At 45.4% G+C, this 57,203-nt stretch carries 32 protein-coding genes and 2 pseudogenes; 12 read left to right on the plus strand and 22 right to left on the minus strand.

Features of this window, described 5'->3' with window-relative positions; translation table 11 throughout:
- Positions 1–56 precede the first annotated feature (56 nt).
- Positions 57–326 carry a GlsB/YeaQ/YmgE family stress response membrane protein gene (locus NDI34_RS07490; protein ID WP_190410490.1) on the minus strand — a complete coding sequence of 90 codons (270 nt, stop codon included), beginning with the start codon at positions 324–326 and terminating at the stop codon, positions 57–59.
- Between the two features lie 383 nt (positions 327–709).
- Here NDI34_RS07490 and NDI34_RS07495 point away from each other — a divergent pair, with 383 nt between their 5' ends.
- Complete coding sequence (locus tag NDI34_RS07495) at positions 710–1,531, plus strand: M48 family metallopeptidase (protein ID WP_190410896.1); 822 nt, start codon at positions 710–712, stop codon at positions 1,529–1,531.
- Positions 1,532–1,566: 35 nt separating this feature from the next.
- Here the strand turns inward: NDI34_RS07495 and NDI34_RS07500 are convergent, their stop codons facing one another.
- The 6 genes and pseudogenes from NDI34_RS07500 to NDI34_RS07525 all read right to left on the minus strand — a co-directional run bounded on the left by NDI34_RS07500 (position 1,567) and on the right by NDI34_RS07525 (position 10,260).
- Positions 1,567–3,534 (minus strand): WG repeat-containing protein, encoded by a 1,968-nt coding sequence (locus tag NDI34_RS07500; RefSeq protein WP_348232306.1) that lies wholly within the window; start codon positions 3,532–3,534, stop codon positions 1,567–1,569.
- Positions 3,534–4,313 carry an S-layer homology domain-containing protein gene (locus NDI34_RS07505; RefSeq protein WP_190431606.1) on the minus strand — a complete coding sequence of 260 codons (780 nt, stop codon included), beginning with the start codon at positions 4,311–4,313 and terminating at the stop codon, positions 3,534–3,536. Before NDI34_RS07505 ends, NDI34_RS07500 begins: the two co-directional genes overlap by 1 nt.
- A gap of 154 nt (positions 4,314–4,467) precedes the next feature.
- Positions 4,468–5,655, minus strand: coding sequence for a formate-dependent phosphoribosylglycinamide formyltransferase (gene purT, locus NDI34_RS07510; RefSeq protein ID WP_348232307.1), 1,188 nt, complete (start codon positions 5,653–5,655; stop codon positions 4,468–4,470).
- A 151-nt stretch (positions 5,656–5,806) separates the two neighbouring features.
- Positions 5,807–7,135 (minus strand): annotated as a pseudogene (locus tag NDI34_RS07515) (IS701 family transposase).
- 323 nt (positions 7,136–7,458) lie between these two features.
- On the minus strand, positions 7,459–8,742 hold the full coding sequence (locus tag NDI34_RS07520; protein WP_190535164.1) for a glycosyltransferase: 1,284 nt from the start codon (positions 8,740–8,742) through the stop codon (positions 7,459–7,461).
- Positions 8,743–9,390: 648 nt separating this feature from the next.
- Positions 9,391–10,260, minus strand: coding sequence for a shikimate dehydrogenase (locus NDI34_RS07525; RefSeq protein WP_348232326.1), 870 nt, complete (start codon positions 10,258–10,260; stop codon positions 9,391–9,393).
- A 201-nt stretch (positions 10,261–10,461) separates the two neighbouring features.
- Between NDI34_RS07525 and NDI34_RS07530 the strand changes: the two genes are divergently transcribed.
- Positions 10,462–13,068 (plus strand): CHASE2 domain-containing protein, encoded by a 2,607-nt coding sequence (locus NDI34_RS07530; RefSeq protein ID WP_348232308.1) that lies wholly within the window; start codon positions 10,462–10,464, stop codon positions 13,066–13,068.
- A gap of 621 nt (positions 13,069–13,689) precedes the next feature.
- Here NDI34_RS07530 and NDI34_RS07535 read toward each other — a convergent pair.
- Positions 13,690–13,962 (minus strand): hypothetical protein, encoded by a 273-nt coding sequence (locus NDI34_RS07535; RefSeq protein WP_190428830.1) that lies wholly within the window; start codon positions 13,960–13,962, stop codon positions 13,690–13,692.
- A gap of 393 nt (positions 13,963–14,355) precedes the next feature.
- On the opposite strand from NDI34_RS07535, the gene NDI34_RS07540 reads away from it, so the two are divergent.
- The 3 genes from NDI34_RS07540 to NDI34_RS07550 all read left to right on the plus strand — a co-directional run bounded on the left by NDI34_RS07540 (position 14,356) and on the right by NDI34_RS07550 (position 25,191).
- Positions 14,356–20,817 (plus strand): PAS domain-containing protein, encoded by a 6,462-nt coding sequence (locus tag NDI34_RS07540; protein WP_348232309.1) that lies wholly within the window; start codon positions 14,356–14,358, stop codon positions 20,815–20,817.
- A complete protein-coding gene (locus tag NDI34_RS07545) occupies positions 20,817–22,676 on the plus strand; it encodes an EAL domain-containing protein (protein WP_348232310.1) in 1,860 nt (619 codons plus the stop codon). The genes NDI34_RS07540 and NDI34_RS07545 overlap by 1 nt, the downstream gene beginning before the upstream one ends.
- 586 nt (positions 22,677–23,262) lie before the next feature.
- Entirely contained in the window at positions 23,263–25,191 is a 1,929-nt protein-coding gene (locus NDI34_RS07550; RefSeq protein WP_190438964.1) for an alpha-amylase family glycosyl hydrolase, read from the plus strand.
- A 111-nt stretch (positions 25,192–25,302) separates the two neighbouring features.
- On the opposite strand, the gene NDI34_RS07555 is transcribed toward NDI34_RS07550, so the two are convergent.
- From NDI34_RS07555 to treZ, 3 genes are all read right to left on the minus strand, one after another.
- Positions 25,303–26,826, minus strand: coding sequence for a trehalase family glycosidase (locus NDI34_RS07555; RefSeq protein ID WP_348232327.1), 1,524 nt, complete (start codon positions 26,824–26,826; stop codon positions 25,303–25,305).
- Between the two features lie 100 nt (positions 26,827–26,926).
- Complete coding sequence (treY, locus tag NDI34_RS07560) at positions 26,927–29,725, minus strand: malto-oligosyltrehalose synthase (protein WP_348232311.1); 2,799 nt, start codon at positions 29,723–29,725, stop codon at positions 26,927–26,929.
- A 144-nt stretch (positions 29,726–29,869) separates the two neighbouring features.
- On the minus strand, positions 29,870–31,696 hold the full coding sequence (gene treZ, locus NDI34_RS07565) for a malto-oligosyltrehalose trehalohydrolase (protein ID WP_348232312.1): 1,827 nt from the start codon (positions 31,694–31,696) through the stop codon (positions 29,870–29,872).
- Between the two features lie 266 nt (positions 31,697–31,962).
- Between treZ and NDI34_RS07570 the strand changes: the two genes are divergently transcribed.
- A complete protein-coding gene (locus NDI34_RS07570) occupies positions 31,963–33,966 on the plus strand; it encodes an ATP-binding protein (protein ID WP_348232313.1) in 2,004 nt (667 codons plus the stop codon).
- Positions 33,967–34,045: 79 nt separating this feature from the next.
- Positions 34,046–35,119, plus strand: coding sequence for a low specificity L-threonine aldolase (locus NDI34_RS07575; RefSeq protein ID WP_348232314.1), 1,074 nt, complete (start codon positions 34,046–34,048; stop codon positions 35,117–35,119).
- 25 nt (positions 35,120–35,144) lie between these two features.
- Here NDI34_RS07575 and NDI34_RS07580 read toward each other — a convergent pair whose 3' ends face one another.
- Together NDI34_RS07580 and NDI34_RS07585 are read right to left on the minus strand one after the other, a co-directional pair.
- A complete protein-coding gene (locus NDI34_RS07580) occupies positions 35,145–35,909 on the minus strand; it encodes a class I SAM-dependent methyltransferase (protein ID WP_348232315.1) in 765 nt (254 codons plus the stop codon).
- Positions 35,910–36,086: 177 nt separating this feature from the next.
- Complete coding sequence (locus NDI34_RS07585; protein ID WP_348232316.1) at positions 36,087–37,409, minus strand: hemolysin family protein; 1,323 nt, start codon at positions 37,407–37,409, stop codon at positions 36,087–36,089.
- Between the two features lie 281 nt (positions 37,410–37,690).
- Between NDI34_RS07585 and mfd the strand changes: the two genes are divergently transcribed.
- Positions 37,691–41,188: a transcription-repair coupling factor gene (gene mfd / locus NDI34_RS07590; RefSeq protein WP_348232328.1), complete on the plus strand. Its 3,498-nt coding sequence runs from the start codon at positions 37,691–37,693 to the stop codon at positions 41,186–41,188.
- A gap of 589 nt (positions 41,189–41,777) precedes the next feature.
- On the plus strand, positions 41,778–42,140 hold the full coding sequence (locus tag NDI34_RS07595) for a Mo-dependent nitrogenase C-terminal domain-containing protein (RefSeq protein ID WP_190410141.1): 363 nt from the start codon (positions 41,778–41,780) through the stop codon (positions 42,138–42,140).
- A 303-nt stretch (positions 42,141–42,443) separates the two neighbouring features.
- Here the strand turns inward: NDI34_RS07595 and cobW are convergent, their stop codons facing one another.
- The gene (cobW, locus tag NDI34_RS07600; protein ID WP_348232317.1) at positions 42,444–43,493 is read right to left on the minus strand and encodes a cobalamin biosynthesis protein CobW; all 1,050 of its coding nucleotides are present in this window, start codon (positions 43,491–43,493) and stop codon (positions 42,444–42,446) included.
- A 763-nt stretch (positions 43,494–44,256) separates the two neighbouring features.
- Here cobW and NDI34_RS07605 point away from each other — a divergent pair.
- Positions 44,257–47,460, plus strand: a complete 3,204-nt coding sequence (locus tag NDI34_RS07605; RefSeq protein WP_348232318.1) for a DUF4157 domain-containing protein — start codon at positions 44,257–44,259, stop codon at positions 47,458–47,460.
- A gap of 881 nt (positions 47,461–48,341) precedes the next feature.
- Here the strand turns inward: NDI34_RS07605 and NDI34_RS07610 are convergent.
- Complete coding sequence (locus NDI34_RS07610) at positions 48,342–48,761, minus strand: DUF2267 domain-containing protein (protein ID WP_190429698.1); 420 nt, start codon at positions 48,759–48,761, stop codon at positions 48,342–48,344.
- Between the two features lie 312 nt (positions 48,762–49,073).
- Here NDI34_RS07610 and NDI34_RS07615 point away from each other — a divergent pair, with 312 nt between their 5' ends.
- Positions 49,074–49,535, plus strand: a complete 462-nt coding sequence (locus NDI34_RS07615; protein WP_190687861.1) for a DUF4332 domain-containing protein — start codon at positions 49,074–49,076, stop codon at positions 49,533–49,535.
- A gap of 142 nt (positions 49,536–49,677) precedes the next feature.
- On the opposite strand, the gene NDI34_RS07620 is transcribed toward NDI34_RS07615, so the two are convergent.
- From NDI34_RS07620 to NDI34_RS07635, 4 genes are all read right to left on the minus strand, one after another.
- A complete protein-coding gene (locus NDI34_RS07620) occupies positions 49,678–50,394 on the minus strand; it encodes a heme oxygenase (biliverdin-producing) (protein WP_190429697.1) in 717 nt (238 codons plus the stop codon).
- A 448-nt stretch (positions 50,395–50,842) separates the two neighbouring features.
- Positions 50,843–51,538, minus strand: a complete 696-nt coding sequence (locus NDI34_RS07625; RefSeq protein WP_190527026.1) for a fasciclin domain-containing protein — start codon at positions 51,536–51,538, stop codon at positions 50,843–50,845.
- A gap of 123 nt (positions 51,539–51,661) precedes the next feature.
- Positions 51,662–53,257, minus strand: coding sequence for a gamma-glutamyltransferase family protein (locus NDI34_RS07630; protein ID WP_348232319.1), 1,596 nt, complete (start codon positions 53,255–53,257; stop codon positions 51,662–51,664).
- A gap of 32 nt (positions 53,258–53,289) precedes the next feature.
- Entirely contained in the window at positions 53,290–54,000 is a 711-nt protein-coding gene (locus tag NDI34_RS07635; protein ID WP_348232320.1) for a DUF2259 domain-containing protein, read from the minus strand.
- 337 nt (positions 54,001–54,337) lie between these two features.
- Between NDI34_RS07635 and NDI34_RS07640 the strand changes: the two genes are divergently transcribed.
- Positions 54,338–55,093, plus strand: a complete 756-nt coding sequence (locus NDI34_RS07640; protein ID WP_348232321.1) for a ferritin-like domain-containing protein — start codon at positions 54,338–54,340, stop codon at positions 55,091–55,093.
- A gap of 184 nt (positions 55,094–55,277) precedes the next feature.
- Here the strand turns inward: NDI34_RS07640 and NDI34_RS07645 are convergent, their stop codons facing one another.
- The 3 genes and pseudogenes from NDI34_RS07645 to NDI34_RS07655 all read right to left on the minus strand — a co-directional run.
- Positions 55,278–56,147, minus strand: a complete 870-nt coding sequence (locus tag NDI34_RS07645; protein WP_190535214.1) for an aldo/keto reductase — start codon at positions 56,145–56,147, stop codon at positions 55,278–55,280.
- A 110-nt stretch (positions 56,148–56,257) separates the two neighbouring features.
- Positions 56,258–57,040 (minus strand): ABC transporter permease, encoded by a 783-nt coding sequence (locus NDI34_RS07650; RefSeq protein WP_190410112.1) that lies wholly within the window; start codon positions 57,038–57,040, stop codon positions 56,258–56,260.
- A 62-nt stretch (positions 57,041–57,102) separates the two neighbouring features.
- A pseudogene (locus NDI34_RS07655) lies at positions 57,103–57,203 on the minus strand (IS5/IS1182 family transposase); the annotation flags it as partial.

A 57,203-nucleotide genomic window follows, 5' to 3' on the forward strand; every position in this document is an offset into this window, starting at 1 on the left:
CGATCGCAGATTGAGCATTGTGAATCTGCCGAACGAAGTGGCAGATGTAGCGCTACTTAAGCGGCGCGGCGAGTGAGTAAGTTCCACAGGAAGACTGCAACAATTGCGCCTAAAACAGCGACAATGATTCCAGGAATGCTCAAGCTAGAAGCTGCTAATTGTAGAGTCCCCGTTTGCAGGAAAGTACCGATACTACCGCCTACGAAAGCTCCAATGATTCCTAGTACGATGGTTCCTAGAATACCACCGCCTTGATGACCCGGATAAATAGCTTTAGCAATTGCACCAGCAATCAGACCTAAAACGATCCAAGCAATAATGTTCATGGTTCTGATTCCTTAATAGTCTCTTCTTTACATTTACAGATTAACAGTTCAAATAGAGCAATCCTATCTGCCACACGATATAAGTGTCTTTACCCCAAAAGATAGGCAAACGGTATTCTTTTCACGTTCAGGTTCCTACAGCGCTAATTCCTCTATATGATTGCACCGAACTTTCCAGTCAATTAATAATATTTAACATTGGGGTAAAAGAAGATAAACGCTTAGGTTCAAGCTCTAGAATTGCCTTTATCCTACAAAAAAATTAAATAAAGCATCCTTCGGACTGATGTTAGATTGCCGAGCAGTATGATAATCTCCGGACGAATAAATCGGGGGAATAAGCAGTGAGAGCGCTGATCCGGCTGGGAATTGCACTGTTACTTATGCTATTTGGGTTAGTTAGTTACTGCACTACGACAGTCGAGAACCCGGTAACTGGGGAAAAGCAGCGGGTGCAACTTTCGCCAAAGGAGGAAGTCGTCCTAGGACTGCAAGCGCGATCGCAAATGGCGGCGAAATTTGGCGGTCTGTACCCAGATCCGGCGCTACAAAACTATATTGACAAAGTAGGAAATGAGGTAGTGCAGGAGTCAAAGGCGAAGACTTCCGGCTATCCCTTTGAATTTCATCTGCTGCGCGACCCTCAAACGATTAATGCCTTCGCGTTGCCGGGAGGACAAATTTTTATTACTGCGGGTTTGCTGCGTCGTCTTTCTTCTGAAGCACAACTGGCGTCTGTGTTGGGGCACGAGGTCGGGCACGTTGTGGGACGACACGGGGCGGAACGCTTGGCAAAGCAGCAACTTGGTACAGCACTGGTAACAGCGGTTGGAGTTGCGGCGAGTGACGACCAAGGTGGCGGTCGGCAGGCACAAGTGATTGCCCAAGCAGTGAACCAGATTGTCAATCTGCGCTACGGACGGGAGGACGAACTAGAAAGCGATCGCCTTGGCGTTCAGTTTATGGCGCAAGCTGGATACAACCCTAAAGCTAGTGTTGAAGTGATGCAGATTCTGGCGAGTGCCAGGAGTGGCGGTCAATCTCCGGAGTTTTTCAGCACCCACCCCAACCCTGAGAACCGAATTCAAAAACTACAAGCTTTGATCTCTCAAACCTATCCCAACGGCGTTCCACCACAATTGGAGATTGGACGCGAGGAATTTGCTCAGTCTGTGCGATCGCGTTTGCCACCCGCAACTCAGTAGCGACCGGGAAACTCACCCTTACAGCCCTCAGCCCTTCAAGACAGCACATTCCGAGTGTAGCCCCACTTCCCGCCGCTGAAAGACAATTCCCCATTCTCACCGGAACGCCACGATCCACCAATATTAACCAGCGCCAATCCTTGGGAAAAGGATTGCGCGTTGTCAAATTCTGTAGGAATGACCAGCTTTCCTATCTTGTTAATATAGCCCCACTTGCCAGCAATTTTGACTGCTGCTAGCCCTTCTACAAAAGACTCAGCATCCTCAAATTGCGGCAAAATTACCACCTTCCCAGTTTTATCGATATACTGCCATTTCCCAGCAAGTTTTACCGCTGCTAATTTTTCTGAAAAAGATTTAGCGTCCTCAAATTGTGGCAATATTACCAGCTTTCCCGTCGTGTCAATATAACCATATTTTCCACCAACACCAATGCGTGCCATTCCTTCCGAAAAGGCATAAGCGCTATCAAATTGCGGAGGAATTGTGAGGGTGTTTGGATTAAAAATAGTTTGGAAGCGAAGCAGAAAGTTGTTGATCCAACCCTGAGGAGCATCTAGCGCCTTAGTGTTCCTCCGATCGATGTAGCCCCACTTGTTCTCTATCTTGACTGCTGCCAACCCTTCTGAAAAAGACTTAGCTTCATCAAATTGCAGCGGAATGACGAGTTTCCCCGTATTATCGAGATAACCATATTTGCTACCAATTTTTATCGCTGCCATCCCTTCTCTAAAATACTCAGCGCTATCAAATTGGAATCGGCTAATCAATTTTCCAGTAGTATCAATAAAGCTCCACTTGTAGCCCATTTTGACCCGCGCCAGCCCGCTATGAAAAGAATCCACCCAGTCAAATTGGGGCTGGCTGACACTTTTCCCGGTCGTGTCGATATAGCTATATTTGCCACCAATTCTGCGATTGGTAAAGCCAAGCTGTTTTAATTGTGAGGGATTAAAGGGTGCAGGCTGGGAGTAGGGGCCAGAACGCAAGGCTTTCGCTAAGGCATCGTTGTCTTCTCGCAGACCTTCGTAGAAGAAGAAAACTTCGCCTTGGATGCCACGAAAGCGATTGTAAGCGATCGCTTGCAACAAGTATTCGGCGCTGATGCGATATCCCCCGACTTTGAGTAAAATACCGGGTATCAGGGTTGGTAGTTGTGCGGCGGTAAATTGCTGGGCGACAAGACTATCAACCAGTTGTTTGTAACTAGAGAAATCCCGGCGATACAACTGTGGATGCATCATATCAACCAACCCGCGATCGCTCCAAGCTTTGGGATCTTGCAGATATTCTTGAAGTGCCCAACCGTGGGGACTCGGTGCCAGTGAAATCAGCAAGTCTGGCTTAATATTAATGACTTCTTGGTAGAGACGAGTTAAAAAATCGGTGAGAATATCCGCACGCCACTGAAGCCATTGCGGATCTTTTGGGTTTTGCGGAGGATTTTGGAGGAACTGCTGAAAGTAGCGATCGCTTGTTCGTCGATCGTAGCCCCCTTCGCTTGGAAGTGCAGGCAGGCGATCGTCCCCTTGAATGCCGCTAATATCGTAATTTTTGACAACTTCTAGCACTAAATTGAGTAGGAATTCCTGCACTTCAGAATCAAGGGCATTCATCCACTCGAAACTGTTCTTTTTAACTAAATTCCCGCTGTTATCGCGGGCACCCCAATCAGGTTTTTTCGCTAAAATATGCCCGCCATTTTGATTGTAAGAAGCGGCGAATCCGTATTCAAACCAGGGAATCACCGTAAGTCCAACTCGACGCGCCTCAGTTACCATTTCAGCTAAGGGATCGCGATCGCGATATCGCGGATCAATTTCGACCCCAAAATTGTCTCGCATCACTTTACTGGGATATAGCGTAAAGGCACTATTCCAAATAACAGGAAAAACCACATTGAACCCAGTTTGAGCGAGGAAATCCATCGCCGCAGCAATGTTTTGCCGAGAATTCAGGACTTTGCTATCTGTCGTGGTAATCCAGACACCGCGAGTTTCCATTACTGCCTCTTTGGCGCGTATTGTCTAACCAGTGCCACTCCTTCAGAAAAAGCATCCGCTTCATCAAATTGTGGCGAGATTACGAGTTTACCTGTTTTATCGATATAACCCCACTTGTCAGCAATTTTGACTCGTGCCAATCCTTCCGAAAAAGCTTCAGCTTCATCAAATTGCGGTTGAATCACCACAAATTCCATCCCTGGAATATACTGCAAGGGCACGCCAGGAATACTCAAAGCGCGACAAATCAAAGCCGCAATCTCGCCTCTCGTGGCATTCTGATTGGGGTTAAAGCGTCGGACATTCGGATAATTGACGACGAGATATTTTTCGGTTGCAGATGCGATCGCGCCAATTGCATAATTGGGAATCTGCGCCGCATCCTCAAAATACTTTTTTAATATTTCGCTAGGATTTGTGGGAGCGCCATACTTCAACCCCGACACCAAAGCCACTAAAGCTTGCACTCGCGGAATCGGCTGGCTGGGCTTAAATGTGCGATCTGGATAGCCAGACAAAAAACCAGCCCGATAAACAATTTGAATCGCCTGATAAGCCCAATGACTTGAAGGTACATCCACAAAGTTAATCGCATTCCGAATCGGGACAGTATTGGGAAACGCTTTTCGCACCAGCGCCGCAAACTCTGCCCGCGTCACCTGTGCATTCGGACGAAAACTGCCATCTGGGTAGCCGCTAATTAGATTTCGTTCATGTAGTTGTTTGATACACTCTTGCGCCCAATGGTTTTGAATATCAGAAAAGATAAGCTCGTTCAACTTGACTAACTCCTGAATTCTAATTTACCTATTAATACAATTCTCATATTTAAAGACAAAATATTTGCTCCACCCTATATTCTTTGGCAAAAGGTAGAATCTTATCCTAGCCCCCCTTAAAAAGGGGGGTTGGGGGATTTCTAATAATCAAGCATCAATAATGATCGTCTTGATTAACAATTTTAATCTTGCTAGCGGCTTTAGTCGCTTTATTCCGCGCCTCTTGGACATTACTTGCTTTCGCCAAAGCGACTCCCATTCTGCGGTTAGGGCGAGAATTTGGCTTTCCAAATAACCGGATATCTACATTCGGTTCAGATAAAGCCTCTTGCACCTCCATAAAAGCGATTGAATTTGAATGCTTACTTGCCAGAATTACTGCACTTGCTGAATCCCCTAATAGTTCTATTTTAGGGATTGGTAAGCCTAAAACCGCTCTTAGATGCAATTCAAATTCATTCAAATTTTGAGAAATTAATGTCACCATTCCCGTATCATGAGGTCTGGGAGAAAGTTCGGAAAAAATTACAGAATCCTTGGTAATAAAGAACTCCACCCCGAAGATTCCAGCGCCTCCCAAAGCATCAGTAACTTTTTGCGCGATCGCCTGCGCTTCCAAAAGCAAGTTTTCTGGCATTGCTGCGGGTTGCCAAGATTCTTGATAATCCCCCCTTTCTTGACGATGACCAATAGGAGGACAGAAAATAGTTGGAGCATTCCACTGCTTAATCGTTAGCAAGGTTATTTCTAATTCAAAGGGAATGAACTCTTCGACAATAATTTTTTGAGTATCTCCTCTAGAACCTTCAATTGCGTACTTCCATGCCGCTTCAACTTCATCGCTCGAATTGACAACCGATTGACCTTTTCCAGAGGATGACATCACAGGTTTCACTACATTGGGAAACCCAATTTTGTCGCAAGCATCAATAAATTCCTCCAGCGTTGTTGCATACGCATATTTAGCAGTTATAAGTCCTAATTGCTGATGGGCAAGTTCTCTAATTCGGTCTCGATTCATCGTGTAATGGGTAGCAGTAGCAGTTGGAATGACTGTAAACCCTCTCTTTTCAAATTCAATCAGTTTCTCCGTCCTAATCGCTTCAATTTCTGGAATAATTAAATTTGGCTGATGTTTTTGCACGACGGCTTCTAGGTCATCAGCACTGAGCATAGAAATTACTTCAAATTCATCAGCTACTTGCATTGCTGGAGCATTATGATAGCGATCCACTGCAATGACATGGTTGCCCAGACGTTGAGCAGCAATGACAAATTCTTTGCCTAGTTCTCCCGAACCAAGTAGCATAATTTTTTGAGGAAGCTTGAGAGAGGGTCCCATTGATTTTTTGACTTTGAGCTATCAGATTTCGCCAATTCATTGTAAAACTAAGCAGCGCTATTTAGATCGCGATCGCCTAAAATTTATACATTATCCTTTCCTAACCTTCTTCTGTCACTTTCCGAAGTAAGCAAGTAGTAAATAAGTAAAATTATCCAGAAGCATAGCAGGGTTTAAATTGATTCATTGCAGCAATTAAATGATTAAATCCTAGTAATAAATGTGAATCAGGGAAAATGTTTAGCCAGGGATAAATCATCCAAAATAGTAAGAGTAGTTGAATAATTAGACGCCAATTATTTATAGTATTCTTCCATCCGCATTCATGGTTCTATTGCTGATGATTTGAAAAATCAATAGAACTAGTTTCTTTTACCTCAGTCTCAATTTTACAAGATTGATTTAAGCCTAAAAAGGCTGGAGAATTTAAACTAATCATTGTGTAAACACAAAAAATTAGTTCCCACCATCTCTCAATATGTTGGAAATTCGTGAAACGGTAATCTGTCCAGCCCAGTTCCTGCTTACACTGTCGAAAACCATATTCCACCCAAGTTCTTAATCCATACAGGTTACCTAAAATTTTCTTCAGGTTCCCTTGCAGATTTGTCATTATGAAAGAAGTAGAATTCTCCGGCATGGTTTCTGGGTCTGTAGTTATTTCCCAGTGAGTTATGGCTCTCTTTTTACCATAGATTATTTCTCTAATATATCTAATTTCTGATTTTTGATCGCTAGAGGTTCTTTCAAATCTACACCACTTGTTCGCCCTCACCCCCTGACCTACTGGTAGCCAAACTCCATGATTACTTCTTATTGCTACGACATAATCTAATTTGTATTCAGCGAGTTTTCTAATGAATTGACTACTTTCACCATATAAGCTATCAGCTAGTACTAATTCAATAATAAACCCTGATTCAATTAATTCAGTAATAATTTCTAATGCCAACTCTATTTTCGTTTTATATTTATCCTCTGGTTTTAGCGTCCCTTTTGGTTTGAATACTTTTACACTTAATGGAAAAGTTATATTAGAGTCAACTCCATAGGCATTGACGGAAACTATCCCATTCTCCACTTTCCCCACACTTCCTAAATATTGTCTTGCTACATAATCGGTCTTTTTCCCTTTCTTCCTATCTCCTGTTTCATCTATTACTACCGTAATCGCCTGCCCATTTAGTGCTTTCTTGAGTTTATTTAATCTTCGGTGTTTTAATTTATCTCCTGACCAATCTGAGTTGGCTAGAAAATGATGTAATGACTGGGCGGAGTTTATACTTACGACTTTTGCTATCTCTGGTAATGATTTTCTTTTGATTGGTGACATTATTCCCAGATGTAAATATTTGAAGCACTCATAATTTCTTACTTCTTTAAATAGGTCTTTATACTCGGCACAATATTCATCTATAATGGCAACTGTTGGGTGAACATCTCTTGCCAAATGTTTCAGGATTTGTAATTCTACATCCATTGCCCTACTTACCTTTCAGGGTTTTCTTTTTTTCTTCTTTTATTCAGAATACCCGGAAAGTGACAGAAGAGGGATAATTCTCATCGGAGTTTGAGTATCATCCAAACAGGAAGTAACCCTACAACTCTCGGTTATGAGTGTACTTGTTTGACTGGATGCTAGAGACTTTTTCTACAGTTAGGGAAAGTTTAGTAGGAGAGAAATAAAAAAAAGGCGATCGCGTTAAACGCGATCGCCTTTTTTCTTTGGGTTAAGAGTTATGGGTCAAGAGCCATTGATAGACTCACGACGAATAACTCATGACTAATGATTAAAGACTCAGATTACTTAGTTTCCGTCACCCGCCAGCTGAGTTTTAGATTGATCCAGAAATTCCACAAAGTCACCGCAGCGATCGCAATTAGCTTCGCAACGTATTGATTCACACCCAGGACATTGAACAGCAAATTCAGGATCAAAAGGTTTAATACCAGCCCACTCAGACAGACCAGATTAAATTTCAACAGCCGCTTGAACCGCTTGTTCCATCCCTGTTGGCGACTGGAAATGTCAGCAAAAGTCCAGCTGTCATTCCACAAGAAATTATTGATAATTGCCAACTCCGAAGCCAAAGCTGCACTGCTCGTCAGTCCCAATCCCACTTGGGTACGCAGCAGATAAAAGACTGCCATATCTACAAATACGCCGCTGAAACCGACTGCACCAAATCGGAGAAATCGACCAATGGGCCAGCGGGAAAGGCGTAACCTCAGTAGATGCCGCAGATAATCTACATATTGCTTCGCACTGACCTTACTTTCCCCCGCTTGGCGTTCTTGAAACACGTAGCCTGCTTCAGCAATCCAACGGATATCGCCCCGACCCAGCACCTCAATTAAAATTTTGTAACCCACCGGACTCAGTGTTTTGCCCACCAAGCACTCGCGGCGTACCAAAAAGTAACCACTCATCGGATCGGAGACACGACCCACTACTCCAGGCAGCAGTATTAACCCCAGCATCTGGGCACCGCGAGATAAAAATCTACGTATAATACTCCAGTCGCTGACGCCGCCACCTTCCACATGGCGACTAGCCGCCGCCAAATCTGCGCCCCGATCCATTTTCGCTAACAGCTGCAATAACAACTCTGGTGGATGCTGGAGATCGGCATCAATTACGCCTAATATCTCTCCCCGCGCTGCCTGCCAGCCGCGAATTACCGCTGTCGAAAGTCCCCGTTCTTCAATCCGCCGCATCACTCGCAGATGCGGATACTCCAACATCAGAACCTGAGCGATTTCCCAAGTTCCGTCGGGGCTATTATCATCGACCACAATCAGTTCATAGTCATTCGGGATAGCTCCATCCAACAGCTGAGTCAGTAATCGGACAATCTCCCGGATGTTGTCCCCTTCGTTATAGGTAGGAACCACTAAAGAAAAACGGAGTGGGCGTGTATGGGCGTACCCACGCTCTTCCCCTAATTTCTCGAAATTCTTAGAGCCTGCTAAAGCCGTGGGAAGACCTAATTCAGCGATTTGCAATGATTCTGATGGAACCCGCAATAGGGGTGGCAATCCAGGAAGCGTGGGATTGTTTTTAATATCTTTGCGGCTTTCCACCATATATCTTTATTCCTCTTTAAAGTCAATAAAATCAAATACTTGCAGCTAAACTTAGAGCCTGAGCGATGTTCTCAGATTCAGCCTGTCCAGACTTCAGAGAAATCTGACCCTCTAATCTTGAGATCCTTAAAAAGATCCGTAAAAATTAGCGGCTCCTGTCAGGTACGCAAACTTACGGTTTTAGGGCTGCTCTATACTACGCAACAAGTACTTAATACCACATCCGTACGGCAGTATCTTTACTTAATCTTTAAATTAGTAAGTAGATTTACAGGTCAACCTGTAAAGATTGAGTGAAATGATATCTAAGCTACTGCAAATGTTACAAGATTGATGTAAAAGAGCAAATCAATTTTCTTCAGTAAGACTCGCAAGAGATTACCTTTTTACTTAGAAAAGAGATTTTAATAAATTGTAATATATAAGTCAGTAAAAATTCGCATAAAAAAGTCTGCTGACACAATAACTTGATTTGAATATCCGTAAATTTGCTCAAGATTGCATCTTTTCTCAAGTTACACTAATGGGCAACTTTTTATTAGCCTCTTTTTTCAGGACGATAGAGAATCGAAATGTCAAGCAAATTTTGACAAGATCCTCCAGTCCCCGCTGCATTAGGGGAGAAATTCCAAAAATTGCACGCTGGATTTAATTTTTGATCTTTAATTGTTTTTGTAGAGATTGGCGCATCACGTCCACTGGCGGCTCGCGGTTTAACCAGATTTTCAGGGCGGCGGCTCCTTGTTGGACGAGCATTTCCAGTCCATCAACGATAATTGCGCCTTGTCTTTGTGCTTGTTGCAGAAACCGGGTAGGGTTGGGTTTGTAAATTAGATCGTAAGCGATCGCGCCTTCTGACAAGTTGGCGATCGCTTCTGCATCTAAAGGAGACTCGTCAACCTTCGGGTACATCCCAACAGGAGTTGTATTGACTAACAAAGATGCTTGAGAAATCAGATTCGGTAGTTCTTCCCAAGAATGAATGCTGATTTCCACTGGTAAGGATGAATTGCGCCAGCTATTTTGAAAGGCGGTTAAATTCTCCCGGTTTCGCCCAACAACATGGATTTGGGCACAACCTAGTTTTTTACAACCAGCAACTACTGCCCGCGCCGCACCACCATTGCCTAAAATGACCGCTACACTTTGGCTCCAATCGCCCTTGTCAGCTTCTAGGGGGGCGAGGAAGCCTTCAACATCCGTATTCGTGCCCATCCATCCCTTATCCGTCTTCGTAACGGTGTTGACGGCTCCTATCGCTTGGGCAATGTCTGATACTTCTGATAGCAGGGGGATAATTGCCTGTTTGTGGGGAATGGTAACGCTAAAGCCCACAAAATTATCCATTGCGGCAAAACCGGCGATCGCTTTCTCTAAATCTTCCGGCGCGACCGACAAAGGTACATAAACGTAATCTAATCCTAAATGAGCGATCGCCGCATTGTGCATCACCGGCGATAGGGAATGCCCGATGGGATGACCAATCACCCCTAAAAGTTTGGTTGTACCTTGAATCATCTGCATTTGGAAAAGTTGGTAACAAGCATCGCTTCTTACTACCATACGGCTATCGGAAATCTTGTTGACAAGCAATTAAGAGCGACTTGTCACGGGGATGAGAAAAATCATTAACGACCGACAACTGACAACAGATAAATAACCAAGCTCAGCAAAACTGAGTTGTATGCCAAAATCAGGATTGATGCATACTGAGCGACCATGCTGGGAACACAACTGGGAGGGCGCTATAAAGTTGTCAAAGTCCTAGGAGCTGGAGGATTTAGTCAAACTTACATTGCCGAGGATACGCAGCGACCGAGAAACCCTAAGTGTGTTGTCAAGCACCTCAAACCTGCTCGTCAAGATCCTGCTTTTTTGCAGGTGGCTCGACGGATGTTCAAAACCGAGGCAAAAACGCTTGAAAAACTGGGCCACCACCAACAAATCCCTCATCTACTAGCTTACTTTGAACAAGACCAACAATTTTACCTGGTGCAGGAGTTCATTGAAGGTTCGCCGCTGAGCGATGAATTGCACCAAGGTACGCGACTGAGCGAATCTGAAATTATTCAGTTCTTGCAGGATGTACTGGGCATCCTGGAGTTTGTTCATGCTTATCAAGTCATCCACCGCGACATCAAGCCGAGCAATTTGATCCGGCGGCGACAGGACGGCAAATTAGTTTTAATTGACTTTGGCGCGGTCAAGGAAATCCGCACCCAGTTGACGAGTGGAACCGATCAGACCAGCATTACAGTCGGAATTGGCACTCAAGGTTATGTGCCGAGCGAACAACTAGCGGGTAAGCCAAAATACAGCAGCGATATCTATGCCTTGGGGATCACTGCCATCCAACTGCTGACTGGGTTAAGACCGAACCAGCTACCAGAAGATCCTGAAACCTCTGAGATTATTTGGCGGGATAAAGTAAAGGTCAGCGATCGCCTAGCAGCAATTTTAGACAAGATGGTACGATACCACTTCCGCGATCGCTACCAGTCCGCTACAGAAGTCAGCCAAGCGATCGCTTCATTGACAGAGGTATCGTTATCTGAAAATACGCCCGTTGCAGAAAAATTTGATCCAGAAAATATTGCCGACAAAAGCGGGGAAAAAATTAGCGATCGCGCGGGTGTCCTTGAGAAAAAGGCATCGCCGATCCGTTTAGCGATCGCCAGTATCCTTGCTACCGGCTTGCTGCTGGGTGTACGACAACTGGGAGGTTTGCAGTCCTTGGAACTGGCAACCTTCGATCAGATGGTGCGGTTACGGTTTGCGACACGGGTATTGGGAGACTTAGATCGTTCATCCCCAATGGAAGGGCCAGATCCTCGCCTCCTAGTCGTCGAAATCACCGAAGCAGATATCAAAGCTCAAAACAGATATCCGCTATCCGACCGGACTCTGCATCAGCTGTTAGCGCAACTAGAACGGCATCAACCACGAGTCATCGGTTTGGATATCTATCGCGACATCCCGATGGAACCTGGTCATGCAGAATTATCCAGGCAATTACAAAAGAGCGATCGCATCATTACCGTCTGCAAAATCAGCGATATCGATAATCCTGGAGTTGCACCGCCAAAAATTGTCCCGGAAGACCGCCTTAGCTTTGACGATTTGGTGATCGATCCCGATAACGCCGTTCGCCGCAGTCTCTTGTTTGCGACTTCCGATGTCGGTGCCTGTAAGACCCCCTACTCCCTCGGTGCGCGTCTGGCACTGCGCTACCTGGAACAACTGGGAATCGAGGCACAACCGCACCCAAAAAATTATCTCCAGCTCAATTCAATTGTCTTCAAACCCCTAGAAGCCAATTTTGGAGGATACCAGCAGGCAGATTCAGGCGGCTACCAGATCCTGCTCGATTATCGCTCCGCTCATAATATCGCCCAGCAGGTAACGCTCACTGAAGTTTTGAAAGGTCAGATTAACCCCGATTGGGTGAAAGATCGCATTGTTCTGATTGGTGTCACCTCACCCACAGTTGATAACGTTTTTTATACTCCCTACGGGGGCAGTCGTAAGATGTTTGGGGTAAGGGTGCAAGCACAGACCGTCAGCCAAATCCTCAGCGTTGTTCTAGACAAGCGACCTTTGTTTTGGTCTTGGTCGGAATGGGTTGAGGTGCTATGGATTGTGGGATGGGCAGCCGTTGGCGGCATTTTAGCTTGGCGAATCCGTCATCCCCTGCGATTGATTGTGGTTGGAACTGCAACGCTGGGCATTTTGTTCGTTACCGGCTTCTATTTCTTTATGCAGGCAGGTTGGGTACCTGTCGCAGCACCAGCGCTGGGTTTGCTAGGTAGCGGCGGCTCCACGATCGTCTGTCGGCTGGCTCCAAAAAGAAGAAAACAAGAGCAACCTAAAACTCCCCAAGAGACGCTTTCAGCACCGATAGATAACTGCCCCCCAGAGGAGTCAATCCCAGCAGATACACTATTCACTCAGGAAATCAGCTTCCACTCAGGTTCTACACAAACAACGATGGGTGGCAACTTAGAACCTAATCAGTGCCACTCTTTCTCTCTTTCCGCCACTGAGGGGCAGCTATTGACAGTGGCAGCCGTAGAAGGCAACGTCAATATCACCGTAATCGATCCGGAAGGGCAAACGGTCGGGACGATTACCGATGGCGCACAGTGGCAAGCATTGCTGCCTTCTGCTGGCAATTACAAAATTGAAGTGTACGCGCCTGATGCATCTGTTTATACGGTCAGTTTTGATGTCGGAAACGATGCAACGGAAAGTTCAAACCCGACAATTCTCACAAATTCTCAATTGAACAGCAATAATAGTTTGACAGAGACAAGGATAGACGGCTAAAAGATTTATTGAGTTTGTTTTGCTTGAGATTGCTAATAGTTAATTGATTGATTAATGAATTGCACAATTATGGGTATATAGGAATCCTAGTTCAGTAGTGAGATGGGAGGATTTAGCTCCCCGATTTTTCCTTCACGAATCATGGAGAATTGGTATAGCAACGAGCAGTGAATTGGAGCGCCTTAATGGGTCTGAGTCTGTGCCGCTGGCTCCTCTCGCTGAGCTTTAAATGCAGATGAACCGGGAAGAGACTCTAGAGCGAGCTGACCAGCGATCGCTTTCTCTTCCACACTGCCTTGAATCTTAATTTACCTTTCGCACTTAATGAATCGACACCCCAGCCCTATCAGTCGGGAGAGTCAATCACGATCAGCGTATAATTGCCCCAATGGCAACTCCTGAGTTGTAGAGCGATCGCTGCCATCAATCAGTCTACCCTTAACCTGATTTCTCAACAGTATTTGAGCAGATTCTTAAATGTTTCTATATCTTTTTGCTGCTAGTTGAAGATTGCTTGGCTTCACATGGACTTTGCTAACCAAGTTTCTGCGAGGAGTGAGTCAGGGATCGGGCTTTTATGTCTCTCATCGACTGAAGAAAAATTTTTTAATTAATAGCTTGTCACTCAGCGGCAAGTTTCACTTTTTCCACATTTACAAAGCGAGGTTGCAAGGTGACAACCGTTTTGCGATCGCGATCCTTTACCTGACATTGCTGAATTAAACTTTGATTTAGCAATGCCCAATTTAGGGCACTCCAGAGATTCCAGCTAAATCTTGGCAAATTTACCAGAATCTGACTCAACCGTTTTAGTCTGATAAAAGCAGTTATGAAGAAAGGCTTTATGTAGGCGATCGCTAGATAGTTGTTGTCACGTATACAAACAAAATTCATAAACCTTAAACTGCCTCTCCCACCAAGTATGGACAAGCAAATTTAGCTGATCTGGGGGGAAGAGGGGTTCGAGACAGACAGATAAAACTAAATTCTTCCCTTGACTTACCAAAATAGAATTGTCATGTTTAATAATGAAGAATATCTATCTAAAGATGGGGAATCAATCTTGAATCAAGTGTTGTACTGACTCAACTTGCTCAATCTCTAGCAGATTCTTCTGCATATTACTCGCTGTTATGGAAACCCAAGACTCAGCTATCCATCAGTTTGAGCTTCAACTCTGAGTCGAATGCGCTTGAGGGGTCGCGGCAAAAGCTAAAGCTGGGAAGCTTATCTAACCGTATCTTTATGCATCGGGAATAACTCCGAATTATAGCCAAAGATCGTAATATGTGGAAGCTTTTAAAAGAATTGTTTTCTTCAAGACAATTTATCCCTCACGGTCACTGCTACCTTTGGCAAACGAAACTGGTATGGCTTCACCTGGTTTCTGACTTGTTGATTGCGATCGCCTATTTCTCAATTCCGGCGATGCTCATCTACTTCATCCACAAGCGGAAAGATATTCCCTTTCAAGGGATATTTGCCTTATTTGGAGCCTTTACTATTCTCTGCGGTACCGGGCACCTGATGGAAATCTGGACGCTTTGGCATCCAGTTTACTGGCTGACAGGAATTGAGAAAGCGCTGACTGCCTTGATTTCGTGCTACACGGCTCTAAAATTGGTAACGCTGCTGCCGCAATTCCTAGCTTTGGAAACGCCCGAACAACTAGAGATTCTCAACCAGGAACTCCAGAACGAGATTGCAATCCGGGTGCAGGCAGAAGAAGCATTACGCCGTGTCAACGATGAGTTAGAAATTCGGGTCAGCGATCGCACCGCCGAGTTATTAAAAACGCTGCATAATCTAGAATCTGAAATCGCCGAACATAAACAGACACAGCAGGAGTTACTCCAGAGTCAGCATTTCATTCAACGGATTGCCGAAGCAAGCCCCAATGTTTTGTTTCTCTACGATCTGAGCGAGCAGCGCAATGTTTATATTAATCGTGAAATCGCCGTTACTTTAGGGTATACCCCCCAAGAAATTCAAGAAACGGGGTTAGATTTCCAGAAGCTGATGCATCCTGACGATTTCGCTAGACTGCCGGAATATTTCCAACAATTCGAGGACGCCTCTGACAGCGAAATCTTTGAGAATGAGTACCGGATGAGGCATCGAAATGGAGAATGGCGGACTCTGCTCAATCGGGATACTCTGTTTGCGAGAACCGCTGACGGCAAGGTGAAGCAGATTCTCGGCACGACCAGCGATATTACTGAAAGAAAGCAAGCAGAAGTTGAAATTCGTCTGTTGCTGGAAGCAACCCAAGCCATCAATCGTTCTGTTGACGTAGATACTGCTTTAGCAATTATTCTGCGGTTAATTTGTACGACAATCGGCTGGGATTTGGGAGAAACTTGGGTTCCGTCTGATGATGGTACAGTTTTAAAAAATAGTCCGGGTTGGTACGGGTGCGATCGCGATGCGGTCGTCGCTTTGCAACATAGCTCGGTTGAAGAATTCCGACGCCATAGCGAAACAGTCACATTTAGAGCCAACGTGGGTCTGCCAGGGCGCGTTTGGTCATCGCAGCAACCAGAATGGGTCGAAGATGTTTCCGAAGCCACCCAGGAAACCTTTGTGCGATCGCAAATCGCCGCAAAAGTTGGATTAAAAACGGGTTTGGGCGTGCCAATTCTCGCCAATCAGCGAGTGCTGGCAGTGTTAGTTTTCTTTAAGCGTGGCAAAAGTGCAGAAGATCGGCATTTGTTTGAGCTAGTAAGTGCGGTAGCGGCTCAGTTAGGTTGGCTGATTGAGCGCAAACTTGCCGAAGCCGCTCTCAGAAGCAGCGAAGAACGGCTGCAAATGGCGTTAGATGGGAGTGCCTTAGGGATATGGGATTGGAATTTAACGACCGGAGAGATGTATTTCGACCGGCAATGGAAGAAGATGCTGGGGTATGAGCCAGAGGAGATTGAGAACAGTTACCAGTCCTGGGAGCGGCTAGTACATCCAGAGGATACCTCTCGGGCGATAGACTCTTTAACCTTGCATCGGGAAGGTAAAACACCCGTTTCCGAAATTGAATTGCGGATGCGCTCAAAATCAGGCGAATGGAAGTGGATTTTGTGTCATGGTAAGGTGATGGAGCGCGATCGCTCTGGTGTGGCGCTGCGGATGACGGGGACGCATAAAGACGTTAGCGGAGCGAAGCGCGACGAAGTCGTTCGCATTGCCTTAGAACGAGAACTCGCCTTGCGGGAAGCTCGCCTGAATGCCTTTTTCAGCTCGGCTCCTGTCGGATTGAGCATCATGGACGAGCAACTGCGATTTGTGCAAATCAACGAACTCCTGGCAGAGGTGAATGGTTTCCCCGCGGGTGACATGATTGGCAAGAGCCTCTGTGAAGTCATCCCCGATATCGCCCCTAAGCTGGAACCTCTCTATCGGCGAATGTTCGCAACAGGCGAATCTATTCTCAACCAAGAAATCAGCGGTGAAGTACCGAGCCAACCGGGTATTGTTCGAGACTGGATGGTTTCTTTCTTTCCCATACCAGACGAGGATAATCGGCTTTCTGGCGTTGGGGGAGTGGTGATGGAAATCACTGCTCGTAAACAAGCGGAGGTGGCACTGCGCTCGGCGACCGAACGCCTGCAACATCTGCTCACCTCTAGTCCGGGAATTATTTATAGCTGCAAGGCATCGGGGAATTATGACATCACCTTTGTCAGTGAGAATATCAAGACAGTTTTAGGCTATGAAGCCCAAGAATTTCTCGAAGATGGAACTTTTTGGGCAAGCCACATCCATCCAGAAGATGCTAGTCGCGTCTTTGCTGAATTACCGCGACTGTTTGTTACAGGAGATTACGCCTACGAATACCGCTTTTTGCACAAGGACGGAACTTATCGCTGGCTCTACGATCAGATGAAATTGGTCAAAGACGAAGCGGGTAATCCCATCGAGTGCGTTGGGTATTCCTTAAACATCAGCGATCGCAAGCACTCAGAAGATCGGCTGCGACTGCTGGAGCGAGCGATCGCCGCTTCTAGCAATGGTATTGTCATTAGCGATGCCCAACTGCCCGACACGCCAGTGATTTACGTCAATCCAGCTTTTGAGTCCATCACGGGTTACTCGGCAGCAGAAACTCTGGGCAAAAATTGCCGCTTTTTACAGGGACCCGACACCACCCAACCCGCTCTTGAGGAGCTGCGGCTGGCACTGCGCGAAGCAAGAGAGTGTCGCGTTGTGCTGCGGAACTATCGCCAAGACGGCAGCTTATTTTGGAATGAATTTTCTATTGCTCCGGTGCGAGATGCTTTAGGGTGCTTGACTCACTATGTGGGGATTCAAGCGGATATCACCGAGGAGCGAATGGCAGTAGAAGCGCTGACCAATCAATTTAGCCGGACTGTCCTGCTCAAGCAGATTGCCGAAGAAATCCGCTCTAGTTTAGAACCTCAGCACATCTTTGCCACCGCTGCCGAACAAATTTCTCAGCTACTCAGGATCGACCGCTGCCTGATTCATACCTACGTTGCCCGACCCGAACCCAGAATTCCTATAGTCGCTGAGTTTGTGGCTCCTGGTTATTCATCGCTGCTTTCTTTGGAGATTCCAGTTGTCGGCAATCCGCATGGAGAGAAAATGCTGGCGCAAGATGTCGCCATCTCCTCACCAGATGTTTATGCTGAGCCTCTTTTAGAAGCGGCTGAGCCATTTTGCCGCCAGATCGGTCTAAAGTCGATGCTAGCAGTGCGGACTTCTTACCAGGGAGAACCGAACGGAGCAATTGGCTTGCATCAGTGCGATCGCATCCGTCAGTGGACAGCAGACGAGATTGAACTATTAGAGTCTGTTGCGGCTCAAGTCGGGATTGCGATCGCTCAAGCTTCCCTCTTAGAGCAGGAAAAACAACAGCGTGCCTATCTCGACTACCAAAATCAACAGCTACAGCAAGAAATTAGAGTTCGTCAACAGGCACAAGAAGAGCTTGTCAATGCTCAAAGCGAACTGCGGCGGCAGTTAGTCGCGGTAGAGTCGGCATTGGATGGTATGGCGATTCTCAATGCCGAGGATGAGTACATCTATCTGAACGATGCTCATATCAAGATTTTTGGATACGACAACATCAATGACCTTTTGGGTAAGACTTGGCACAAACTTTTTTACCCAGATGAAATTAATCGCTTGGCTCAAGAAGTTGTTCCGATTCTGTTACGAGAGGGAGAATGGTGTGGAGAAGCAATCGGTAAAAAGCAGGATGGAAGCACCTTTTTCCTAGAAATTTCTCTGACTTATACCGAAGAAGGATTTCGGGTTTGCATCTGCCGGGACATTAGCGATCGCAAACAAGCGGAAATTGCCTTGCAACAGCAATTTTTGCGGGAACGGTTGGTGGGGACTATCCAAGAACGCATTCGCTCCTCTCTTAACCTAGAGGCAGTCTTGAAAACAGCCGTGGATGAAGTCCGACAATTTTTGGCAACCGATCGGACAATTATTTACCACTTTAATCTAGACTGGAGCGGGGTTGTGGCTGTCGAGTCAGTGGGCGAGGATTGGACGCCAATTGTCGGAAGCAATATTCAAGACGGCTGCTTTGTGGAAACCTATGTCCCCCTTTACCAGCAAGGTCGCATTCGAGCGATGGCGGATATTTACAACGCGGGTCTAAATGAGTGCCATATTGATTTACTCAGCCAGTTTGAGGTGAAAGCGAACTTGGTGGTTCCGATTTTGCAAGGAGAAAATTTGTGGGGATTGCTGATTGCCCAGCACTGTGAAGGCGCAAGGGAGTGGCACTCCTCCGAAATCGAATGTCTCAGACAGTTATCTGTGCAATTGGCGATCGCTATCCAGCAATGCACGCTCTTTGAAAAAGCCACCACTGAAATTATCGAGCGCAAACGGGTCGAGGAGGCATTGCAACGGAGCAACAGTCGGTATCAAAATTTGGCAACAAACATACCGGGCATGATTTATCAATTTATGATGCGCCCGGATGGGATGATGAGTTTTCCGTATATCAGTCCCGTTTGCCAAGAAATCTTTGGTCTTTCTCCAGAAGCGGTTCAGCAGAATATATCTTTAATATTTGATGTCGTTCATCCAGATGACTTACCCAATGTCATTGAATCGATCGCTGTCTCAGCGAATACGCTAAAACATTGGCATGGCATCTGGCGAATTATTGTGCAAGGGAACATCAAATGGATTCAAGGGGATTCTCGACCGGAAAAGCAAGCGGATGGGAATATTCTCTGGGATGGTTTGATGATCGATATTAGCGATCGCTTTCAGGCTGAGGCAGAATTACGCAGAGCGAAAGAAGCTGCCGAGGTTGCCAACCACGCCAAGAGCCAATTTCTCGCCAACATGAGCCACGAACTGAGAACGCCACTCAATGCCATCCTCGGCTTTACCCAAGTGATGAACCTTGACTCATCTTTATCCAAAACTCATCAGGAATATCTGGGAATCATTAATCGAAGTGGCGAACATCTCTTGGAATTAATCAACGACATTCTAGAAATGTCCAAGATTGAGGCAGGCAGAACGACTATTCATGAAAATTCCTTTGACTTAATTCGCCTCTTGGACAACCTAGAAGAGATGTTTCGATTAAAAGCGAAATCCAAGGGATTACAGATTATCTTAGACTATGCCCCAGATATTCCTCAATACGTGCAAACAGATGAAAGTAAATTGCGGCAAATCTTGATGAATCTCCTCGGAAATGCCATCAAATTTACTTCATCCGGCGGTGTCACCTTGCGAGTTAGACATCAAATCGATAATCCGCAGAAATCTCATTCCCCATTATCCATTCCCAATCACCGTTTGGTGTTTGAAGTCGAAGATACCGGCCCTGGTATTTCCCCACAAGAAGTAGACAAACTATTTGAAGCTTTTTCCCAAACAGAAACAGGTCGGCAATCTCAGCAAGGAACTGGATTAGGCCTACCAATTAGCCGCAAATTTGTGCAACTTCTGGGAGGAGATATTGCAGTCAGCAGCCAAGTAGATCGGGGAACGCGATTTTCATTTGATATCCAGATTCGTCAAGCTGAAGCGACTGATATTCAAACGACACAGCCGCAACCCAGGGTGATTGGTTTAGTCCCGAACCAACTTCAATATCGCATCCTAGTGGTGGAAGATCGCCTGGAAAATCGCATCCTGTTAGTCAAACTCCTGACAGATGTTGGATTTGAAGTGCGTGAAGCCGAAAATGGTCTAGAAGCATTTGCCCTGTGGAAGACTTGGCAGCCGCACCTGATCTGGATGGATATGCGGATGCCAGTGATGGACGGGTATGAAGCCACCCGACGCATTAAAGCGGATGTGAATGGTCAGGCGGTAGTCATTATTGCGATAACCGCCAGTGCCTTTGAAGATCAGCGAAACCTGATTTTGTCAACAGGCTGCGATGATTTCATCGGCAAACCTTTCCGGAATGAAATTATCTTTGAAAAAATGGCTCAACATTTAGGGGTACGTTATCTTTATGAAGAGTCATTAGAAGGCGAAAGTTGCTTCCTCCCTCGACCTAGGGGGACTACGGAAACTTCAGCACCCAATTCATCGTTTCTCCTAAGTCCTTCGTTCTTTCAAGAGATGCCTGTTGAGTGGATTGCAGCTCTCTATCAAGCCGCTATTGAGGCAGATGCGGAGTTGATTTTGAGCCTCGCCGAGCAAATCGCGGAGTCAAAGGCTCCAATATTCAATGCTCTGGTGGATTGTGTCAACAACTTTCAGTTTGAACAGATCACTGATTTAATCGAACAAATTATCTAATGAATAGCGATCGCGTATTTCCACTAAACGGAAATATTCTACTTGTTGACGATACGCCAAACAATCTGCGGCTGTTATCCGATTTGTTAAGTCATCAGGGCTATAAAGTTCGCAGCGTAACGAACGGACAAACTGCTCTAAAAGCGTGTCAGGCAAAACCGCCCGATTTGATTTTGCTCGACATCAATATGCCTCAAATGAATGGCTATGAGGTCTGCGAAAAACTGAAAGCTAACGAGCAAACCCGCGAGATTCCTGTAATTTTTTTAAGCGCTCTCGATGAGGCGATTGACAAGGTAAAAGCTTTTACGGTTGGCGGAATCGATTACATCAGCAAGCCGTTTCAGGTAGAAGAAGTGTTAGTCCGCGTCAAGAATCAACTGGCTCTGAGAGAAGCACAAGTAAAAGTTCTGGAACTGAACGCAGAGCTTGAAAATCGGGTCAAGGAGCGTACCAGTCAGTTAGAAAGGACGAATCAAGAACTCAATGAAGAAATTCTTGAGCGCAAGCGAATCCAGAGCCAACTGCTAGATATGGCGTTGCACGATCCGTTAACTGGCTTGCCCAACCGGGCTGTCTTCATGGAGCGTCTCGAAAACGCACTCAGCCGGACTAAGCAAGAGGCAGATTATCAGTTTGCGGTGTTATTTCTCGATTGCGATCGCTTTAAAGTCGTCAACGATTCTCTTGGTCATCTGGTAGGAGACGAACTGCTGATTGCATTTGCCAAGCGTGTCCAAAAGGCTCTCGCCCGCCGACTCGAACCCTGTCTGAGCATCATCAATACGCTAACACGATTAGGAGGGGATGAATTTGCAATCATCGTTGAACAAATTAATGATGCCTGCACTGCTACCGTAGTTGCCGATCGGATTCTTCAAGAACTCATGTATCCTTTTCAACTATCCAGGCATGAAGTATTCATGAGCGCCAGTATTGGCATCGCTTTGGGAAACAATAACTATGAACAACCTGAATATTTGTTGCGGGATGCAGATACCGCTATGTACCATGCAAAGACATGTGGCAAAGCTCGGTATCACGTTTTCGATCCAGCCATGCACCAGGAAGCTATCCAGCTTTTACAGCTAGAAACCGACCTGCGAAAGGCTATAAATCAACAAGAATTTCAAGTTTATTATCAGCCGATTGTTACACTGAATACTGGCAAACTTGCTGGATTTGAAGCCCTAGTGCGCTGGAATCATCCCCATCGGGGATTTATTTCTCCATTGGACTTCATTCCAATTGCAGAAGAAACGGGTTTGATTACTCAGATTGATACTTGGGTGATGCGGGAAGCTTGCCAGCAATTAAAGATTTGGCAACAACAAAAACTAACGCAAGAACCTCTAACAATTAGCGTGAATCTTTCAGGTCGGCAGTTTTCCCAATCAAACTTAATTGAGCAAATAGACGAAATTTTTAAAAAAACTCAACTAAGTCCACAAAGCTTAAAACTAGAAATCACAGAAAGTGTCCTTATAAATAATAGCCAATCAGCAATGGCAATTATTCAGGAACTCAAGAAGCGTCAAATTCAGTTAAGCCTTGATGACTTTGGAACAGGTTATTCTTCTTTAAGTTACTTGCACTGCTTTCCAATTAATACCCTAAAAATTGACAAATCTTTCGTTAACCGTATGGAAAGTAGTCAAGAAAATATAGGGCTGGTTCCCGCAATTATGAGAATGGCTCATACGATGGGGATAAATGTGATTGCTGAAGGAATAGAAACTTCCGGTCAATTAGCCCAACTAAGAGCGCTCAATTGTGATTTTGGTCAAGGATATTTGTTTTCCAAACCTGTAGAAAGTAAATTAGCTTCAGAACTAATTGAAGCAGATCCTCAGTGGTAACAATTCTCTAGGAAAATTTCTTTTTATTTTAAAAATTAAATTTAATCTGCGGAGCATACAAAATTAATTGAATCGGGGGAGTGTACATCTGCTTGTATTTCTCCTTCGGCTAAAAGATATGGTGTTCGCACGTCTTTAGTTAAGTTGCCAAACGTTGATTGATTTCCCTGGCATCCCCCCAATAAATTGGGAGATTTTAACTTGATTTTCCCCTTGTTTAAGGGAGGTTATGAGAATAAAACGACGCTTGCAAGTTCAAGAAGACTTGTGTGTCCACGGTAGCCTTTAAAAGAGGGTAAAGTATTTTGTAGGTTGGCTTTCTTCCTTCAATCCAACACCCTGTTCGGTTGGGTAAGACCTAATCCTTCAAACCAACCGCAGATTTCGTTGCTTTAAAAATTTCCACAAAATTATTTCATTTATCACGGCTTTGTCACATTAGTCTACTATCTCCGGATATATATACAAAAAAGGAAACAATTCGTTAGATTTATAAAAAGTTAGTCTGAAGGCTTGAACTCCTTAGCCGGACAGCACAGACCTTTCCAAAATCGCACCTCTATCAACACTAGCCGCACTAAACTTTATGGTATCAACTCCTCCATCTCAAGCTTCGTCATCTCAATACGAAGTTACTAATTCAGAAGCAGAAATCGAGTCTTTGGTTATCGAAGCTAAACCAGAAAGTGATATTGATTTAGAGTTTCTATACACCAGAGATATTGAATTTCGCCAGGAAACCATTTACTTCATTGTTGTAGATCGTTTCTATGACGGCGATCCTGACAACAGCGAAGGGCCAAACCCAGAACTTTACGATCCAGAGCGAAAAGATTGGGGTAAATATTGGGGTGGAGATTTACAGGGAATTATTGAAAAACTAGATTACTTAAAGGACTTAGGAGTTACCGCAGTTTGGCTTACCCCCCTGTTTGAGCAAGTGGAAGCATTATTTGTTGAGCAAGCTGCAATTCATGGCTATTGGACGAAGGATTTTAAACGGATTAATCCTCGCTTTATTGGCAAGGATGAAGAACCTTCGCTCAATAAAACTCAAGATACAAAAGATACAGTTTTTGACAGATTAGTTGCTGAGTTACACAAACGCAAGATGAAACTGGTGTTGGATATTGTGTGTAATCACAGCAATCCAGATTTCAGCGGGAAGAAGGGAGAACTCTACGACGATGGAGTAAAAATTGCTGATTTTAATGACGATAAAGATAACTGGTATCACCACTATGGTGAAGTTACCAATTGGGAAGATGAGTGGCAGGTGCAAAATTGTGAATTGTCTGGTTTAGCAACTTTTAACGAAAATAACGTCGAGTACCGAAACTACATTAAATCAGCCATTAAACAATGGCTAGACCGGGGAGTTGATGCTTTACGGGTTGATACTGTAAAGCATATGCCGATCTGGTTTTGGCAAGAATTTAACGCGGATATTACCACTCACAAACCAGATGTTTTTATCTTTGGCGAGTGGATTTTTAGCGACCCTCGAAGCGACCTTTCGGTAGAATTCGCCAATGAATCTGGCATGACAATGCTAGATTTTGGTTTTTGTTTGGCAATCCGAGCGGCTTTGGCGCAGGGTGCTGAAGGAGGATTTCACCTGATTCAAGATGTTCTGGATCTGGATCATCGTTACTGCGGGGCGACGGAGTTGATTACATTTATTGATAATCACGATATGCCCCGCTTCCAGTCATTGAATCCCGATCCAGAGATGCTGCGGGTAGCGATCGCTGTGATTATGACCTCCCGTGGGATTCCCTGTATCTACTACGGTACAGAACAGTATCTCCACGACGATACCAACGACGGGAACGATCCTTACAACCGTCCGATGATGGAAAATTGGGACACCGAGTCACGCCTCTATCGAGATATCCGGTTGCTATCAGGTTTGCGGCGATTAAATCCAGCTGTATCGATGGGGAGTCAGTGGCAAAAATATCTAACGCCTGATGTTTATTGTTATGTACGTCGTTACCGCGATTCTGTTTTGTTTGTAGCGATGAATCGAGGGGAAGCTGTCAAGTTGGAAGCAATTGATACGGAGTTACCAGACGGCGAACATACCGATATTTTAATGCGGCGCAAGTTTGAAGTTACAGACGGAAAGTTGCAAGACTTGGAACTAGACGCGCGGGATGTAATTGTCATCAGTCATGTTGGGGAACGCATCAAGGGGCAAACGATTGTGCGGGTACAACTTAATGGAGTGCAGACACAGCCGGGTGAAACTGTTGTGGTAATCGGAGATTGTCCGGAGTTAGGCAATTGGGATATCTCTAAGGCGTATCCGCTAGAATTCATCAATACTAATACTTGGTTTGGGGAAATTCCCTTTGATGAAAGTGCTGGAAAGTTAATTACTTACAAGTATGCACTGTGGCGTGAAGGTCAGGCACCCTTGCGCGAAAATACTGTCGGTCGCCGCTGGGTTATTGCCACGGAAGGGACAGTAAAATGGCGCGATAGATGGGCAACAGGACGGGAATCTTAAGTATTTAAACGCAAAGGTACGCTAAGGAAATCCCAAAGGTACGCGAAGGAATATTTAACTTTGTGTACCTTGGTGATTTCCTTTTACTAACTCTGCGTTATAAATTTTCAGTTATTCTAAGGTTGCTAACAGTTCGAGGAAGACTCCGTTTGTCCAGCCAAAGCCAATTTCGTTGGAACTGTAGCCAAAGAGAATTTCATGGGAAACATTGGCGGAGCAATTACAAACGTCATATTTTTCTACCAGCGTTCCGTATTTTTCAAACTCTTGCGCTAGCAGAGATATAAACTTTTTCGCTAAACGATCGGCGTCTTGGTGATAACCATAGCGATGAAGTCCTTGAACTGCAATTAATTGTAAAGGTGCCCAACCAAAGGGAGCATCCCATTGATTTCCGGTTACGTGAGTGCTGGTGAGTAATCCTCCCGGTGCCTCAAATTCGGGTAAATTTTCAACCACTCTTTTGGCTTGTTCTTCAGATGCAATTCCAGCCCACAAAGGATAAAATGTGGTAGCAAATTCATAGGGGCGACGCTTGCCAGTATGGAAGTTGTAATCAAAGTAAAGTCCAGCTTCTTCATCCCAAAGAAATCGGTCAATTAATTTGTGGCGGTTGCGAGCGCGATCGCGCCACTGATGAGCAATTTCTTCATATCCCAAAATATCGTTTATCTGGGCGGTATCTTGCTCTGTTTTATAAAGCAAAACATTCAAGCAAACAGGCGCATAGTGAATAATATCTACACTAAATGGGCCAAAACGGTTGCTGATGTCAAACCCAGATTCTCGCATGGAACGATCGCCTTTGTAAAATAAATCAGTTAAGCGATCGCTCTGGCGGTCATAATACAAGTTGACATCGTAAGCTTCAACTGCAAACGTCCGATAATATTCCCGTACCCGATCATAATGAGTTCTCCCTTCTTCATCCCGCTCGGAAATTAACACTTCCGGCGCTGGACCTTCACCTAATGCAAAATAGCGCGAAAGTCCGGTTGCTTGATTCAGGTGGGGGGGTAATGTCCAATAGTAGTAAAAACGTTCAACGGTTGGCAGTACTGATTGCAGCCAGTCCCGATCCTGCGTGTGCTGGAAGAGAGCCAAAATCATCGGCGTAAGGACGGGAGGTTGCGATCGCGTCAGCATATAGGTACGATTGGCATTCAAAATCGTGCCGTAATGCTCAATTTCATAAATTAGCTGTTCCACCAAGCTTTTGGCTAATTCTATTTCTCCATCTCGCAACAATCCTAACTGGATAAAATAGCTATCCCAGCCGTACATCTCATTAAAACGACCGCCCGGAACCACATAGGCATGAGGTAAATAGAGCAACCCGTGATCTTCAATTTGATCAACTTCTGCCGGTAACGTGCGAATTTCAATTTGATTAAATTCTTCGTTGCTCAAAACTTCCCGCAAAGATGCCTCAATGAGCGCTCGATCTTCTGATTGCGAGACATAGATAGGCCAACCTTTACCGGGAATATGACCAATTTTCGGGTCGCGGGCAGCATCCAAAATATGCTCGTGAGAGCGATAGAGGGTTTTCCAAGTTTTTTTAATGTAGGCTTTTACTGCCTGAATTTGTTCTAGGGAGGGAAACAATTCGGTTTGAGGTAATGATTGATTAATCACGATTTTTCCTTAGTATTTGTAATAAATCTGTCTGTTGCCCCCCGCTCGATGGGGGGCAACAGTATCTGATGTCCAGTATGACAAAGGGGAATCGATATTAGCGATCGCTTTCGCTAATTAATAAAGCGACCGGAAAGTGTTTTAAGGCGTCCGCAATCAACACCGTACCATTCGCGATCAGGGACTGAGAAGTAATTGCATCTTTCATTGCAGATGGCATTCCCTGCGGTAGCTTCAACCGGGTGTCACCCCATACTTCGCCCAAAGGATATTCTCCTTCTTGGACAACGTTCGTCAGCAATCGCGGGACAATTGTAATTGCCACCCGATTTTCATAACTTCTGGCAAAAGCAACAATCCGATCCTGAAACTTTCCATTCACTTCTAGCGGTACATAATCTCCTTTTTGGAAAACTGCCAAATTTTGTTTTCTTGCCTCTAAAACCCTAGCTATCAAGAAAAGCTTAATTCTTCCATCCTCGTTACTCGTAAATAGCTCATCGATCAGCTTCAGAACATCTGCCTTAGCTTTCTCTTTAATCTCTTTAAGGAATGCTAGCCGCTGCTCAAAGTCCACTGGACGCCGATTATCTGGGTCTACTAAACTCAGCTCCCATAACTCCGTTCCTTGATAAAAATCAGGTACGCCAGAAGCGGTAATTTTTAGCAAAGTTTGAGAGAGAGAATTGAAAATTCCGTAGTAAGCTATCGATTGTTGGAAGGGCAGAAACTCCTGGAGAAATTGATTATCTGTGGAAGGCTTCAGGACTTCTTCGATAAAAGCAACAAAGCCATCTTCATAATCAGTATCCGGTCTGAGCCAAGCGGTGTGAACCTTAGCCTCTCGAACCGCTTTCACTACATATTCTTTCACGCGCTCTACAAAGTGCGATCGCTCACTTTCAGTAAACGGAAAAGCACCAACCAGCGTTTGGTAAAAGAAATATTCATCATTCTTTTGAGGAAAAACCCGACCCTTCATGCGGCGTTTTTTAGAGTCGTTAATTTTACTCCAAGTTTTTACCTGTTCTTCCCACTCATCGGGAATTTCTGAAAGCACATTTATTCTAGCTCTGACATCTTCCCCACGCTTGGTATCATGGGTTGCCGTGGCATTCATTTTATGAGGCCAACGCTCATGCTGCTTTTGGTTGAACTCGTGAAAATCTGCAACGCTAACCCCAAATTGGCTCGGATTTCCACCCACTTCATTCAGTGATAAAAGTCGGTTGTAAACATATAAAAGCGTATCCTCAATTCCTTTCGCCATCAATGGGCCAGTCAACTGCTGAAGTCTCATCACGAAGTGACGCTGTACTTCTCTTTGTTCTGCCTTTAAAGAGTCCTCCTCTTCTAGCAACAAGAGTTTTTCAATGTAGTTCAGTTCCTTTAAAAGCAACGGCACTTGCTCTCTAGCTTTTTCAATGACTTCCTTCACATAGAAGCGATCCGATTCTCTTAATCCCTCTTGATTGATATAAGTTCGATAAACGGGAAACAGTATCAGAATCTCAGCCAATGCTCTTTGCAGACCATGCTGAGTAAAATCGATTCCTACTCTAGAATGCCCCGATACTCGTTTCAAAAGATGGGCTAAATTATCTACATCTCCCGCCATATTTTTCTCTACAATCAGCCTTTTTTTATCCATAAAAAGCTGCTCGTAGGGGGTATTTAAACCTGTCAGTCTAGAGTAAATCTCAGTAAACCGTTCCTCGCTCTCAGTTCGGCAGAAAATACCGTTAACATAGTTTAAGAAGTCATAGCCGCTGGTTCCCTCTATAGGCCAGTAAGCAGGTAAATCTTCTTTATGTTCCAGAATTTTTTCAACCGTAATATAGACATCTCCAGCTTTGTTTCTCAGCCGTTGCAAATATTCACTTGGATCGTAGAGTCCGTCAATATGGTCGATTCGGAGTCCTGTGATTGTTCCAGACTCAACCAACTGACTTATAAAATTATGAGTTTTATGAAAAACCTTGATTTCTTCGACTTTGACAGAAATTAATTCGTTGACGGTGAAAAATCTTCTATAATTCAGTTCTTCAGCACCCACTTTCCAAAACGAAAGGCGATAGAACTGTTCTGAAAGCAACCTATCAAGAGAATTAAAACTTTCTGGATTGCCCTTCTCCCCATTAAAAAACTCTATGTTGCTATCGATAAACTCCTGAACCTCAGGATTTTGGGTATAAAGTTCCCCCAAAAGTCCTTTTACAAAGGCTATCTGGTCATATCGTTCTTTACCTTTTGGTTCTACTAGCGTGTTTTTAAGCAGGTAAAGAATCCCTAGTAATTTAACAAAATCTGGATGATTTCTTCCCAGAGATTTAGCTAGTTTTCCTAAGTTATGAGTAATAAACGGGGCATAAGATTCTATTTTTACAGGAAGTTTTAAGCTAAAGTAGTTAACACTCAGCCCGCTTTGATCGTACTGGAGTTGAATTTCGGCATTTTCCAAACAATCTCCATAAAAATTACCCAACATTGGGGCAAGAACGCGCTCTCTCAGGTTTTCATAAGGATGATTCCAGTCAATATCGAAGTAATCGAAATACTCGGAATTTGGTCCGTTTTCGAGGATGTCCATCAAGAACTGATTTTGGCTATCATAAGCCATGTGGTTGGGAACAATATCCTGTACCCATCCCATATCGTAATTCTTGATTTCATTCACCAATGCTTCAAAATTTTCCGGTGTTCCTAGTTCGGGATTCAGTTGTGTGGGATCAACAACATCGTAGCCATGAGTGCTACCTTCTCTTGCTTTAAAAATGGGCGAAGCGTAAAGATCGGAAATTCCTAATTCAGCGAGATAAGCAATAATTTTCTTGGCTGAATCAAAGGGGAAATCTGCATTAAATTGAATTCGGTAAGTAGCTGCTGGAATCCGCATGATGTAATTTTAATTCCTCAATGATTTTTCTAATTTTGTCAGGTGAACAGTGCTTGCTCTACAGTGACGACTGGCGAAGCAAAGCCTCAATCGTCTCGTTATCATCAGTTTGATAATTAGGATTGGAAGGCTCTGCCTCGTCTATTATCCTGCTATCTCGTAGAGAACAATACTCTGTGGTTTGATGGTCAATTCTTGGTTTGGCGTGAGTTTTTCCGGTAAAGTGGAACCAGAACCCATCCACTGAGTATCGGAAGAGTCTAAAATCTTTTGCCAGTTGCCACTTGGTAGATTAGCTGTAAAAGTGACCTCTTTTTGATTGAAGTTCATAATGGAGTATATCTGACTAGCTTCACTCCAACGCCGAAGGAATAAGATTTTATCGGCTTCAATGCTGGACGCTTCTAGGGTGTTTTTGTCTGGTTTCTTCAAAGCAGGAATTGTTCGGCGTAGATGTATAAGTTGTTGATAAAATTCCCAAAGAGCTTTGTGTTTTCCTTCTTTTCGTTTTTCCCAGTTAAGCTGACACCTCTGGAAGGTTTCAGGGCTTTGGGGATCTTGCATTTTGCCTCGCCCCACAAATACTTTAAATTCTTCTTCTTTACTCTTGCGAATTGCTTCAATCAAATCCTCATCTGAATGACTTATAAAGTAAAAGAAAGGAGCTTCTTCACCATATTCTTCACCCATGAAAAGGAAGGGAACAAAGGGAGATAGAAAAATAGCAGCCGCAGCTACTTTCAGACCTTCTAAGGAAACAAGCTGAGATAACCTTTCTGCAAGGACACGATTACCAATTTGGTCGTGAGTCTGGGTAAAAACAATAAATCGATATCCTGGTTCGTCTTTGGAAGAACTACCATGACGGCGCTTTCTATGAGAAGCGTATTGTCCGGAGTAAATAAAGCCTTCTTTGAAAGATTTTTCGAGTTGTTCAACCTTTCCAAAATCCTCGTAATACCTATCGTTCTCTCCGGTGAGTAAGGTATGCAATGCGTGGTGAAAATCGTCATTCCACTGTGCATCTATTCCATAGCCGCCCACTTCTTTGGGTCGAATGACTCGGACATCGTTCAAGTCGCTTTCGGCTATCAGATAAAATTTTCTACCTTGTTGCTGGGAAAAATTAGCAACTTGGTCTGCCATTTCCTGTAATAAGGGTCTAGCACCCATCTCAAAAATGCCCTGAATGGCATCTAATCTTAGACCGTCTATGTGATATTCTTGGAGCCAGTAAAGAGCGTTTTCTAAACAAAAATTACGGACGCCATCGCTGTATTTGTCATCAAAATTCATCGCCTCTCCCCAATCACCGCGATATTTGGTAGTGAAGTAGGGAGCAAAATCTCGGAAATAATTTCCTTCAGGACCTAGGTGATTGTAAACGACATCGAGAATGACTGAGATACCGTGTTGGTGACAAGCATCAACGAGTTTTTTTAATCCTTCAGGGCCACCATAGGAATTCTGCACGGCAAAGGGAAACACCCCATCATATCCCCAGTTTCTTTCACCGGGAAATTGAGCAACTGGCATGATTTCAATGGCATTAATCCCTAACTCACTTAATTCAGCAAGTCGGGGAATTATTGCCTCAAAGGTGCCTTCTGGAGTGAAGGTGCCAACGTGTAATTCATAGATAATAGTTTCATCTAAGGGAATGCCAGACCAATTAGTATCATTCCAGGCAAAAGTGCTAGGATCGATGACTTGAGAAGGGGCGTGTACCCCCTTCGGTTGGTATTTTGAAGCTGGGTCTGGTCTATCAGTTGTTCCTTCGAGTTTGTAGTAGTAAAGCGTTCCTGGTTCAATGCCTGAAGCTTTAACTTTCCAGTAACCTTCTTCATCCTGTTGCATTGTGAGAAGGCGTTCTTCAGGAGAAACAATTTGTACGGCTACTGTATGAAGAGTGGGTGCCCAAACGGTAAATTCACAATTCCCGTTGCCCAAGTAACAAGCGCCAATTCTCACCTTTAATTAGCCTCGCTGTTAAGAGTATTTTTTGCCTAATGGCGAAGTCGCGTTAACGTATCCCAGAATATAGTTACGTTTAGTTACGTAGAACTGCCATAAGGTGTATTTTTATTTACTCAATTAGCGATCGCGCATATCAGCTTACTGACCTCTGGCAATGGCAGAAGGCTAAAAGCCACGCTAGTAGAGTCAGAAATGACTGCCTCTGTACTTGTGGCTAAGCTTTAGTGGCATCTTGAAATAGGGGGATTGGGAAAAATGCTATGGAAACAATGAGGATTCCTTTTCAATTGATTTGGGTAGTGGTAGCGATCTGTGTGCTGCCTAGCTTGCTGAATTTGTTGGGAGTGGATTTTGCCTCACCGAAGCATCCCTTCGAGGTGCCAGCTGCTGTGGGAATGTCTCCCCGCGCATTTGTCGAAGCGATGCAGTACACGCTTTCCGGAAGCTTTCTGCACACCATTCTGGAGTGGAGTGCGTTCTGTATTGCTCTGTCCATTGTTATTTTGTCTTTGATTCACTTCAGCCTGAAGCGCGATGCTGTCACGCTTATAATTGGCGTGGCAATGTTTTGCGCGGGGTGCATGGACACCTTTCATGCTTTAGCCGCCGACCGATTGAGCCAGGGGATAGCAGATAGCCAAAACCTAATTCCTTTGACTTGGGCAGTCTGCCGACTTTTTAATGCTTTGATTCTGCTGGGAGGCGCGGGAATTTTTCTGGCGACGAAACCAGGAAAGTGGAAGGGAGGCGCGGGTTTTGTTGCGATCGCTAGTGTATCTTTTGCTGTTGCTTCTTATACAATTGTCTATTTCTGTACCCATAGTGCCATACCGGCAACTATTTTCCCGAACGCGCTTGTTACTCGTCCTTGGGATGTCCCGCCCCTCTTATTGTTTATCTTTGCAGGTATTTTTGTTTTTCCTCGCTTTTATGATGCTTATCCTAGCCATTTTTCTTTAGCGCTAGCGATTAGCGTGATTCCCCAAATTGCCGTTCAACTCCACATAGCTTTTGGGTCAACTGCATTATTCGACAACCATTTTAATATTGCCCATTTTCTCAAAATTATTGCTTACCTCGTCCCATTTATTGGCTTGAGTTCGGACTACATTCATACTCTTCGCGAAGAAGCCCTAACCGTTGACAAATTAGAAGCCACACAAAAAATATTATTAGATAAAACCAAGCAGTTAGAACTGATTAATCTTGAGCTGCAAAAACAAATCGCTGAGCGTCAGCAAGTAGAAGAGGAGTTGCACCGCTCCAATGTTGAGCTTGAAAGGAGAGTTGAGGAACGAACAGCAGAAATTAGACAGACAAACGATCTGTTATTGCTTGAAGTTTCTGAGCGCAAGCAAAGTGAAAATCGCTATCGAGAAAAATCTCAAGAGCTAAAAATTACTCTGCTTAACCTCCAGAAAACTCAAGCTCAACTGATTCAAACTGAAAAAATCTCTAGCCTTGGTCAATTAGTGGCTGGAGTTGCTCACGAAATTAATAATCCAATTAACTTTATTCACGGCAATATCAATTATGCCTGTGACTATGCGAATAGTTTGCTCTATTTGTTACACCTTTACCAACAACAATACCCCCCTACACCTGAAATTGACCAAGAAATTGAAGCAAGTGACCTTGATTTTATTATTGAAGATTTGCCAAAATTACTAAAATCAATGCACTTAGGAATTGAGAGAATTCGGGAAATTGTTCAGTCCTTACGTTCGTTTTCTCGCGTCGATCAAGCGGAAATGAAGCCGGTTGATATTCACGAAGGCATTGATAGCACCTTGCTAATTTTGCAGTATCGACTGAAAGCGATCGCTGGCGGTCCCACGATTACCGTGAGCAAAGAATATGGCGATTTGCCATTAGTTGAATGCTACGCGGGACAGATGAATCAGGTGTTTATGAATCTGCTGAGTAACGCGATTGATGCACTAGAAGAGTCAGTCGCTAAGGAGGAAATATTTTGTCTTTTACCCAGTATTAAAATTAGCACCGCTGTTGAAGACGAAAAGCTAGCGGTGATTCGCATTGCCGACAACGGCCCAGGCATGACAGAAGAAGTCCGTTCTCATCTATTCGATGCCTTTTTCACAACGAAACCAGTCGGGAAAGGCACCGGCTTAGGGCTATCGATTAGTTATCAGATTGTAGTAGAAAAACATAGTGGCAGTATGGAGTGTATTTCTGCACCCAGAGAGGGGGCAGAGTTCGTCATTAAGATTCCGATTTCGCAGAACAAGATATCGCAACTCTAAATGATTCCAGAAGTCGAGGATCTATGTCGGCAGAGGCGATTAGCATAGAGTTGAGTATTGAGAAACGCGAGACGAACAGATGAACTTTTGTAGCGACAATGTCACCGGGATTTCGCCGGAAATTATGGCAGCGATCGCTGCCGCTAATCAGGGTACCACCATGCCTTATGGTGATGATGAATATACCCAGCGCTTGTCAGCCCGGTTCAAGGAATTATTTGAGACAGATGTGACTGTTTTCCCCGTCGCCACGGGTTCTGCTGCCAATGCCCTTGCCCTATCTGTTATTGCACCCCCGTTTGGGGCGATTTACTGCCATCGCCAATCTCATATCAATCTGGATGAATGCGGGGCACCTGAATTTTATACCGGCGGCGCAAAGCTAGTGACACTGGATGGCGCAGATGGCAAGATTCGCGCCGCTGACTTGGCTGCTGTGCTGGCAAAAGCGGGCGCTGGCGTCGTCCATCACGTACAGCCTGCTGCTGTAAGCTTGACTCAGGCAACGGAAGCTGGAACTATCTATCAGCCAGAGGAAATTTCCCAGATTGCCGAAATTGCCCATACCCACAATTTGGGTTTACACATGGATGGTGCCCGTTTTGCGAATGCGGTTGCTAGCTTGGGTTGTTCTCCAGCGGATATCACATGGCGGGCTGGGGTTGATGTGCTATCGTTTGGAGCAACTAAAAATGGTGCAATGGCAGCAGAAGCCGTCATCTTTTTCAACCAAGATTTGGCAAAAACTTTCGCCTATCGTCGCAAGCGCAGCGGACATCTATTTTCAAAGATGCGGTTTTTATCTGCCCAGTTGGAAGCTTACATTAAAGATGATTTGTGGCTGAAAAATGCTGCCCATGCCAACCAGATGGCTAAGAAATTAGCGCATGGGCTAACAGCGCTACCAAGAATGCAACTGTGCTACTTAGTTGCAGTAAATGAAATTTTTATTCAGTTACCAGAGGAAGTTATCCAGGGGCTTCTTGCCGAGGGTTTCCAATTTTATCGCTGGGAGGGGGAATATTCATCAACCGTGCGATTAGTAACGGCTTTCAATACTAAAGAAGAGGATGTTACTGCCTTTATCGAGGCGGCACGGGCACACTGTAACGTGGTTTCTTCACCTCTAGTTTCCACCTTCAATTTTCAGTAGAGATGGCAAAGTTTCTTTCCCTAGTTTATGATTTTGTTCCCCGGAGGAGAGCGGAGTATTCGCGAAATGAACGCTGCGGCGCACCCACAATGGAGAATACCGATTTTGCTTGTAAAGAAGCATCATCCAGTAATAATTCCAGTTTTTGAACTGCGTCTGGTGGCGTCTGCTGTCGTGCTGTCCAATCTGCAAAATCAATCGGCAGATGCCACTGTTGTATCGCGGTGAAGGGCATCCCAATACTTTCGCCAGCCGCTTGCCACTCAGATATCATCCAATCCCAACTATGAGAAGGATCGCGTAGTTTCTCCACCTGATTGATAAACTCTGCCAGTGCAATATCTTCCGGCGAAATAATGTCCACAACCAGAAACTTTCCACCCGGTTTTAGCACTCGAAAAACCTCACTCAGCGCGGGTGCCAAGCTGGGGAAGTGATGAGCGACATAGCGGCAAGTCACAATATTAAACTGCTCATTTGAAAAGGGGAGTGCTGTAACATTGGTTTCCTGAAAATGCACGTTATTTAAGCCTCGTGCCATTGCTTGCCGCGATGCCTCTGTTAACATTTTCTGGCTTAAGTCGATGCCAATCACTTCGCGGACATGGGGGGCGAAAGCAAACCCCGTATGTCCTGCCGCACACCCTACATCAAGTACACTCATCTCTGCTGTTGGTTCACCTGCCTGCACCATCAGCTCCAGATCGTGCCCTTGTGCGAAAATGGGTGATGTACTGTAGGCATTTGCGGCGCGGTCAAATTGCTCTCGGATTGCTTCTTCTGACTGCATTTTTGGCTCCTAAAACAGGTGTGGGCAGAATGGAAATTCGGTGGAATTGGTATTTTTAGCTCTAAGCGAACCGGATTAAGAAGCGATCGCTTTCTGTGTCAACATCAACGCACGATGCAGGCAATGCCGATAACACGCAAAGCGTTAAAACACGCTCAACCCAGCAATTTCAGCATCTCAATCGCCAGACTCGGAATCAGCGGCATCTCTAGAGACGGGCATCACCAGCACCTTATCAACGCGATTGCCATCCATATCCATCACTTCAAAACGCCAACTACCCAAATGAAAATGGTCGGCAGCCGTAGGAATTTTCCCTAAATGGGTAATCATAAAACCGCCCATTGTGTGATAGTTTCCTTTTTGCGTTCCCGGCAATTCCTCAATATCTAATATTTCAAAAAACTCTTCCACCGACAACATTCCATCAATCAACCAGGAACCATCTTCGCGTTGTACGGCTGGAGGAGATGTTGTACTATCGATTTCTACATCACCAACGATTTCTACTAAGATGTCGTTGAGCGTAACTACTCCCTGAGTGACGCCGTATTCATCTACAACCAGCGCCATGTGAGTGCCGGTTTGCTTGAATAATTCTAGAACTTTCAGCCCTCCGGTACTTTCAGGCACAAATACCGGCTGTTTCAACGAGAGCGTTAGGTCAAGCTGTTGTCCGGACAGACAGCGCCCTAATAGGTCAGTCACGGGAATGATGCCCAAAACATTATCCAGCGCCCCCTGACAGACGGGAAATCGGGAATAGGCGCTGTTTATAATCTTGCGTTGATTTTCTTCCTGGGAGTCTTCTAGGTCAAGCCAGACAATATCCGGTCGGGGTGTCATTAACGCACTCACGGGTCGGTCTCCCAGGCGAAACACTCGTTCCACCATGTCTTGTTCTGCTTCCTCAAAGGTTCCCGCCTCCGTGGCTTGCTCGATTAAGGCTGTAATATCGTGTTCGGTAATTTCCCCATCGGTGGATGGCCTGATGCCCAACAGCCGCACCATCATATCTGTGGAGGTACTCAATAGATAAACAACTGGGGCAGCAATAGTAGCCAACATCCGCATCGGGATAGCAACAGATGAAGCAATCCGTTCTGGATAGTTTAAAGCCAGCCGCTTGGGCACTAGTTCGCCAATAATCAGCGTCAGATAAGTGATGATCAGAATGGCGATCGCTGATGCGATCGCGTTTTTATACGGAGCGATCCAGGCAATCAACCCTAGTAGAGGGGTGAGGCTTTTAGCGATGGTTTTTTCGCCGAAAGCACCGGAGATAATCGCTAGGAGGGTTATCCCCACCTGAACAATTGCCAAAAACTGATTCGGGGAATTCGCCAGTTCCAAGGCAGCGCGTGCTTTGACATCCCCTTGGTTAGCCAGCTGTTGTAGCCTCACCTTCCTAGCCGAGACGATAGCTAACTCTGACATCACAAAGATGCCATTGGCAACGATCAGTAGCAAAATAATTAGAAATTCGGTAGTAGGGGTCATTTGTCAATGTGTCAGTAATATCGGCGAACGGTGCCTTAGATGGAAGTAGGGGCGATACCCGAAGTTGGATGGTTAGAAAACCAGAGAACCAATGTGCCCACCCCGATATCAAAAGCTGGGGTTCCCCAAAAAAGCAGTAACTATAGAGAAAGTAGCATTTTGTGTAAAGCAGAAATCTATCGATAGAGCAGTCTCGATTTGAACTGCCTTCTAAAATGATGGAGGTAGGGAGGTATACTCCTGCCTTTTTGTCAGAACGAATTCAGCATTTCCTGCAACTGATGGCTTTCTCTTCTATTATTCGTGCCTTAGGGCGATCGCCTCTCACGACAGAACTCCTTTCTAAGCTCGACCAACAACGGTATCTACAGCTCAACGGAATTCCCCGTTTGCCAAAGGGATTGGTGGCTTCTGCCCTCGCGCAAGCCCAAGGACAGAATTTGTTCGTGGTGTGTGCCACCCTGGAGGAAGTCAGCCGCTGTTGCGCTCAACTGGAAGCAATGGGTTGGCAGACGGTACATTTTTATCCGACTTCTGAAGCGTCGCCCTACGAGCCATTCGATCCGGAATCGGAGATGACTTGGGGGCAGATGCAGGTATTGGCAGATTTAGTCAAGGCTGAGGCGACAGGAAGTTCTCAGTCCTCAGCCAAGATGGCGGTTGTGGCGACGGAACGGGCGCTACAACTTCATTTGCCACCTCCTGAAGCTTTTAAGCCTTTCTGCATCACGCTGGAACGCGGACAGAGTTGGGATTTAAACGCCTTTAGCAAGAAGGTGGCGACTCTGGGATACGAACGGGTGCCTCTGGTGGAAATGGAGGGGCAATGGAGTCGCCGCGGAGATATTATCGATGTGTTCCCGGTGTCGGCTGAGTTGCCGGTGCGTTTGGAATGGTTCGGGGATGAACTGGATCAGATGCGGGAGTTCGATCCGGCGACGCAGCGATCGCTAGATAAGATTGAGCGGCTGGTGCTAACTCCGACTGATTTTAGTCCGATTGTTCGGGCGGCGTTAGAAGATACGAACCGCCAAGACGCTAAGGTCGCGAAGGAAGAGAGGGAAGAGAGGGAAGAAGAACCAGAGAAGAGTACGCGGCGGTTGTTGGGGGTGGCTTTTGAGAAACCGGCTTCTTTGTTGGATTATTTGCCGGAAAATACGCTGATTGCGATTGATGAGCCGGAGCAATGTCGCGCCCATAGCGATCGCTGGGTGGAACACGCTGAAGAACAATGGGCAATTGCGAATAGGAAGGAGGAATTACCCAAAATTCACCGCAATTTTGATGAATCTTTAGCGGCGGCGGAACGCTTTAAGCGGCTGTATTTATCAGAATTGGTTGAGTCCTCAGTCCTCAATCCTCAGTCCTCCGCACTCAATCTGGCTAGTCGTCCGGTTCCGGTAACGCCGCATCAGTTTGCTAAAATTGCGGAAACTTTGCGAAACGAGCGCGATCGCAGTTTCTCGATCTGGATCGTTTCTGCACAGCCTTCCCGTTCTGTATCGTTGCTCCAAGAACACGATTGTCCGGCGCAATTTGTCCCCAATCCCCACGATTATCCGGCGATTGACAAGTTGCAAATCCAGAAGACGCCGGTGGCGGTAAAATATTCGGGGATCGCGGAACTGGAAGGATTTATCCTGCCAACCTTCCGATTGGTGGTGGTGACAGACAGGGAGTTTTTCGGACAGCATTCTCTGGCAAGTCCCAGCTATATCCGCAAGCGTCGTCGGGCGGCGTCTAAGCAAGTCGATCCCAACAAGTTGCGCCCCGGTGATTATGTGGTTCACAGAAATCACGGGGTTGGTAAGTTTCTCAGGCTGGAAAGTCTGACTGTTAATAACGAAACCCGTGAGTATTTGGTAGTGCAGTACGCAGATGGTTTGCTGCGAGTAGTGGCAGATCAGGTCGGGGCGATGTCTCGGTTTCGCGCCACGGAGGGGAAACCGCCGGAACTCAATAGAATGTCCGGGAAGGCGTGGGAATCTACGAAGAATAAAGTCCGCAAGGCGATTAAGAAATTGGCGGTGGACTTGCTGAAGTTGTATGCTCAGCGATCGCAACAACAAGGTTTCGTTTATCCACCGGATTCGCCTTGGCAAGAAGAATTAGAAGATTCTTTCCCTTATCAACCGACGCCGGATCAGTTGAAGGCGGTGCAGGATGTGAAGCGGGAAATGGAAAGCGATCGCCCGATGGATCGGTTGGTGTGCGGTGATGTCGGTTTCGGCAAGACGGAAGTCGCCATCCGCGCCATATTTAAAGCGATTACCGCCGGGAAGCAAGTTGCGTTCCTCGCCCCAACGACGATTCTGACTCAGCAGCACTACCACACCCTAAAAGAGCGTTTCGCCCCCTACCCAATTGAGGTGGGTTTACTCAACCGCTTCCGCAGTGCTGAGGAACGCCGCAATATTATCAAACGGCTGGCGACTGGAGAATTAGATGTCGTCGTTGGCACTCACCAACTCTTAAGTAAGGAAATTCGTTTCCGAGATTTAGGGTTGTTGGTGGTGGATGAAGAACAGCGATTTGGCGTTAACCAGAAGGAAAAAATCAAATCTCTGAGAACGCAGTTGGATGTGCTAACTCTTTCCGCCACCCCAATTCCCCGAACCCTTTATATGTCACTGTCGGGAATCCGGGAAATGAGTTTGATTACTACGCCGCCACCCTCTCGGCGTCCGATTAAAACTCACCTGGCATCCTACGATCCCGAAGCGATCCGCACGGCGATTCGTCAAGAACTCGACCGGGGGGGACAGGTGTTTTATGTCGTCCCGCGAGTCGAGGGAATTGAAGAAACGGCTACGAAGCTGCGAGAAATGGTCCCAGGAACCAGACTAGCGATCGCTCACGGTCAATTAGACGAATCTGAGTTAGAAGCGACGATGCTTGCCTTCAGCGCTGGCGAAGCGGATATCCTCGTCTGTACCACGATTATTGAATCCGGCTTAGATATCCCCAGAGTCAACACGATCCTGATTGAAGATGCCCATAAATTTGGTCTATCCCAGCTATACCAATTGCGCGGACGGGTGGGACGTGCTGGCATCCAAGCTCACGCATGGCTATTTTATCCCAAGCACAAGGCGCTCTCAGATGCCGCACGGCAACGGTTACGAGCCATTCAGGAATTCACCCAATTGGGTTCTGGCTATCAACTTGCCACGCGCGATATGGAAATTCGGGGCGTCGGTAACTTATTGGGTGCGGAACAATCGGGACAGATGGATGCCATTGGTTTCGACCTTTATATGGAAATGTTGGAGGAAGCGATTCGCGAAATTCGCGGACAGGAAATTCCCCAAGTTGACGATACGCAGATTGACTTGCAGCTGACGGCGTTTATCCCCGCAGACTACATCACCGATTTGGATCAAAAGATGAGCGCTTACCGTGCAGTGGCTGCGGCGAATTCTAAGGAAGAATTAGTGAGTATTGCCGCAGAATGGAGCGATCGCTACGGGAGTATCCCTAAATCAGCAACTCAGTTGCTGCGGGTAATGGAACTGAAACAACTGGCGAAAAAACTCGGCTTCAGCCGGATCAAACCAGAAAGCAAACAACACGTTATCCTAGAGACACCGATGGAGGAACCCGCCTGGAACCTGCTCAAAGATAATCTGCCAGAACACCTGAAAACTCGCTTTGTCTACACCTCCGGTAAAGTCACCGTTCGCGGTTTGGGCGTCTTGCCTGCCGAGCAGCAGACGGAACATCTGATTACTTGGTTGGGTAAGATGCAAGGGGCACTCCCAGAACCGGCACTCGTCTAATTTACATATCAGTACTGACAGCTCGGTTTGCAGGGTCGAAGAGTTGAAATTTGTCTTTAAGTTTGTCTGCTATTAGATCGGGCAAATCGGTAGTGTCAAAACCTCTTCCTGTCTCCCTGCAAATTTTTTGTTATTTTTGCTACCAATCCTCTATCAATCTCAGGAAAGATAATGAACAAATTGCACTGAAAAAAATTACCTCGTTGGGTACTTCCGCTTTGACTGAATACTTAGTTTTAATGTAATTAATGAATGCAGTACAGCCAAGCTAACTCTGTAAATCTCCTAGATCAGAATTATCGGAACATTTGTTTAACTTATCTAATTCTGTTCTTCTAAAATTGGCTTGAGCTGGCATTTCATGATTTCAACCAGTCGAGAAATAAACTTAATTCAGTCTCTAAGCAAGCCTAGCTTAGGTATTTTGACGTGGCATTTGTTTAATTGGTGATTATTTCATCAAATCTTTAAAAATCCTGATAGAATTTGTTCGTAGTTTTATGAAACATTTCTTTAGGGTTTGTATCTTGGAAATAGGGATGAGCAAATACTCAAGCAATTGGAAAACACAAGGGTGAACCTAATGAGTATGATCTGCACAGACAAACAGCCGAATACCCTAGAAAGTATTGCACTCGCTTCAGCAGAAAGCGTACAAGCAGCTAAAGTCGTTCGCTCGCCTAAAAAGCAGCAATTCGATATCCTGCGCCCACTCCGTCAATGGCTGGACGGAATTGCGATTTCTGACCGTCAGATGGCTGAGCTTCTCGCAAAGGCGATTCCGGCACAGTGCCCCTTTGAGCGTGATATCAAGCTATTTGGTCACAAAGTAGGACATATTCCTCCGTTGTGCAAACTGAATCCGTTTTATGACCAACTGGTAGGATTGCGTTTTCGGGCGCTTTGTTATCTAGTCGATCAATGTGGTGTGGATATCCAGTCCTACATCTAGAAAAAACTAGAGCAATTTGTGCTAAGGCAAGCATACGCTTTCTGGCGATCGCCAGATGACGGTAAAGGTAAAGGTTCAGCATCAGCCGAGTCAATCGCATCTCACCCAGTTGGGCGTCTCCGCTAGACCCATTTGGATGAAAGAAGTTTCCGAATTTTCCTAAACCTACGACGATCCGGAAACTTGCTAGTTTTTAGAAGAGGATGTCACTGTAACGCCGGAAGATGGAAGGCTAGTGCAAAAGGCCAAAGGCGACTTGAGTAACTCCCGCCAGGATGCCTTGCACTTGCAAGATGAAAGATTTTAGCCAGGTAACGCTGCCAACTGCAACTCAATTTCATCGGGATTGAGCTTCTGACCAATAAAGACTAACTGAGTTTGCCGGGTTTCCTGTGGTTGCCAAGGACGGTCATAAAATTGATCGAATCTCGTTCCCACTCCTTGCAATACCAGCCGCATCGCTTTGTTGGGAACTGCCACAAATCCCTTGATTCGATAAATTTCCTGTTGTTGCACCAACGCTTCCAACTGTTCTTGCAGCTTCTGGGGATCGAAAGTACGGTTTAAAATCACCTGAGTTGAGGTAATTTCTTCGTCGTGATCGTGGTCTTCTTCAGTGTCGTGATGACTGGGACGATTATCTAAGTTGTCTTCTACGGCACTCTGAAAGCCCAGGAGAACCTCCGGATCTAATTTTCCGCGATCGCTCGGTACCATCTTGACAGCACGAGACAGTTCTCGTTCAACCAACTTCACGACCTCAGCTTGCTGCGTAGCGTTCACCAGATCGGTTTTATTCAACACCACCAAATCGGCACACGCCAGCTGATCTTCAAAAAGTTCTTGCAATGGGGTTTCGTGTTCCAGATTGGGATCTTCCTGGCGCTGTGCGTCCACCGCTTCGGGATCGCTGGCAAAGGTTCCCGCCGCCACCGCTTCGCAATCCACGACGGTAATCACAGCATCTACCGTTGCTGCGTTGCGAATTTCGGGCCAGCGAAACGCCTTCACCAGCGGCTTCGGTAACGCCAATCCCGATGTCTCCACTAAAATGCAGTCCAGGCTATCTCTGCGCTTCAGCAGAGATAGCATCGTCGGCAAAAATTCTTCCTGAACCGTACAGCACAAGCAACCATTGGTTAATTCAACAATGTTGCTGGTGCTGTCGGCTTCTTCTTCTGGACAGTAGCCACAAGAACGCAGCAATTCGCCATCAATCCCCAATTCGCCAAATTCGTTGACTAAAACAGCGATGCGGCGTCCTTGATTGTTCTGTAGCAGGTGGCGAATCAGAGTTGTTTTACCACTCCCTAAGAAGCCGGTGATGACAGTGACGGGAATTTTGGTAGCCATTGTTGGAAAGGTTTTGAGTTTTGAATTAATCATTCAGTACCAAGGCAGTGAGGGTGTATCTCTGTTTCTTTACAAGTGCCTTGTGTACACGATTGACTATTCTAGGCTGAAAGCTGAAATTTAGGTGGATGGCGCGGTCGTTCCAGGGCGATCGCAGCTAAATTCTGGATGTCCTTCCCCAGCAGAATCTCATCATTAGAAAAATATAAAAACTAAATGCTTGAACCCCTTGTGTAGCAGCTATTTCAAAAATAAGAGGCTTTTCCGTACTACCTTGACAGGCAATCTGATTGTTCTTTTGGCGATGCGAGTCTATTAACAACAAATAAGATACAGTTATCGCCATCAGCCGGTGCAATGTGAATGGATAGCCCTTCACAAGCTTAAAGATAGTTGATGGTGAATACAGGTGGCTCTATATTAGCTCCAGCTTTTTCCCTCAGCATCAGTAAGCGATCGCTCCAATTCCAAATACTCGCTTTTAGCCGCTTGCCGCCTATGTTTCATCATCACCACTTCTCCTGCACCGCTGGTACAGAAGCGTCATTCAAGCCAATGATTTTTACTTGTTTACACGAAAAAATATTGAAAATTTGTATACATAGCTACTTATTTTTTTAGTTCAAAGAAAGATATTGAGGTCATTATTTTTACTTGTTTTGATGAGAAAATATTAATATTCATGCACATGAATACTCAATCCATTTATCTAAAGATATTATTGAAAAAATTCCTGACACTGGCACGTAGAGGTCAATAATTTATGGCTTACGAACGAGTCTCCAAACGCTCCTCTGGGAATTCTCACATCCATAAAAAAGATTCTCGCTGGACTACCCCTGCGATGCCAGTGCAAGCTAAACCAGTTTCTGCGTCGCCACAAGAGCAGGAACTACCAAGTTACACTCCACTACCCGCTAATTGGGCGACTAATAATAACTTGATGCGGAGTCTGTCAGGGGCAGGAGTAGTCCAGCGTCAGGAAGAGTCGGGCAAAGAGGAGCTAGAACCGATTCAAGCGAAGCTTACCATTGGTCAGCCCGGAGATCAATATGAGCAGGAAGCTGACCAAACGGCACAGCGAGTCGTAAATCAGATTAACGCACCAGTTTCCAAGCAATCATCTCAAGGTGAAACTCTCCAGCGCGAGGAGATGCCTGAAGAGGAAGAACTTCAGATGAAACCCGCATCCGGTACTCTCCAGCGCGAGGAGATGCCCGAAGAGGAAGAACTTCAGATGAAACCCGCATCTAGCACTCTCCAGCGTGAGGAGATGCCTGAAAATGAAGATGAAGAACTTCAGATGAAACCCGCATCTAGCACTCTCCAGCGCGAGGAAATGCCCGAAGATGAAGAACTTCAGATGCAGCGTAAATCAGATAGTGAACCAATGGCGGCTACGCCTGACTTAGAATCATCTATTCAACAGGCTAAAGGTGGGGGACAATCACTCTCGGACAATATCCGAGAACCGATGGAACAGGCATTTGGGGCTGACTTCAGTGGCGTCAAGGTTCATACAGATGCTCAGTCTGACCAGATGAATCAATCCATTCAGGCGAAGGCATTTACAACGGGGCAGGATGTCTTCTTTCGCCAGGGGGCATACGATCCGGGGAGTCGGGGAGGGCAGGAGTTGCTTGCTCATGAGTTGACTCATGTGGTGCAGCAGAATACGCAAAATGCCAAAATTCAGCGTGTGGAGCAAGGAAAGGGGAAGGAAGAAGCAGCAGAATGGGTGAAGAAAAATCCGAGACCAGAAGGTTTAACGCCTTATAACAGGAAGCAGAAAAGAGCAAAACAACCTAGCGATTCCGAACAAGACATAACCTTGACTAATCTGGGACGAACAGAAGGAACGAATGAGTTTCTAAAAACTCTACAAAATCCAGAAACGCTTAAAGCATATCAAGAACTTGAACAATTAACTGGGAAAGATATCCTCAAACAAGCAAGTATTTGGCCCGTAGGTAAAGGGACTTTTGGGACAGTGGTTCCCTATAAAAAATCAGGAAGTTCAGATAGCGATCCTGCCACTCATGTAATTAAGAAAGAAAACCTTGGTGAAAGAGATTATGATGAACGAAAAGCCGAACGTAAGCGAGCTATATATATCCCTTTAGTTGCTCATGAGTTGGGATTTACGCATATGCCGCTTTCTACATCAATGCCGCAAGAGAGCCAGATAGATAATAATAGACAGAACAAACAGAATAATGTCCTTTCTAATCTAGCACCAGGAAAAGATGGCAGCAAAAAGATGCGTGAAATAGCAGAAAGCTTTCCCGATTTTCAAGAAATAAATACAGCTTTTGAAAATTTTGTAAAAGAGAAGACAGGGAAATCTATAGCCAATATTTCAGAGGAAAAACAAAATCAACTCAAAAAAGAATTTGGATTTAATCAAAAAGCATCTGAAGCTTATGAAAAATTTACAAGCGAGAAAACTCAGGAGCTGGATGTAGATGAGCAGCAAATTCAGGATGTAGTCATCCTCGATATGCTGTTTCAGTATCAAGATGGTTCTTATACTCAATATATGTTTAATCAGGGTAATTTACAAAAAATTGATAATGATGATTATGGGATAGGAAAAGTAGATAGGAATAATACTGAAGTATATTCAAGCTCATTTCCCGTTGGATTACCTAACGCCAATAAACTTCTTACTGAGGATACTAAAAAACGCATTTTGGAAATGGATGGGGAACACTTAAAAAAAGTACTTAAGGCAGCTACGTACAAAGATAAATCTGACAATAAACCAAAAGATAAGCAAAAGCAACAGGTATTTGATGAAGCAAAAGCTTTACGTAACTTAGAAGATATTCAGTTTCTAATTAGGGAAGCAGAGCAATATGGTGGAATCTCCCTCCGAGAAGTATTTGACTTATACAATGCTAGAGATAAAGATGAGGTTCTCGATCCTGAAAGCAGCCAAGCAACAAAAGATGAATATAAGTCAAAAATAAGGCAACAAACAAGACAGGATTCAGACGAAAAAGTTGCACCTAGTCAGCTATACAATATTTTAGGTGTTGACTCCCCTACAAACCGACCAGATCTTTTTACAAACTATATTAATGTCCACGAAATTTTGGGAGAACGTGACAAAGAGCGTCAGGAGGAGCTAAAGAAGGAACGTGAAAAACAGGGCGATGCTCCAAGTATCATGGACAATCCAGAGTTTATAGAAGCTATCAAGAAACGCTCGACCCAACTTCGACCAGAGCGCCAAAAAATTGTTCAAGAACGGCAACAAATTGTTCGAGAACAGCAACAAGCTAAAAATTTGAAGGTTCTACAAAAGCTAATTAATGAACTACCTAGTAAATTTGAATCGTTAGAAAAGATTGAGGTAGATGAGCTTTTGAAATCAGCGCAAGAAATTAAAGATACAGAGCAAATCGAAGGTAGCAATCATAGATTTAGTCAGCTCAAGAACTGGAAAGCAAGACGCATTAAAGGCAAGGTTCGGGAACAAATCGCTACACCTATGGCAACTAACGGCTCTAATGTATCAGACAAGTTGTTAAATGAGGCAGAAAAGGAAATTTCAGTCATTAATCATGAAAGGATTAGAAGTAAGGCGATGTATCCCGTGCAGGTAGCCCGCTTTAAGCAACTTATTATAAATAATGAATTTACTCTCGAAAGGAGAACCAATTTCCTCAACAAATACCTCGACACAATCGTAAACAGTATTGATGCTATAGATTCAGTTCCTCTTGAAAAACTGAAAGCTTTTGGTAAGATTCTCTTAGAAGTAACGGCAAAATTAGAAGCTGATATATATGCCTTGAATAAGTTAATAGAGCAGATAGAAAAGATAGTGAATAATGTACTGGAACATAAAGAATACGCCAAAGTTTTTGGAAAAACTAATGTTTTCGAGGAGGGTATTGCTAATTTGAAAAATGTCATTGAGTCATATAAAAAAGTAGCTGAGCGGAGTTCTGAATTTTAGACTCAATCAAAAACCACGCTATATGTAGGGAATTTAGGCGACAATTTTCCTGAAAAAGCACTACTGTGGCATTAGTCTAAACTCCAGGGAGTTGGGTACTCTGAGAATATGAACCGTGTTCTTGACAAGAAAAGACCTTGCCTCAACTCCTCTACTCCTCCAAAAAAGATTAATCGCCTTCACTCCACATCATCCGGTAAGTCTTTATCGTCATCCCAACTTAATTCCAGAAAATATTGCGAGCGCTCACCTCCACAGAACAACAATTTAAGCAATAGCATAGTGCGATCGCTGATTTTGTAGGGTGCGTCTCAATGTACCCTACGAAATGCGATCGCGTTTACTTTGTTGAGGAATCAGCAGAGGATGCGATGGCTCCAGTTCTTGACTCTGCTGCTCCGTTTATCTTTGCTTACAGTTCCCCAAATCACAAATGCTTCTCTTATTGAACAGCTAATTCAACAAGCTACAACTGTCCAAAAAGCCAAAAACCACCCGCAAGCGGTAGCAATTTGGCGCAACGTAATTCTAACGCACCCTAGGCGATCGGTTATTAGAGCCTATCCGCAAAAGCAAAATAAGATAAAAAGTGTTTATAGCGGTTCTCAATTTGAGCGAAATACACTCGTAGGCGCGTTGTGAAGCTATGCGCCTACTCTAAGTTGTATTGGATGCCAGTAGTGAGAACCGCTATAAACCACAGATGAACGCAGATATTCACTTAAGCCAAGGACTTTTTGGATGAGTTATAAGCTACTGGCTAAAGATAAAGATGACTCACGCTTGCGCTTCGTGGTTCATAGTTCGCAAATAATTTTCTATCCCTCAATGAACTATGAACCGTCTTATTAAATCAGGTTGATTTGTGCCATCCTACTTGATTAAGCTTGTTGCCACATCTCTTGAATTTCACCTGGGAGATAGCTAGCAACTTCCTGAATTCGTTCCGAAGACAGCTCCTCTTTGGTTGCAGAAAATACGGCTTTAATAATTGTTTCTGCGTCTCTTCCGGGTAAGTTGCCCTCTTGCCTCAGTCGAACTAAAAAGTTCTCCGGCTTGATTTTTAGCTGGGGTCTTATCTTGCTTAAGAAACTGACAATTGGATTTGTGTCTTCCCACAAATCTTCCACTTCATCAGTTGCTGACTTGTCCAGTTCTTCTTCGACTCGCTCCACCGCTTCATTCGTCATTACGTCGCGCATGGTGCGGAAGACTACCTCAGTCGCATTTTTTGCCTCATCCAGATCGTTTAAGTTCCCCTTTGCCTTGACTTTCTCTAAAAATGCGTGATGTGATGCCATAATTCTCTGCAAACCCTAAAATTATCAAACTTGGTTAAATAAGCGCTCTCAAAATGGGAACACTCAAACTCTAGTTAATTTATAAAAGGAATTTAGTTCTTACGTCTCTCTGAAGAAGTAAATGATTTTACGTAACTTTTATCTGAATTTTCAGCCAATTAAATCGTTAGTTGCTGTATTATTAGCCATTTGATAGAGTAAAAAATATTACCTCCCAAGCGGGATGTGACTTTCTCGGTGTGTGGAAGCGCTGATACAACCGCTGCAATCTTGTAGATTTCTTAAAAGTCCATGCACTTTGTAATTCGGAAAATGAAACCTGTTCATCCCTCGCGTCCAAATCGCTTCATTTCTAGCAATTGGCGAATCGAGCAACTGCCTGGATTAAGTGCTGAAAATCAAGCTGGACTAATAGACTGTGGCATAAGAACCACTTTGCAACTACTCCAGCAAGCCAGTAGCCCAGTGCAAAGACAAGCCTTAGCTACCCAGTTACAGATTCATATTCAACACATCAATAAATGGGTGGCTTTGGCGGACTTGTCTCGCCTTCCGGGTGTGGGTTGCGAATATTGTGGGCTGTTGCTTCATGCCGGAATTGCTTCTTGCGCCCAACTCGCGCAAACGCCCGTTGAAAGGATACATCAACAAATTTTGCGGCTCCAAGTCGCCACTCTACAACGCCGGGATCTCTGTCCCACGCGGGGCGCGATCGCACAATGGATTGACCAAGCGCGTGCAGCTACGCGATCGCCTTCTTGCAGTCGCGTTTAAGAGACATTTCCTATCATCACGATGCCCGATAAAAGCTGACAATCCTGAAAGCTTGATGATAATGGCTTCACCATCACCCAGCCTCCAGGATTGTAGAAAATCGTGTGTTGTAGTCTAAGAGTCTTGAGGGAGCGTCAACTTATTATTCGGCAGTTGCGAGATCCGTGCTGCCGCGAGTGCGTTTGCGTGTCAGCGTGTTGAACAACATCTGACCAATTGCCTTGATCAAGTTGCCATTTAATTCTTGGAACAGCTTCATATTCATGGCAAAAGCATCATTGGCTTCATCCACAATCTTGTCTGCTGTGGCGTCATCAATGGGCAGATCGTTCATGGCTTGGCGATAAGTTGCCTTGAACGCCTTTTCATCGTCAATTTCTTGAAATTCGTAGAAAGCTGTCCCTTGCCCATCCGTGAGGTTCATCGCCCGTTGAGCAATGCCCTTGAGGATTTGACCGCCGGATAAGTCGCCAAGGTAGCGGGTATAGGAATGGGCAACTAACATTTCTGGGGCTGAAGTCGAGACTTCGCGGATGCGCTGGATGTATTCTTCAGCAGCAGGCGAGGCAGAGATTTGTTCGCGCCAGTTGGTGCCGTAGTAGTAAGCGAGGTCTTGTTCTAGGCTCTTTTTCCGGTTCAGTTGGGGGAAATAAATCTTAGACAGAATGGGGTGTTGCCGGTGCCCTTCCATCTCTTCTTCCATTGCGGAATAGACGAAGTAGAGGTTCTTTACCAAATTCCGGTAAGAGTTCTTCTCAACAACGCCTTTTAAAAAGCACTTGACAAAACCAACGTTTTCCGCCATCGTGTGAGATTTTTTGGTTCCCTCACGCAATTTGGTTGCTAAATTGCTGCTCATGCTAAATTTCTTATCCCTAAAGTCTACGGAGGAGCGTACCGATCTTTTCCACGGCTTGAAAACCGCTAAAACGTTAGATTAGACTGATTTGCTGAGAATTTTCATTAAGAATTTTGAACATCGGCAGCTCTTGAGGCTAAGTCACCGGGAAGCAAGGCAGCGACGATTTGGAATTCTAGATCGGGCTAAAACGTCGCTACAAAGCAGCCGCTAGGCTCTCCGTAAACATTTTATAATTTCTCATTTTCTGGGGATTAGGGAAATCAACCCACTAAAAAGGGCGGGTTTTCCCGCCCTGAAAGGCTAATCGATGCCTCATCGTTACCCACATTTAAAAGCTTGAATGCCAAAGCTTGAAACGATGGAATTCAGGTAGATACATCTGTATTGAAAGAAGGCTTTGATAGATATCTAGAAAAATCCGCTTCAGTCAGGGTAGTGTCAAGTCCTACTGTGCTGTCTGACTAGAACCAAGACTTGCTTGAATATCCGGAGGCAGAATTACTTTGTCAACAACGTGGATGACGCCGTTGCTGGCTGGAATATTCGGCTGGATCACCTTGGCGTTGTTTATGGTGATTTCGCTGCTGGCACTATCAACCTTAACAGTAACGGGGGTACCTTCAACGGTTTTCACTTCGCCGGATTTTAGTTCGGTGGAAGAGATTTTACCTGGCACCACATGGTAGCTCAGAAGCTTGACTAGGGTTTGTTTGTTTGCTGGTTGCAGGAGTTTGTCCACAGTACCGGCTGGTAAAGCGGCGAAAGCGGCATCAGTCGGTGCAAATACCGTGTATGGCTTGTCTCCGGTTAATTGGTCAGTCAAGCCTGCTGCTTGCACTGCTTTAGTGAGAGTGGTGAAGGAACCATTGCTCGCTGCTGTTTGTGCCAGTTCTCCCAGGTTTTTGTCTTCGGTTGCCGCACCATTGGCTTCCGCACCAGGGGAGGTGGTAGGAGAAACTTCAGCACTGGGTGAAGTAGTAGTTGCAGGAGCTTCAGCAACTGGTGATTCGGTTGTTGCGGTCGAATCGCCCGTCGGAGCTTGGTTCGCTGTGTTTGCACCAGGCTGACCGCCGCAAGCAGAGAGAACGACCAGGCTACCAACACCGATGACGCTGAACAACAGTTTTCCTAAACTTTTCATGAATGGCCTTTTGGTAAAGATAAATTACAGAGCTATTTACAAAAGTTAATAATAAATTGGTCAAGAGCCTCTCAGCCTATGGAGGTATTTAGAAACGCGATCGCGTCTCTCTAAGGAAAGGTGTTACCAGGCTAATGCCAGCCCATCGGCGCGGGGTTCGGAGGCGGCAACCAGTACCCCGCCTTGCCGCAAGATGATCTGACCTCTGCCAAACATTCCCGGCTCGGCACTAATTTGGATATCATGACCGCGTTCAGCGAGCGCTAAAGCGATATTCCGGGGCACCATCTGTTCCAAAAGCACTGTCTTGCCAGCGACAAACCGCCATCTCGGTGCATCCAGCGCTGCTTGGGGATTCATCCCATAGTCTAGGAGGTTGACAACGACTTGCAGATGTCCCTGCGGTTGCATCGGTGCCCCCATGACGCCAAATGGCCCCAAAGGTTGATTGTCTTGCGTCAGAAAGCCGGGAATAATCGTGTGAAAGGGGCGTTTAGCGGCTGCCACTTGATTTGGATGTCCGGGAGTTAGCGTGAATCCCGATGCCCGGTTTTGCAGGGCGATGCCCGTATCGGGAACGAGAATGCCACTGCCGAAGCCACTGTAGTTAGATTGGATAAAAGATACCATCAGTTCGCCGTCAGCCGCCGCTAGATAGACGGTGCCTCCCTTGGGTAAACCAGGCTGAGCGATCGCAGCTTCTTTTCCAATCAAACAGCGTCGTTCGTCAGCATAAGCTTTGTTTAGCAGGTGTTCTAGGGGCACCTCCATAAACCGAGGATCTCCAATATATTGATGTAAATCGGCAAAAGCCAGCTTCATCGCCTCAATTTGCAGATGGTAGCTAGAAACGGATTCGCGGGGGTAATCGGGTAGGGGATAACCTTCGAGAATATTCAAAGCCATTAGCGTTGCGATGCCTTGAGTATTGGGAGGAATTTCCCAGACGGTAATGCCCCGGTAGTTAGTAAAAATCGGCTGCACCCAGTCACAGGAGTGGGTTGCCAAGTCAGATGCTGTTAAAATACCGCCGGTTTTGGCAGCAAAGTTAGCGATTTTTTCGGCAATTTCCCCGCGATAAAAGCTTTCCCCTTCCGTTTGGGCGATCGCTCTTAGGGTTTTGGCATGAACCTGACTCCGCCAAATTTCCCCGGCGGCGGGTGCCCGATTTCCTGGAAAAAATACTTCTTTAAACGGCTGAAACTCCGGCGCAATCAGCGGCAAATAGATTGCCTCGGCTCGCTTCCACGCCCGTGCCGTCTCCGGTGACACCGGGAAACCTTCTTCAGCGTATCGAATTGCTGGGACAAATAGCTGCTCAAACGGTAGCTTTCCCCAACGCTTGCATAATTTTTGCCATCCCGACACCGCGCCCGGTACGGTGACAGTCAGCCAACCCAAATCGGGAAATTGATCCATCCCGGCAAAAGCGTCTAGATTGAGATGCTGGGGACTTTTCCCCGAAGCATTCAATCCGTGCAATTGCCCATCCCAAACTAAAGCGAAAGCGTCTGCACCGATGCCGTTGGAGGTGGGTTCTACGACAGTCAGCGCGATCGCCATCGCGATCGCTGCATCCACCGCATTTCCCCCAGCCATCAGCATTTCCATCCCAGCCAAAGCCGCCAGAGGTTGGCTAGTTGCCACAGCACCTCGCTGCCCCATCACCACTCGTCGGGCACTAAAGTAGGGATAATCGGTTAAATTTTCTGGCGGCATTGTATTTTTAAACCGGGCAATTTATAGCTGGATTAAAGCGGGAAACTCTGTACCAAAGTCGTCTGTACCGCCCCCTGTTCAGCAGGTTCGATCGTATTCATTAGAATAACCGCACTGCGTCCATTTGGGGCTAAGCGCACTTCTCTGAGCGCATATTTCATCGTATTATCGCGGTATGTATTCAGGCTGCTCAGGGTACGTCTCCGATTGTTGTAAATAATCTCAAGTTGTAGGGCAGCACGATCTGTATCCGCATTTCCTCCATACGCAACTGATGGGATATATTTTTGCCGCATTAATACCTGTAGAGGGTCTTTCTTATTCTTCACTAAAAAGGTATAAACTTCACTTCCATCTGGGTTGGTGACGCGAGAAAGAGCAGGCAGTCTTCTTCCTGCCGCTGGACGATTTAATTTTAATTTGTACCGAATTACCGAAGTTTTTTTAAGTAATTCTGTTTCAGCGGCTTGAGTCGTTGGGCTTGAAGATTCCTGAGTATTTTCTGTTTCTATACAGCCATATTCAACGCAAGAATTTGTAGGTGCATTTACGATTTGCAATTGTGCTTTAGGCGTTTCCGTAATCGGGTTTCGATAACTTTCTAGATAAATATAGTGACGACTATCAGTTGAGAAACCTGATAGTCTACGACTGGTTTTGAAAATTTCTGCGAGTGCGTCTGAAGATATGAAAATCGTCGCAAACGCAACAAAACTCAGTGAAATTACGGGTAAACTTTTCATGGCAATTTTATTCTTTTGAATGCAGAGATTATTTGATTTTAAATTTTTACTTGAGGATTGACAATTTCTTTTAAATTAGCGAAACACTCAGTTCCTGTTAAACTGTTACCCGCTCAGCCTAGAAGCTTCTGCACCCTAAAATTCCTTAGAGTCAACTGTAATAGATATTTCCTGGGAGGGATGCTTTTTAGTATATTTGCTTAATAAAGCTAGGAGTTTAGAGTCAGCAAGCAAACCCCACATTGGCAACAACAAAAGCATCCTCTCTAACCCCCTATTTAAAAAAACAGCGATAGAATATCATCCGTTAGCTCTAAACACTCAAGAAAATTTCAGCATGAACTTTTTTACATACCTGTTGCACTTAGCCGGATCGGGTGCTGGGGCTTACATTGGTGCCAGCCAAATTCGCGATCCTTTAACGCGCCCAAACGTCCTCGCCGGGTTCCAACTGGCAGAATCCGGTTCAGTTCCATTTCTGCAAGCCTTGAGCGATCGCGCCTCTGCTGAAGGCGATACGTGGCTAGCTGAAAAACTTGCCCGCCACGCCTCTGATGAAAAGCGTCACGGTCAAATTTTTGCCCAAGCGCTGAAGCGGCTGAATAAGCAAGTCATTGACTTCAAGAAAGCCGCTGAAGCCAAGCCAGAGGGTAAGCCGGATGAACGCCGCCGCAGTCCCTTTTTTGAAGCTTACTTTGAAGGATACTCCCAAGAAAGCTTGAAACCGCAGAATATTGACTGGGTGGTGTTCATGGCTAGCACGTATATCCTAGAACTGGATGCCAGCAAAGACTTCGTTCGCATGGCTAATGTGTTACCAGAGGATGAACCGAACAGCGCTAGCTTGAAAAAGGGACTCCTCAGTATCGCCCACGACGAAACCGGACACGCCGCTTATCTTTTAGAAGCGCTAAAGCGTCGCCTCCCAGATGCAGCGGTAGAAGAGATGGTGGATGCGTGGCGGACTCGCAAGGTGAATGCTTTGTTGGCAATGGTGACAAATCTGATGCAGAAAAGCGGACAGATGCCTTCTCTGGTTCAGGATGGCGTTCCCACAGAAATTTCTGAGGAAGCAGAACTAGCGGTAGCTTAACCTATTTTCTCGTTCGCTGATTTCCTATAGGGCTTTCGCATTTAGGCGGACATTTCTATCACACACCCTGATTTTGAACCCGAAGGCTTCGCCCTCAATCTAGCCGTGGGAAGGGCGAAGCCTTCGGAGCAACTATTGTTACAGCAAGCGTTTTTTCGCTGGAATGCGAAAGCCCCTACAATCATCAGGATGCTGTAGCGCGGTCGATTTGGGCAACTTCTCGATCTGACAGCTTGACATCGACAGCACGCACAGAGTCTTCAATGCTGGAAACTTTACTTGCGCCGGGAATAGGCACAATGGCTGGAGATTTTGCCCGCAGCCATGCTAGGACAATATTGTAGACAGAAACGCTTTTTTCTTGGGCAAGTTGCGCGATCGCATCAATATCTTCCAGTTTGCCCACGCGACGGCTACCACCCAACGGACTCCAAGGTAAAAACGTTAGTTGTTCCTTTTCGCAATACTCCAGCACTCCGTCCTCTTCCGGCTGACGATTCCAAGGATTGTACTGATTTTGTACAGAGACAATCTCAACCACATCACGGGCGCGTTTAATTTGCTCTACTGAAAAGTTAGAGACGCCGACAAACCGGATCATCCCTTGTTCTACAGCTTCTTTGGCTGGTTTGAGCGACTCTTCAATCGTGTAATCTGTATCGGGTGCGTGGTATTGCCAAATATCTATCGGCTTTCCCCCCAAAGTCTCAAAGCTGATCCGAATTGTCTCCCGCAGATGTTTGGGGTTGCCGTTGCGCGTCCAGCTACCGTTAGGGCGCATCAGTCCGCCCTTAGTGGCAACCAGAACATTACTCTTATCACCTGAATAAGAGGAAAGCGCTTTACTAATTAAGCCTTCGTTGTGGTGCTTATCTGATTCATCTTTGCAGTAGGAATCAGCGGTATCAATCAGCGTCACGCCCAAATCGAGGGCGCGATGGATGACTTTGATGGATTCTGATTCTGGGGGTCTGCTACTTAAAGACATCGGCATTCCACCCAGTGCGATCGCGCTGATTTTGACACCTGTATGTCCGAGTTCTTTCGTTTCCATTGTTTGATTTTGCTTTCGTCTTCTACCCCTTCAATTGATTGAAGATTGCCGGATGGAAATCGTCTGTCTGACGGTTAGTTCTCAACAAGCGATCGCAAATTCTGGCAATTCTAACTCGACGCACTCGTATAAAATCGCAGTGCAAACCGCCAGAAAACCCGCGAAGCGAATAATAGCGCCAACGCCAGAATTCCCGCACTCACTATCCAACCCACCTCGACGCGCCCCAGCATCGCCTCCGCTGGGATAGTCGTTAAAAACGCTACTGGCACTATGAAAGTAAAGAAAAAACGGTAAGCAGCGGGATAAGCAACCATTGGGTATCGCCCAGCTTCTAAAAAGCCTCTGAGTACCTCAGTGACGTTGTAGATTTTCACAAACCAGATGCTAGTCGCCCCCAGCATAAACCACAGGCTGTACAGAATTGCGAAACCGAATAGTAGCGGTATCGTACTTAAGAAATAGTCGCTGATTCTCAAACCCAACCGCGCCCCAGCATAGCCAATCAGCACCCCTCCAAAGACTAAATCTGGCAGTCCCCAAGGAGAAAAGGCGCGGGTAGAAAGCCAAAATTGGCTGCTGATTGGCTTCAGCAGCACAAAGTCTAATGTCCCTTGCTGAACCTGATCGACAATCCGGTTTAAATTAGGCACCAAAAAGCTATTAGAAAAGCCTTGCAGGATCGTAAAAACTCCTAGCACAACCAAAGCTTCCTCCCATTTCCACCCTTCAAAGGTGTAACCATTGCGGTAAAACAAGGACAACCCAAACATACTACCGGCTAGGTTTCCCAAACTACTGAGTGCTGCTAGAACAAAATTAACCCGGTATTCAAGTTCGGCAGCGATCGCTGTACTCCAAAATAGCTTTAGTACCCGTAGATATCGTTGCATCTTCTCAAGGTTGCAAGGTGTGCCAATTTGAAAGTAACGCGATTTAGTCCTAGGGCGTGTCATCAATTCAACCAGATGACCGTAGCAGCGAGGTGAATCGCACCGAGAAAGTTAACCGCACGCTTGTCGTAGCGCGTTGCAATCGCTCGATACTGCTTGAGTT

Origin of the sequence: Trichocoleus sp. DQ-U1, assembly GCF_039961925.1 — a bacterium.
Lineage (GTDB): Bacteria > Cyanobacteriota > Cyanobacteriia > Cyanobacteriales > FACHB-T130 > FACHB-T130.

Coding starts and splice junctions, on each gene's coding strand:
- NDI34_RS07490 (WP_190410490.1), bottom strand. CDS start 326: ATGAACATTATTGCTTGGATCGTTTTAGGTCTGATTGCTGGTGCAATT.
- NDI34_RS07495 (WP_190410896.1), top strand. CDS start 710: ATGCTATTTGGGTTAGTTAGTTACTGCACTACGACAGTCGAGAACCCG.
- NDI34_RS07500 (WP_348232306.1), bottom strand. CDS start 3,534: ATGGAAACTCGCGGTGTCTGGATTACCACGACAGATAGCAAAGTCCTG.
- purT (WP_348232307.1), bottom strand. CDS start 5,655: ATGGGACCCTCTCTCAAGCTTCCTCAAAAAATTATGCTACTTGGTTCG.
- NDI34_RS07520 (WP_190535164.1), bottom strand. CDS start 8,742: ATGGTGGAAAGCCGCAAAGATATTAAAAACAATCCCACGCTTCCTGGA.
- NDI34_RS07525 (WP_348232326.1), bottom strand. CDS start 10,260: ATGATTCAAGGTACAACCAAACTTTTAGGGGTGATTGGTCATCCCATC.
- NDI34_RS07530 (WP_348232308.1), top strand. CDS start 10,462: ATGCTGGGAACACAACTGGGAGGGCGCTATAAAGTTGTCAAAGTCCTA.
- NDI34_RS07535 (WP_190428830.1), bottom strand. CDS start 13,962: ATGAATTTTGTTTGTATACGTGACAACAACTATCTAGCGATCGCCTAC.
- NDI34_RS07540 (WP_348232309.1), top strand. CDS start 14,356: ATGTGGAAGCTTTTAAAAGAATTGTTTTCTTCAAGACAATTTATCCCT.
- NDI34_RS07545 (WP_348232310.1), top strand. CDS start 20,817: ATGAATAGCGATCGCGTATTTCCACTAAACGGAAATATTCTACTTGTT.
- NDI34_RS07550 (WP_190438964.1), top strand. CDS start 23,263: ATGGTATCAACTCCTCCATCTCAAGCTTCGTCATCTCAATACGAAGTT.
- treY (WP_348232311.1), bottom strand. CDS start 29,725: ATGCGGATTCCAGCAGCTACTTACCGAATTCAATTTAATGCAGATTTC.
- NDI34_RS07570 (WP_348232313.1), top strand. CDS start 31,963: ATGGAAACAATGAGGATTCCTTTTCAATTGATTTGGGTAGTGGTAGCG.
- NDI34_RS07575 (WP_348232314.1), top strand. CDS start 34,046: ATGAACTTTTGTAGCGACAATGTCACCGGGATTTCGCCGGAAATTATG.
- NDI34_RS07580 (WP_348232315.1), bottom strand. CDS start 35,909: ATGCAGTCAGAAGAAGCAATCCGAGAGCAATTTGACCGCGCCGCAAAT.
- NDI34_RS07585 (WP_348232316.1), bottom strand. CDS start 37,409: ATGACCCCTACTACCGAATTTCTAATTATTTTGCTACTGATCGTTGCC.
- mfd (WP_348232328.1), top strand. CDS start 37,691: ATGGCTTTCTCTTCTATTATTCGTGCCTTAGGGCGATCGCCTCTCACG.
- NDI34_RS07595 (WP_190410141.1), top strand. CDS start 41,778: ATGATCTGCACAGACAAACAGCCGAATACCCTAGAAAGTATTGCACTC.
- cobW (WP_348232317.1), bottom strand. CDS start 43,493: ATGGCTACCAAAATTCCCGTCACTGTCATCACCGGCTTCTTAGGGAGT.
- NDI34_RS07605 (WP_348232318.1), top strand. CDS start 44,257: ATGGCTTACGAACGAGTCTCCAAACGCTCCTCTGGGAATTCTCACATC.
- NDI34_RS07610 (WP_190429698.1), bottom strand. CDS start 48,761: ATGGCATCACATCACGCATTTTTAGAGAAAGTCAAGGCAAAGGGGAAC.
- NDI34_RS07615 (WP_190687861.1), top strand. CDS start 49,074: ATGAAACCTGTTCATCCCTCGCGTCCAAATCGCTTCATTTCTAGCAAT.
- NDI34_RS07620 (WP_190429697.1), bottom strand. CDS start 50,394: ATGAGCAGCAATTTAGCAACCAAATTGCGTGAGGGAACCAAAAAATCT.
- NDI34_RS07625 (WP_190527026.1), bottom strand. CDS start 51,538: ATGAAAAGTTTAGGAAAACTGTTGTTCAGCGTCATCGGTGTTGGTAGC.
- NDI34_RS07630 (WP_348232319.1), bottom strand. CDS start 53,257: ATGCCGCCAGAAAATTTAACCGATTATCCCTACTTTAGTGCCCGACGA.
- NDI34_RS07635 (WP_348232320.1), bottom strand. CDS start 54,000: ATGAAAAGTTTACCCGTAATTTCACTGAGTTTTGTTGCGTTTGCGACG.
- NDI34_RS07640 (WP_348232321.1), top strand. CDS start 54,338: ATGAACTTTTTTACATACCTGTTGCACTTAGCCGGATCGGGTGCTGGG.
- NDI34_RS07645 (WP_190535214.1), bottom strand. CDS start 56,147: ATGGAAACGAAAGAACTCGGACATACAGGTGTCAAAATCAGCGCGATC.
- NDI34_RS07650 (WP_190410112.1), bottom strand. CDS start 57,040: ATGCAACGATATCTACGGGTACTAAAGCTATTTTGGAGTACAGCGATC.